The following is a 57,671-nucleotide window of genomic DNA, read 5'->3' as shown; positions in this document are numbered from 1 at the left end:
GCATTGCACAATCTAGAAAATTATTAAATATTATCTCATTGATGGGAATTGCCGTGACCATTAGTTTGGCAATTTACTTTTATCAATTAGGTGTCTTTAAAGATATGAATGCTTTACAACAATTAGTTGGTCAATCAGCAATTGTTGGTCCTCTCGTGTTTGTCTTGATTCAAATTATTCAAGTCGTCATCCCGATTATTCCAGGGGGTATAAGTTTAGCTGCTGGAGTCATTATCTTCGGTCCCTATTGGGGATTTGTTTATAATTATGTCGGTATTTGTATAGGCTCATTAATCCTTTTTGCCTTAGGTCGGCATTATGGAAAACCTTTGATCGAACATTTAGTCAGTGAAAAGATATTTGATAAATATAGTCACATGTTGGATAATGAATCTCGTTTTGAAAAGATATTTGCCATCGCGATTTTTTTACCAGTTGCACCAGATGATGCTTTATGTTTGATGGCTAGTTTAACAAATATGTCTTTCAAAAAATATACAGCGATTATTCTATTAGCTAAACCTGCTTCAATTTTCTTGTATAGTTTAGCTCTATTACAAGGCGGTCAATTACTGTCACAATTACTAACCCACTAATCAATAGTGGGTTTTATTTTTAGGTAAAGGTTGTTGGTTAAATGTTTTCTACTAAATTAAATAATTTTAAAATATTTCTATTATTCGCTAGTTTTCTACCTTTCGTCAATCTAGTGCTTTTTTTTATTTTAAAAAATACTAAGCTACCTTTATTAGGTAGTTTGCTTTTATTTGTTTTACTTATGAGTATCTATGGACTAATACTCTTAATGATAGAGACAAAAAAGCCGACCTGCAACTTGAATTTTTTCAAAGGCTGGCTGGCTTCTTCCGGACTAATATTTATTTGGTCTCCTTTATTATTTGCCCAGTTTTATCAACTTTTATTGGCGCGATTCTCTTTGCCTGCAAATATACTGTCTACTGTATTTGCTAAAAGATGGCAAATCATTCCGATTGTCATTATTATCTACTTAATTATCTTATATCTTACTACTCGATTTATTTTTTTTCCGTCAAATTTAACTCATGGTGATACTATAATCAGAGGTTTGATCAATAGTTGGAAATTTTCTCAAAAGCCTTGGCCGAAGGAAATTCTTTTTGGTGGATTAATGCTATTGCTGACAGCTATCATTTGGTTAGTGCGGATAAAACTTGGAGAACAATTGTTAACACTTTTCAGTCACCAGTACTCACTAATATTTGCTTTACTAATTTATGCATTAATCGGCAACGTTCTTTTTGCTCTCTTGATTGTTAAATTATTAAATCAGCAAAAACTAATTGTAAATGACGTTTTTGATTGTCATTGGTTATTGTTGAGTGTGCTAGGCTTAATCGCTATCACTATTTTAAATTATCATAGCGATTTAACTGCTTTTCAGCCTAACAATCAGCCTTATAGTATTTCTCATCGCGGTATAAGTCAAAAGAATGCCATTCAAAATACAATTACCGGATTAACTGATACAAATCTCCAGTGGCAACCTGATCTCGTCGAAATTGATCTTCAAGAAACTTCAGATCACCAATTAGTAGTCGTCCATGACCCAAATTTAAAAAAATTAACAGGAAGAGATCTCAACGTAGATCAACTAACTTGGCCAGAAATTCAACAATTAACATTAAAAGAAAACAATTATACTGATAAAATTAGTCTATTTTCTGATTATTTAGTTCAGGCCAATCAATTAGAACAAAAACTGCTGATTGAATTAAAACCTTCAACAAAAACACAAGAAACAATTGTTTCAGCGCTACTTCCATTTAAAGAGCAATTGTCTAATCATTTTTTACAAAGTATGAGCCTTAAAGTTTCTGAAGAAACAAAAAAATACTTTTTTGATAATCAAGTTGGCTATATTTTACCTTTTGATTTTCTCGGCGTACCAAAAAACAATTTGGATTTTATCAATATCGAACAGCGAACGGCTAATCCTTATATAATTCAAGCTTTAAAAAATCAAAACAAAGATATTTTAATTTGGACATTGCATACAAAAAAAGAAGCTTCTCAATTAAAAAGTTTAGCCATTAACGGCTTACTGACTGACGATCTATCCAAACTAAAAAGCCAAGCCACCCTTCAAAATTTCGCTGCGTTTTTCTTGCGTCTCTATTAAAAAAAGTACTTTTCCAAGGGAAAAGTACTTTTTTTAATATGCTAATGATTTATCTGAAATAGATTTTTTTATGTCTTGATATTTAACAACCATGCGATTCTGTAACTCTTGCACCATTAATTCATCGCATGGATCACATTCAGTTACGTTAATGACTGCTATATTCGTGTATAACTGTTCAACAACACCAATCACTTCCCGCTGAGAACCAACTGGTAAACATTTATACTGAGCACCGATTTTTATTTCTTCCATCTGAATCCCCTCCGTTCATTTCGTTTTTTATAATAACATATTATAAATAAATTGAAAACGCTTTTCACAAATAAATTTACTAATTAAAAAGGATATTTTGCCAAAAATTAGACTACTTTAAAAACAAATGGTTTAATAATAAATGTTATCTTTAATCAAGCATGCTTTTTATTACCTAAATTTAATTTAAGCATCAAAAAGCCTACCAATCGAAAAAATGATTGGCAGGCTCTCAGTATTATTCTATAGACGTTCGTTTAATTCTTTAGCTAAATCTTCAAAGCCAGGTTTGCCTAGTAAAGCAAACATATTTCTTTTATAGTCTTCCACACCGGGTTGATTAAATGGATTGACACCGTTTAAGTAGCCAGAAACACCAACTGCAATTTCAAAGAAATACATGGTGTATCCTAAAGTATACGCGTCCATTGTTGGAATGTGTAATACAAAGTTTGGAACGCCACCATCGGTATGAGCAAGTAAAGTTCCTTCAAAAGCTTTTGTATTTACAAAATCGACATCTTTTCCTTCTAAGTAACCTAAACCATCAAGGTCAGATTCTTGAGCTGGAATTTCGATAACTTTTCTAGGTTGATCAACTTTAACAATCGTTTCAAATATATTGCGACGACCATCTTGAATGTATTGACCAAATGAATGTAAATCTGTTGAGAAGTTCGCACTTGATGGATAAATGCCCTTCAAATCTTTTCCTTCAGATTCACCGTAAAGTTGTTTCCACCATTCATTTAAATACTGCATTCCTGGTTCATAGTTAACTAAAATTTCAGTTACTTTTCCTTTACGGTATAAGATATTTCTCAATGCAGCATATTGATAAGCTTCATTTTCGTCCAGGTTATCACTTGAATAAGCTGTTCGTGCATCTGCCGCACCTTGCATCAAGGCGTCAATATCCGCACCACTGGCAGCGATTGGTAATAAACCAACTGCAGTCAATACAGAAAAACGTCCACCAACATCATCAGGAATTACAAAAGTTTCCCAACCAGCTGCATCGGCTTCAATTTTCACTGCACCACGCGCTTTGTCAGTTGTTGCATAGATTCGTTTATTTGCTTCTGCTTCGCCATATTTTTTAATTAATAATTCTTTAAATACGCGGAAAGCAATCGCTGGTTCAGTAGTTGTACCAGATTTCGAGATTACGTTAACTGAAAAATCTCGGTCCCCAATTACTTCGATTAAATCAGCAATGTATGTTGAGCTAATTGAATTTCCAGCAAAGAATACTTGTGGTGCTTTACGGTCTTCTTTTGTTTGTGCATTGAAAAATGATTGATGTAAAAATTCAATCGCTGCACGAGCACCTAAATAAGAACCACCAATTCCGATAACCACTAAAACTTCAGAATCAGATTGGATTTTTTCAGCGGCTTTTTTAATACGAGCAAACTCATCTTTATCATAATTTACTGGTAAATCAATCCAGCCTAAAAAGTCATTGCCAGCTCCAGTACCTTCGTGTAGTTCTTTGTGAGCTAATGCCACTTGACTCTTGATAAATTCAACTTCATGGTCGTTAATAAAAGGTGTTACTTTCGAATGATCGAAATGAATGTGTGCCATTTTGTTTCCTCCTTGATGATTACTATTATACAGCTATTACTTTACGTTTATTTTCATAATTTTTCAAGCCAGAACTTTTTTATACCAAACCTTGTGCATACATCGCTTCAGCAACTTTAGCAAAACCAGCTATATTAGCACCTGCAGCATAATCTCCAGCAGTTGCGTAACGTTTAGCTGTTTCAGAAATTGTTTCATAAATATCTTTCATAATTAAATTAAGATTTTCGTCTACCGCATGACGAGTCCAAGAAAGTCGTTGTGAATTTTGACTCATTTCCAAAGCTGAAACAGCTACACCACCGGCATTTGCTGCTTTGGCTGGCAAGTAACAAATATTTCCAGCCTGATAAACTTCAAGAGCTTGATTAGTTGAAGGCATATTTGCACCTTCAGCAACAATTCTTATACCATCTTTTACTAAAATTTCCGCTTGAACCGCATTAATTTCATTTTGTGTTGCACATGGTAATGCAATATCCGCTTGAACAGAGAAATCCCAGACACTACCTGTTTGATAACTAGCATTTGGTCTTTGCTCGATATATTCGGTTAATCTGCCTCGCCGAACTTCTTTTATTTCTTTTAAAAGTTTTAAATCAATGCCTTCTGAGTCATAAATAAAACCACTAGAATCTGAAGCAGTTAGCACTTTTCCACCTAATTCTTGAATTTTTTCAATAGTGTAAATCGCGACATTTCCACTACCTGATAATTTAACTGTCTTATCTTTTAAAGAATCTCCTTTATCTTTCAATAGGTGATGAACCAAGTAGACTAAACCATAGCCCGTTGCTTCTGTTCGGATCAAACTTCCGTTAAAACCGACTGGTTTACCGGTTAAAATACCCATATCTGATTGTCGCAAACGTTTATACTGACCATATAAAAAACCAATTTCTCTAGCACCCACACCAATATCACCAGCAGGTACATCTAAATCAGGACCAATATGCTTTTGCAATTCAGTCATGAAACTTTGACAAAAACGCATAATTTCACTATCTGATCGACCTTTAGGATCAAAGTCGGAACCGCCTTTACCACCACCAATTGGTTGGTTAGTTAAACTATTTTTAAAAATTTGTTCAAAACCTAAAAATTTTAAAATACTCAGGTTTACACTAGGGTGAAATCTTAACCCGCCTTTATATGGACCGATGGCTGAATTAAATTGTACTCGATAGCCACGATTCACATGCCAATCACCATTATCTGCTTGCCAAGGGACTCTAAATTGAATTACACGCTCAGGTTCTAAAATAAGTGACAAAATATTTTTCTCAATAAATGTAGGATTGTCTTCTAAAAAAGGTATAATAGTAGGCAGAAACTCTTCAACTGCCTGAATGAACTCAATTTCATGAGAATCTTTGGCTTTTAAATCATTTATTAACTTATCAATGTATTCTTGGGTATTCACGTGCATCATCCTTTCAAAATAATAATAAGTTTAGCTTAATATAGTGGGCTTGTATAGCAATTTTTTAAAGATTAAAAAAATTCACAATACGGAGGAAAAATATGAAGAAAAAATTTGATGTGATTGTCATCGGTGCTGGGACAAGTGGTATGATGGCCGCCATCGCTGCAGCAGAAAATGGCGCTCAAGTCGCTTTGTTTGAAAAAAATAAAAAACCAGGTCGAAAACTACTCATGACTGGCGGCGGTCGTTGTAATGTTACCAACAATCGTCCTGTCGATGACTTAATTACCCACATTCCTGGAAATGGGAAGTTTTTATATAGTACTTTTAGCCAATGGGACAATCAAGACATTATGACTTTTTTTATTGAACATGGTGTTGCTTTAAAAGAAGAAGACCACGGCCGAATGTTTCCAGTCAGTAACTCAGCTAAAACCATTGTTCAAACGCTGCTAGCCGAATTAGAAAATCTAAATGTGACCATCTTCTTTAACACAGCTATCGAAAAGATTATTTCTGACGGGGAAAAAATTCAAGGTGTTAGAACTGAAAAGGGTGATTTTGGCGGAAAATGTGTTGTTGTCACCACAGGCGGCATGACTTATCCAAACACAGGAGCTACCGGTGATGGATATAAAATGGCAAAAACTCTGGGTCACCACGTCACTCCACTTTATCCGACTGAGTCTGCTATCTTTTTAAATGATTCTTTTATTACTGATAAAACATTGCAAGGACTATCTTTAAGAGACGTTCGTTTAACCGTTCTAAATCAATATAATAAAGAAGTTACCGCCCATAAAATGGATTTATTATTTACTCATTTTGGTGTTTCCGGTCCGGCTGCCCTACGCTGTTCAGGATTTGTAAATCAATTATTACGAGAACAATCTACAGTAACTTTGTCATTAGATTGTTTACCAGAACTATCTGAGGAAGCAGTGAAAGAAAAAATAGCTGAATTGGGTGAAACCTCTAATAAACAGCTAAATAATGCTCTAAGTATTTTACTTCCTGAGCGTTTACTAAATTTTTTCCTTCAAAAAGCAATGCTAACTAACAAAACTTATCGCGAAGTAAACGAACATGAATTGATTGAGCTCATCAACTTAATCAAAAACTTTCAAATGACCGCCACAAAAACATTAGGTCTAGAAAAATCTTTCGTAACTGGCGGTGGTATCGAACTAAAAGAGATTTCACCTAAAACTCTTGAAAGCAAAAAAATCACCGGCTTGTTTTTTGCCGGTGAAGTGCTCGATGTTAATGGTTATACAGGTGGTTTTAACATTACTGCTGCTTTTTGCACGGGACATGTTGCTGGTACCCATGCCGCTTATCAGAGTTTTGCTTAATTTTGAATTAAATCTACTGTTTGCCCCTTTGTTATTTCCAGAATAGCATTTGGGGCAATTTCTATCTGTAAGCCACGTTTGCCTGCCGAGACAGTTATTGTGTCATAACTTGCAGCTTCTACTGCCATAAAAGTCGGAAATAGTTTTTTCATCCCGATTGGTGAACAGCCTCCTCGAATGTAACCAGTCAAACTTTCTAAATCTTTTACATGAAGCATTTCAACTTTTTTATTACCTGATGCTTTGGCTAACTTTTTTAAGTCTAGCTCGTGATCACTAGGTATCACTGCAACGATTGGTCCGCTGGCATTTCCAACCGCCACTAGTGTTTTAAAAATACGCGCCGCCTCTATCCCAACTTGTTCAGGTACATGGCGGGCACTTAAATCATTCTCAGACCACTCATATTGATGTTCTACATAAGAAATTTTTTTCTGTTCAATCAAACGAATCGCATTTGTTTTTACTTGTTTTTTCTTAGCGATTTTTTCCACCTCTAACTAAATTCATCTAAAAATAGTTTTAACTTTTCAACTTCTAATTGACCTGGTGCAGAAGCTAAGCCAGGTAAATGTCCATAAGTCATGCAAGAGCCATCTAAATAGCCAGCCACTCGCGATAGCTTTCCAAGATTTCCTTGTGATACACTCACAATCGGTAAGTTTACAAAGGTTTGTGCCTTTAACGTCGTTCTCATTAATCGAATCACATCGGATTGATTTTGCGGAACTACTACAAGTTTGGCAATGTCTGCCCCCCAATGTTCCATCATATTTAAACGGAATAATAAAACCGCATCTTCCGGTGTTTCAGAATAATTATGATCACTTAGAATTACTTTTACATCTAATGCTTGCATCCAGCGAATAAAGGTTGTTCCCAACGTATCAACGTGGGTTAACTCAATGTCCGCTACATCAATGGAACGAGAAGTCACTGCAAATTCATTAATTCTACGATACTCACTTAGTGGCAGATCAGCCTGTCCACCCTCTTCAACAGTTCGCAAATTAAAAATCAACGGAATATTGCGCAGCTCTTCTCTTAAGGCCAATAATGTTAACAATAATTCTTCATCATCTTGCAGATTTTTATAATAATCTGCCCGCCACTCAACTATATCTCCATTGACTTTTGCTTGACTAGCCTGTGACATAATTTCATCAAATGTTTCACCAATAATTGGTACACAAATTTTTGGTTTTCCTGCATCCAATCGCATATCTCTTATTTGAACAGCCATCATCTTACTCATTCCCCACGATCATTTTTTATTTTTTAATTTCGTAAAATAGTACTTTTAAATAATTGCTTTCTTCAAACGCCGCTACTGGAAAATCTTGAGGCAAACGAAACGTTTCTTTTAGTTGGTAGGTTACACCCTGTTCGTCCAAACTCTTTTCAATACTTTGTCGAAATTTCTTTAATGTTAAATTTGACGCATTAGTGGAAGCAATAATTTGCCCTTTTGGATTTAATATTTCTAAGCTTTCAGCAATCAAGCGGCCATAATCTTTTGTCACTGAAAATGTCTTCTTTTTATTTCTAGCAAAACTTGGTGGGTCTAAGATGATTAAATCATAACTAAAACCTTTTCTTTTAGCATACTTAAAATATTCAAAAGTATCCATCACTACTATTTTTTGCTTTTCCAAAGAAATTTGATTCACTTCAAACTGTTCTCTGGTTTTATCTAAACTGCGTTTAGCTAAATCAACACTGGTTGTTCCTGCTGCCCCGCCAACAGCTGCTGCAACAGAAAAAGCACCGGTGTAGCTAAACATATTTAAGACTTTTTTTTCTTTTGCAAGTCCTGAAGCCAAACGTTTGCGAACTTCTTTTTGATCAAGAAAAATTCCTGTCATATATCCCTCATCTAAGTAAGTAGCATAATTAATACCATTTTCTTTAACTAGCCAAGGTTCTGCAGGTTTCTCTCCGATGTACCAATTACTTTCCGGTAAATCCGATTGAAAACGAATTTTTTCGACAATGCCAAGATTATCTGATAAGACTTCCGAAATTGTTAGCAATAATTCTTCTTTCAAGGCATAAATCGTTTCGTTATACCACGATATCACTAAATAACCGGCATAATAATCGATAGTGATACCACCAAAGCCATCACCTTCACCATTAAATAAACGAAAGGCTGTCGTTTCATTGTTTTGAAAAAATTTCTTTCGCTTAGTAACTGCTGTCTGAAATAACTCATGTAAGAACGTTTTATTAATTTTCAAAGCTTCGTAACTAATTAACCAGCCGATTCCTTTGTTTTGTTTTCCTAAATAGCCTGTACCTAAAATCTCTCCTCTTTCGTCTAAAAAAGTCAGATATTCTTTAGGTATATCGCTTATTTTTGTTTGCAAATCTTCAGGTTGAATCAGTGGATTTTTCTTTCTAATTTTTTGACTCGCCTTTTTTGTTAATTGTATTTTCAAATTTGTTTCCCTCGTTTCTTTTCAAGTATAACAAAATATTTAAGTGAATACGCTTATAAAGTTTTTTTTAAGTCGGCTTTAGATCAACTTAAATTAGATTGACGACATTATAAAATCCATGTAAACTCTAGGGAAGTGCTTTAAATGAAAAATTTAAACAAACCTTTTATTAGGAAGGAAGTTAACTTTGAGAAAATTTAAAATTTCATCAATCTTAAATAAGCGATTAGGTTTCTTTGGTCTATTAACCTTATTACTATGGGCCAAAAGTATATTTGCTTATCTATTTGAATTCAATTTGGGGATTGAAAGCTTAATGCAATATTTCATCCTCTTTATCAATCCATTTGCAACAACAATGTTTCTATTGTCGATTGCATTATATGTTAGACGGCCTAAAGCAGCCTATCGAACGATGATCGTTATCTATGCTTTAGCAACTCTGCTTTTGTTTTCAAATGTTGTCTACTATCGCGAATTTACTGATTTTATCACTATTAACACAATGCTTGGTGCTGGTAAAGTAGCTAGCGGACTTGGCGAAAGCGCCATAAGACTTTTCCGTCCTTATGATTTCATCTTCATGATTGATATTTTAATCCTTCCAATTCTTTTATGGAAGAAAATAATTAAAGAAGAAGAAAGACCAGTGAGAGCTCGAATGGCATTAGCCGTAACTGCCTTATCAGTTATGATCTTTTCTGGAAACTTATTTTTAGCTGAAGCTGACCGAACTGGTTTACTAACTAGAACCTTCTCACGGGATTATTTAGTTAAGTATTTAGGAATTAATGCTTTTACAGTTTATGATGGCGTTCAAACTTACCGTACTAATCAGGTAAAAGCAGAAGCCAGTGCCAACGATTTAACAGACGTTGAAGCTTACGTAAACGAACATTATGCAGCACCAAATGCTGACTATTATGGACTTGCTGATGGACGGAATGTCATTACTATCCATTTAGAAAGCTTCCAACAATTCTTGATTGATTATAAATTAAAAGATGAAAATGGTGTGGAACACGAAGTAACGCCGTTTATCAACAGTATCTACCATGAAAATAGTACTTTCAGTTTTGATAATTTCTTCCACCAAGTAAAGGCTGGGAAAACATCTGATGCCGAAACTTTGATGGAAACTTCATTATTTGGTTTAAATCAAGGATCATTATTTACTCAACTTGGTAGTGAAAATACTTTCCAAGCTGCGCCAAGCATTTTAAATCAAACAAAAGGTTACACTTCAGCGGCTTTCCACGGAAACTCAGGGAACTTCTGGAATCGAACAGAAACTTATAAAAATTTAGGCTATGATTACTTCTTTGACTCATCTTATTATGATGTCAACGATGATAACTCATTCCAGTATGGTTTACATGATAAACCTTTCTTTAATCAATCTGTTCAATATTTAGAACATTTACAACAACCATTCTATTCTAAGTTTATTGCTGTTACAAACCACTATCCATATAGCCAGTTAACTGGTGATGAGGCTGGTTTCCCAATGGCGAACACAAGTGATGAAACAATTAATGGCTACTTTGCAACAGCGAATTATTTAGATAAAGCAGTTGAAGAGTTCTTCACTTACTTAAAAGAAACTGGTTTATACGATAACTCAATTATTGTAATGTACGGTGATCACTATGGTATTTCTGAATCCCGTAATCCTGATTTAGCTGAGTTAGTCGGAAAAACTTCTGACACTTGGACGAATTATGACAATGCACAAATGCAAAGAGTCCCATACATGATTCATGTTCCTGGCCAAACAAATGGTGGAATTAATCATACTTATGGTGGTGAAGTTGATGCTTTACCAACCTTACTTCACTTATTGGGCGTTGACACAAGCAAATATATTCAAATGGGTCAAGATTTATTATCTCCTGAAAATGATCAACTAGTTGCTTTCCGTAACGGTGATTATATGACACCAGAATATACAAGTTATAGTGGCAGTGTTTATTCCAATTCAAATGGCCAAATGATTTTAGAGCCAGATGATGAGCTGCAACAACAGTTAGATACATGGGAACTTGCTGTCGACAAACAACTATCTACCTCCGATGATATTAATAATGGTGACCTTTTACGATTCTACACAGAAAGTGGATTGGAACCAATTGATTCATCCCAATATAATTATAAAGATAGCGTCAGCAAAATGGAGCAAATCGAATCAGACTTAGGTGCTGAATCGACTAGCATCTTCTCAAAAAATGGCGGTAAGACGACACAAAGTTTGTACAGCACGAAAACTTTCCAACAATATCAACAAGAAAATGGCTCCAGCGAAACATCTGATAACGCTGAAGAATAGATCTGTAAACTACTCAATTTTGATTGGGTAGTTTTTTTACGCCTTTTTTTCTTATCAGCTTCATACTTCTTTCAAACTATTCTTTTATACTATTTTGTGAGGTGAAAAGTATGAGCTATCTTAACAATGTTGTATCTACGATAAAAAACCGTAAAGCAGAGGCCTCAATTCTTTTTCTAACTACCTTAACCTTACTGTTTTTACTAACCAGCGTCTTAATTATGAAATTAATATTGAATCAAATTGATCAAGCTAGCAATGTTCAATTATTTACAGCTAATGAATTATCAGAAATTCAAACCTTTTATTCCTTTTGGTTTTTTGTTTTCATTTTGTTAGGAAGCTTATTATTAGTGGTGATTTTCAGTATAAAATTATTAAAATCCCATCAAAAAAAGATGGATATGAGACTTTCAATATATACGACCGGGATTGAATTAATTTTCTGCATTCTTGCTGCTGCCCTGGCTTTAACAACTTTGTTCGCTCTATTTGAACCATTTTATGAAAAAATTCTACAAAATATTTATCAATATGGTTTAACTCAGTTTCATGATTTGCCAACATACGTACTTAGTAATGGAACAAGCGGCATTGCTTACTCAATAGATAACTCTCTTTCTTATAGTCTTTCTTCAGTTACTTTGTTAAACCTTTTTTTTAAATCCCTCGGTAAGACAGTAGGAATTTTATTGCTTTTTCTTTTGTTGCTCATTTCCGTTTATTCTTTTATCAATTACCAAAGAAAAAAGATAAAAGTTCGCTAATCACGAACATTTATCTTTTTTTCTGTTCTATTATTCAAATATTTCTTGAACTACCTCTAGTCCTTGCATATACTTTTAAAGTATTCGTTACTTAAACGATGCAATTATATAAAAGGAGCGTTTCATATAAATGGAAAAACTGTTTAAACTCAAGGAAAATGGTACAACTGTTTCCACTGAATTAATGGCGGGCGTTACTACATTTTTTGCGATGAGCTATATTTTATTTGTTAATCCAAGCATACTATCTTCAGCTGGTATGCCGTTTCAAGCAGTCTTTTTAGCAACAATTATTGCTTCAGTCATCGGAACTTTAGTCATGGGGTTATTTGCAAATGTTCCTTACGCGCAAGCACCAGGTATGGGCTTGAATGCTTTCTTCACTTACACAGTTGTCGCTGGTCTTGGTTATAGTTGGCAAGAAGCTTTGGCGATGGTTTTTATTTGTGGACTTATTAATATTTTAATTACAGTAACAAAAATTCGTAAAATGATTATTCGCGCTATTCCTGAAAGTATGCAACAAGCTATTGGCGGAGGAATTGGTATTTTTGTTGCCTACGTTGGTTTAAAAAATGCTGGGTTATTAGCCTTTTCTGCTACCGGAGCAGATGTAACAAGCAGCATCGTTACGGATAACCAAATTCAAAGTGTAGCAATGGGATCAGGTGTTGTTCCAGCTTTAGCTAACTTCAACAATGCACCAGTATTATTAGCGGTTTTAGGATTATTTATCACCATCATCTTAGTAATCAAAAAAGTTCGTGGCGCTATTTTAATTGGAATTATATTAACTACTTTATTAGGTATTCCTATGGGCGTTGTTCAATTTAGCAGCATCGATTGGCAAGCAAATTCCTTAAGTAGCTCAATTGGTGCATTAGGAACCACTTTTGGTGCAGCTTTTGGTGCAGAAGGACTTGGTTCACTATTTTCCGACAGTAGTAAATTGCCACAAGTTCTAATGACTATTTTAGCCTTCAGTTTATCTGATACTTTTGATACAATCGGAACTTTTATTGGTACTGGTCGTCGCACAGGTATCTTTTCTAAAGAAGATGAAATGGCCATTGAAAATGCAAATACATTGGGCTTTAAAACGAAAATGGATAAAGCATTATTTGCTGATGCAATTGCAACTTCAATCGGAGCAATCTTTGGGACATCTAATACAACAACTTATGTGGAATCAGCTGCCGGAATTGGTGCTGGTGGCCGAACAGGCTTAACTTCAGTTTTTGTAGCCATTCTATTTGCGCTAAGTAGTTTACTATCCCCAGTTATTGCTGTTGTACCCGCACAAGCTACTTCGTCCGCTTTAATTATTGTTGGTGTGATGATGTTGGCTTCATTTGCTGATATTAACTGGCTAGATTTAGAAGAAGCTATTCCAGCTTTCTTCGCAAGTATTTTTATGGGCTTATGTTATAGTATCTCTTACGGAATCGCAGCAGGCTTCATAACTTATACATTAATCAAAGTTATCAATTCTAAAAGAAAAGAAATTTCACCTGTTTTATGGGTGGTAGATGCATTGTTCATCGCAAACTTTGCAATTTTAGCTTTATTATAAGAAAAAAGGTTCGTAAGAAAATTATCTTACGAGCCTTTTTTAGTCATTATTTATTTCTTCATCTGGAAAACTTATAGTAAAGGTTGTTCCTTCGTTTAACGTACTTTCTACATCAACTGTCCCATTATGCAAACGAACTAGCTCTTGAACAATCGACAAACCCAAGCCAGATTCCCCATACTTAGTATTTTTCCTCGATGGATCAACTTTGTAATAACGATCCCAAATATTTTTTACTTGTTCTTCATTCATGCCAATTCCTGTATCAGCGATTTTTACAATCGTTTGCTTGTCTTTTTTGAACACGCTGACCCTGATTTCACCATCTTGAGTAAACTGAATCGCATTTTGCATAATGTTCACCATAACTTGAACAAAACGATCATAATCAGCGTAGATCGTAACAGGTTCTTGTGTTTCTAAAATCAATTGATCTCCTGCGGCTGCTGCTTTTTGTTCCAATTGTGTAACTAAGGTGCTCAACGTTTCTGTTGCATCGAATTTTTTAATTATAATGCTGATTTGATTGGTTCGGATTTTTTCATAATCCAAGTTTTCGTTAACCAAACGAATCAATCGAGCTGTCTCATTTTGCATTAGACTAATGGCTTTTGCCTTTTGATCTTCAGGGATAGCGTCATATTGCAATCCTTCCAACAGACCATTGATTGTGGTCAAAGGCGTTCGCATTTCATGAGAAGCATCCGCCATAAACTGTCGCCGTCGTTCCTCTTGCCTTTCAATTTCTTCATTTGATTCTTTTAAAGATTCCGTCATTGAATTAAAATCACTGGCCAAATCGTCAAACTCATCTTTCCCATGATCTGGAATTTGGATATCAAAGTTCCCTTTAGCAATTTCATCAGTAGCCGATCGAATACTCTTAATTCTTTTTAACTGTCGTGTAGCAAAGAAATAACTCACTATAATTGCTAAAATCGAAGCAATAATGAAACCTTTGAACAAATTACTGCGAATTGCGTTGATACTATTTTCAACATTAGTCGCTGGTTGACTGATTACTAATACTCCATAAAAACCACTTCCCTTTTTATTAAAGGAAACCATCGCATATGAAGTTGTCTGTGATTCGCCATACTCATTGTTTTCAGTGGTCATTTTTTGGCTTTCACCATTTTTTAACGCCTGCCATTGCTTACTGGAAATCAATTTGTCAGAAATTGTACTGGAACTTAATGGATACTGAATCTTACCGTTGGTATCGTAAAAAACTAAAGAAACACCTTCTTGATCTAAAGTTTGCTCCGTTAAGCTTAGAGCAGCTAAAAATTGTTCATCGTCGGTCAAACTGGAGAATTGAGACTCTTCACTTAGTTTTCGGCTCATCTGGTCAACTGCCTCTGCGTAACGAGCCAACTGATTATAATTATCTTGTTCCAAAGTTTGACGAGTAAACTGCGTGAAAGAAAAGCCTAATGTAATGACCATCAATAAGATAACTCCCGCAAAAGCCAATAACTGTTGGTAAAGATACTTCATTAGGCTACTCCAGAATCATCAAATTTGTAGCCCACTCCCCAAACAGTTTGAATTACTTGCGGGCCTACCTTTTCAATCTTTTGGCGCAATTTTTTAATATGGGCATCCACCGTCCGTTCATCACCAAAATATTGATAATCCCAAACCAATTCTAATAGTTGCTCACGAGTGAAAACTTGCCGTGGTTTTTTAGCCATCGTATACAATAAATCAAACTCTTTTGGCGTCAGCCCTTCCACCGGTTTATCTTCTAGATAAGCTTCCCGTGTTTTTAAATTCATTTTGAAGTGATCTGTCTGAATATCAAAAGAATTGTCAGATTGTTTTGCATCATCTTCTCCCTCAGAGCCTAATTCACTACGGCGGTGTAAAGCCTTAATCCGTGCAATCAAAGTCAACGGTGAAAATGGTTTTGTCACATAATCATCAGCACCCATTTCTAAACCGATTACTTGGTCACTCTCGGAATCTCTCGCAGTCAACATAATAATTGGCACACTGCTAGAGACTTTACGAATCTCACGACCGATTTCCATTCCATCCATTGTTGGTAAATTTAGATCCAAAGTAATCATGTCCCATTTTTCAGGATCAGCTAGAAAAGTATCCAGACCTTCCTTACCATCATATTTGAAAGTTGCTTCCCAGCCTTCATTTAAGAAAAACATTTGCATCATTTCTGAAACTGATTCATTATCTTCAATCATTAATATATTCATTTTTAATTCCTCACTTATCAAATTTTTACTTTTATAACCTTAGTATACTCTAAAAGCCGTTTATCAGCTATAAACTACTGAATTGTTTCGATAAGTATTTGGATTTTCTTCATGATTTGGTAGAATATAAGAAGAAAATGAGAAGGAGTGTCCAATATGTATCAAGCCATTGCTTTTTTTGATTTAGACGGTACTTTATTAAATGATCAATCAGAAGTTACACCTGAAATTAGCCAAACAATGCTTCACTTAAAAGAAAATAATATCTTACCAATTATTTCTACAGGTCGTTGTGAATTTGAAATACAGGCGATTAAAAAGGCCGCCCATATCGATGCTAGTATTACAATGAATGGTATGTATGGAATTTATGAAAATGATACGATATTTTCCAATAAAATTGACATCGCAACTTGTCAAAAAATGTTAGATTTCACACGCAAACTCAAACATGAAGTGGCTTTTTACTCTCATGAAACAATGTTTATTTCTGGCGTCAATCAATTGGTCAAAGACTCCTACCAATATTTTAACAATGTGGTTCCCCCCATTAAAACAGATGCTTTCTTAGAATATGAAACCAACATGCTTTTAGTATTGACTGATGAATTTGATGAACTTTATCATGAAGCTTTTGCCGATGAGTTAACTTTTTTCAGAAATGGACCCAAATGTATTGATGTTGTAAATAAGGGTATTTCAAAAGGAACCGCGATTGATGAAGTGAAAAACTTCCTACAACAAGATATCCCAACTTTTACCTTCGGCGACGGCTTAAATGATTTGCCTATGTTTGAATCTTCCGATTATCAAATTGCCATGGGAAATGCGCTACCTGAAGTCAAATCAGCCGCTAGTTTTATTTCCACTAAGAATACCGAGCACGGGATTATCAATGGTCTTAAACATTACGACTTGATTTAGTATTTAGATTGTACTTTTTTTATTGTAGTGATATAATAATTATTGCACTAAATTTGTCTTATCGGGGACGTTAAGGATTCGACAGGCATTGTTTGAGCTTGAGTTGCGCTTCGTAGGTTACGGCTACGTTAAAACGTTACAGTTAAATATAACTGCAAAAGATAACAACAATTCTTACGCTTTAGCTGCCTAAAAACAGTTAGCGTAGATCCTCCCGGTATCGCCCATGTGCTCGGGTAAGGGTCCTATTCTAAGTGGGATACGTTTTAACTTTCCGTCTGTAAGTTGAAAAAGAGATCATCAGACTAGCAAAGTTTGCGGCCTGTTATACGGCAGAAAACTAAGCGAATTTTAAATGGTATAACTATGAGCGTAGAGGCTTAAGTGGCAAAATGTTTGGACGCGGGTTCAATTCCCGCCGTCTCCATCTGTAGTTTTTCTAAGAGTTAAAACCTTGATTTAATAGGTTTTAGCTCTTTTTTTCTTAAATTTTACTGATTTGATACAAAAGGAAACCAGTACGTCAAATATCTTTGGAATATGAAGTTAAAAACTTCTACTATATTGAAATATGTACAAGGTGCCACCGATACAAGTCCTGGCAGAACTACTCCATATGTTCAAGAAAGTCTACACATATCAATTCTAACAAGTCCACCCTTGTTTTAAAGCAAGAATAAAAGTACCTCTTCCAGTGTTTGCACGATCAAATATTTTTTATATGGTTATTTCCTCATAACTTTACTTGCTATATCTAGTATCTTCCATATTAATAAAATAAAGCATCAATGAAATAGCTTTATCTTTCGATAACTCTATTTCTTCTCTTTAAGAATTTCCAATTCAACTCTTGCAAACCAATTTCATAATGTTTAGGATAAAATGCTTTTACATCCCAAATTATTGGAGAATAAACATTGCTCTAAAGATACTAAAAAGCCCAAAAATCGCTCCTAAAATAGCTTCGATTTTTGGACTTAGTATGATTGACGCAACTTTAATCGAAATAAATCATTAAAGAAGTGAATACCAACATAATCATTATAGCTAGTAACGTTGCAATTAAATCCATTAAGTCAGGAGATAATACATCGTAAGTGGGTAATCTTTTTTCAATCAATGAAGTTCTGATACCTTTTATTGAATGAAATTGATATACCTGCTTCAATTAATGAAGAGACATACACTTCAAATCTCAGTGTTGACCAACCATTAAAAGTTCAGTATGAACAAGAGTTAGATATTAAAAATCATGGTTATGGGCATCTAATCTAAGATTTGTCTTGAACTAGATTTTCTTCCATTGACACTGTAAAATGCTACCAGAAAAATCGCCTGTTTCTTTATGTGGATGTAATGAAATTTTTGATATTCTCATTTCACCTAAACGTTATTTAATGATATTTACATGGTGCTTGATATGTTCTTCAATAAAGGTTGCTATCATAAAGTAGCTATGGTCATACTCTTTTTCAATCTGGTAGGTTACACAAGTATGCGATTTTTTTGCCCCTGCTAAAAATGCTGCCTCATTCAATTGGATTTCATAAAAGTTATCTTTTGATCCTTGAGTAATCAGGATTGGAGAATTTTTAAATCCCGTTTTCTCAACTAATTTAGCTGCATCCCAGTTCTCCCAATTGCTTTGATCTGATCCCAAATAATTTTCAAAGGCTTTTTGTCCCCACGGTACATTCATGGGATTAGAAATTGGTGCAAAAGCTGAGATGGCTTGAAAGCGCTCAGGATTTTTAAGTCCAATCACTAAAGCGCCGTGTCCTCCCATGGAATGACCCATAATACTTTCTTGTCCTGAAAAATTCGGAACAAGACTATAGACAATCTCTGGTAATTCTTTAGTTAAGTAGTCATACATCTGATAGTGCCGTTTCCATGGCTCCTGTGTCGCATTAAGATAAAAACTAGCCCCTTGCCCTAAGTCCCAATCAGGGCTGTCTTCTTCGATTTTCCTCGGAGAAGTGTCAGGCATCACAAAAGCCACCCCATTTTCTGAGGCATACTTTTGAAATCCACTTTTTTGGCTAAAATTATCATCTGTACAAGTTAATCCCGCTAAAAACCAGATTAACGGTACAGCTTTCTGTTCTTCAGTTTTTTTTGGGATAAATAAGCTAAAAGTCATTTCACACTGCAAAATAGCAGATTCATGACTGTATTTTATTTGTTGTCCTCCAAAAGACTGATGTTGCTCTAATATTTTTAGACCTATTTGCTTATTCTCCATAGGTCAACATTGTCCGAATAGATTCTCCACGATGAAGTAAGTCTAATGATTGATTGATTTGAGAAAAGTTTAAATGATGGGTAATAAATGAATCTAGGTCAATCTCACCTTGCATAAAGTCTTCTACCATGCCAGGTAATTGCGTCCGTCCCTTGACCCCTCCAAAGGCTGAACCTTTCCAAACACGTCCCGTCACCAATTGGAATGGACGAGTATGAATTTCTTTACCTGCTCCTGCAACACCAATAATAATACTTTCTCCCCAACCTTTATGGCAAGCTTCTAAAGCAGAACGCATGACTTCAACATTACCGATACATTCAAAACTATAGTCTACGCCGCCGTTAGTCATCTCAACAAGAACTTCTTGAATCGGACGATTGTAATCAGCTGGATTAACAAAATCAGTTGCGCCCATTTTTTTCGCTAATTCCCACTTATCAGGATTCATGTCAATTGCAATGATTCTTTTAGCATTGGCTTTCTTTAAGCCTTGGATGACTGCTAAACCAATTGCTCCAAGTCCAAAAACTGCTGTGACTGCATCTTCTTCAACAGCTGCAGTATTTTTTACGGCCCCTAAACCAGTTGTCACGCCACAGCCAAGTAAACCCACTTTATCTAAAGGAGCTGCTTCATCAATTTTTACTAAATTGATTTCGTTGACTACTGTGTATTCGCTGAAAGTACTCGTTCCCATGTAATGATAAATTGGTTCTCCGTTGTAAGAAAATCTTGTGGTTCCATCAGGCATTAACCCTTTGCCTTGGGTTTCACGAACGGCTGAACATAGATTGGTTTTCCCAGATAAGCAAAATTCACATTCACCACATTCTGGTGTATATAAAGGAATAACGTGATCGCCAACTTTTACTGAGGTTACTTCGTCGCCAACTTTTACAACTACTCCCGCGCCTTCATGTCCTAAGACAACTGGAAAAACGCCTTCAGGATCATCACCTGATAAGGTAAAAGCATCTGTGTGACAAACAGACGTATACAAAATTTTAACCATGACTTCTTTTGCTTTTGGATCTGCTACATCAATTTCGACGATTTCAAGCGATTGCCCTGGGCTAAATGCTACTGCTGCTCTACTTTTCATTTATACTACCAACTTTCTTTTTTTTTAAATTTATTACTTATAGTTCGTAACAGTTAACAAGGTTGTATCTATTACTTAGATTACTATATCATCTCAAAAAGTCATTACAATACTGCTTTTTTTATCAGTATCTAATTTTTCTCGCCTATATCAACGTTTTAGTTCATTATTATTTTTTTTAATCTCAATTTAAGTACAAATTATTGTTTCATACTGATAAATTATTCAGTATTAATAAATTCAAATAATTAGATTTGCATGTGTAAATAAGCGGTAAATTATGCCATGAAAGACTTCTTGTTTTAATAAATCGAAGAAATTTCCCATCATCGATTTATCTAAACAGTTTTTTTTCGTGACATGCTTTGAAAAATATTGTGTTCTTTTAGTTTGTAACCCTAAGCTTTCATTTGATAGGTTCAATCTTGATCTGTGTGAAAAATGCGTGATAAAGACAGTCATTAGTTTTCTGGATTCTTTTCCCTAATCCTTCCATGACATCGTTGGCATTTTTTTTTTAGAAATACGCTAAGAAATAATTTCGTTATTATACATATCCATAAATGTTTCTAAATAGTAATTTTTTTAAGTATATTTCCTTTATTATCTGTTTCAAAATACTTAAATTCAGTCGTATCTATCGTAATTTTTTGATGACAAACACTAGTATAAAAATGACGATGCAGGCGATTTTTTCCGATTGGACCAATAGTTCCACGATAAGAAAGGTAAAAATAAGTGATTTTATAAAAATATATTATGATTCTTCTCATATTCGATTACTCATATAGCATAGATTAGGATAAAAAACTGTAAAATTGATCAATTATTAGCTATATTTTCTACTAAGATTAAGTATTAAGAACTATTCTCCAAAAAAAGACTCTCCAACTTTTGTAGTGACCCCAAATAGTTAGACTTTTTTGGAGTGGAGAAATCCACTCCTTTTTTCTTTGTTTTTACTGCTATTATATTTTAAGCTGCTTTCAATGCCGATTTTCTAAATTGCACCGGACTCTGCCAATTTAATTTTTTCTTCATACGTTCATGATTGTAGTAATAAATGTAATTATCAATTGCTTGTTTCAATTCCTCAAAGCTATGAAATTCTCGTCCATAATAAATTTCTTGTTTTAATAAACTAAAGAAATTCTCCATGATTGAATTATCCAAGCAGGTGCCCTTACGGGACATACTTTGAAATATTTTATGTTCTTTTAATTTATGATTGTATGCCTTCATTTGATAAGCCCAGCCTTGATCAGAATGAAAGGTTCGACGGTAGAGACAGTCTTTTGTTACTTGAATCGCTTCTTCCAATGCCTCCATGATCGCTAGTGCATTTGGCTTTTCAGAAATACGATAAGAAATAATCTCACTGCTGTACATATCTAAAAAGGGATCAAGATACAGTTTCTTTTCACGAATGGTCCCGGATTTGTCTAGTTCAAAATATTTTAGCTCTGTCGTATGTGTCGTAATCTTTTGATGACAAATGCTTGTGCAAAAGCGTCGATGAATTCGATTTTTCGTAACCGCACCGATCTTCCCACGATAAGAATGATAACGACGAGATTTCCTCGTGAATGAGCGGACCTCAATACCCAGTTTCCTAATCAAGCGTTGCACTTTCTTCTTGTTTACATGGAACCCACGATTACATAATTCCTTTGTTAGGCGCAAACAGCCATAATCCTTATGTTGGCTTCTTATCTTAAGTATTTCCTCTTCAATTTCTTGATCTGGATTTTGTCGATCAAACCGTTTTTGCCAATACATAAAGGTCGATTTAGGGAATTTCAAAGTTTCAAGAAGCTCAACTAATTTGAAGGATCCTCGGAGGCTGTCGATGATTCGTGCGATTGATTCTTTCGTCTTTGTTGGGCTTCCTGTTTTCGCAGCTTCCTCAATTCTTTTAAAAAAGCATTTTCAATCTGAAGAGAACGGACTTGTTTTTCTAATTCCTTGATGCGATCACGTTCTTCAAGGGTTGCTTTGTTTGCCTTTGGATTTTCTTTTTTCTTAGACAAAATCGGCGGACGTCCTTTCTTTTTTGAGAGTCCATCTACTCCTTCTGCACGAAAGGTTCTCATCCAATTGGCGATTAATGCAGGATTGTTTATCCCTAAATGATTCGCCACTTCACGATAGGACAACTCAGTTGTTTGATATAACTCTATCGCATCCATCTTGAATTGAACAGAATAACTTTGATTTTGTCTTTTACGAAGAAGCCCTTCTTCACCAAATTCTTGATAAGCATTGAGCCAATTTTTCATTTGATTTTCTGACTTCAACCCGTGTTTCTTAGATAAATAGGAGAAACCTCCTTTTCCGTCAAGATACTCTTGAAGGATTTTCAGTTTGAATTCAAAACTATATTTAACCATAAAAATACCGACCTCCAGAAGTTAGATTTTTGGTCTAACTTTTTGGGGTCGGTACATTTTTTACTGTTGAAGAGTCTTTTTTACTTATTAGAACTGATAAATTTTATTTCCTTCCCCATAAACACTTTCCCAGTCTAATTTAAATTGCTCAACACTGGAATCAGTCAATGGATGAGTCGCACTAGCTTTAAAAACATCATAACCAACAGCTACACCATATGCACCATTCATTGCAGCTTTTTCCACTTGTAAGGCATTTTTAAATGATGACCCCAAAACTTTAGTAGTCAAATTATTTTGACGAAAAGCTTTGACTGCATTTAATACTACTTGATCACCATCCGCTGAAATGTTACTTACACGATTCACATAGATTGCTACGTATGAGGCACCTGCATTAGCTGCTAATAACGCTTGATTAACATCAATAATCGCTGTTGCAGTAGTTTTAATCCCCAATTCCTTCAAAGTCATCATTGCTTGATAACCTGCTGTTGTCGCAGGAATCTTTACATATAGATTGCCTTTGATATTTTTTCTTAAAGCCTGTGCTTCTTTCACCATATCTTCGGCTTTAGTTGCGACTACTTGGATATGAAATTCTTTTTCTTCACCAATTAGTTTAGTGATTTGGGTTGTTAGCTCAAAAAATGGGACCTTTTTATTTTTTAAATCATTTTTGACAATCGTAGGGTTCATGGTCACACCTGCGATTGGATAGGTGCTAGCTGCTTCTTTGACAACCTCAACATCTGCTGCATCAATATAATAAATCATCTTTTTTCCTCCTATTTTAAGCAATTCCTAGTATTGATAAAATAATTCCAAAAGCAACGATACCAACCAAAACTAAGTTAAAACTGACTTTTTTATTCATTAAGTAGAAACAAAGTAAAGTAACCCCTAACGGCACCATACCCACTAAAATTTGATCTAAAATATCTTGTAGTTTAAACATCGTGTTACTACCGGCACTCCATTGTAACTTGGCAGTGAAGGTAACAATATTACTAGTCATCCCACCTACCATGATTAATCCTAAAGTGCTAGCAGCCTTGGTCATAATATGAATGACCCCACTAGAATAAATCTTTTCGATATACTTTGAACCTAATGTGTAACCTAAAAAAGTCCCATAGTAACGTGTGATAATTGACGGTATATTGTAAATTAATAAAAAGACCAGAGGTGCTAAAATATTGCCTTCATTTCCTAAACCAACAGCTACACCAGCAGCGATAATTCGTAAAACACCCCAGAAAATCGAGTCTCCTATTCCTGCCATTGGTCCCATTAAGCTTGATCTCACAGCATTAATAGAACTTTCATCAAAGTCTGGTTTTTCACTGTTTTCTTTTTCCATAGATGCTGCTAAGCCCATGATGAATGAAGAAAAGTTTCCCGTTGTGTTGAACCAGACAATGTTACGATACAAAGCTTCCTTTTTATCTTCAGCTTTTTTATAGAAGCGATTAATTGCAGGCATTAAAGCGTAAGCAAAACCGGCGCCACCGTTTTTTGCATAACTATATTGGGCGTATAAAGGAAACGAGCGCCAAAAGATCGAATGGATCATTTTTTTATCTTCTTTAGTTAATTCATTTTTTGATGTCATGCGAAAAAGTCCTCCTCATCGTCACCACCAACCGGTGCAGCTGTTTTTAAATTTTTTAATTCCAACATTTCTTTATCTCTCATGGCACCACTCACGGCAATGACTGTTCCAATAATTGCTAAAGCCACCAATGGTAGTTTTAAATAAGCGACCAAAGTGAATCCTAAGAAATAAAAGATGGCAATCTTCTTCTCCCATAACATCTTTAATAAAATTGCAAACCCAGCAGCCGGTAACAAGCCGCCACAGACAGCTAATCCATTCATAATTACATCTGGAATAGCGTCTACAAAAGTTTTGACTGGACCAGAACCTACTAAAACTGCCACAAATACAATGATTGAAAAAGATAAGAATTTCAAAGCCCATAAACTAAAGTGTAAGGCGATAATACTTTTTTCTTTACCCGCTTTTGCTAAGCGATCAAAAGGTTCAGCTGAAGCACTTAGTAAAATTGAAATTAATGTTTCCATCGCTCCAGCTAAAATCCCAATTGGTAATGCCAGAGTAAGAGCAACTTCTGGGCCATCGTTTAACATAATTGCGAAAGCTGTCCCAAAAACAGTTCCCACCGCTGGATTAACTGCTGCGGTACCACCAACATTAATCGCTCCCATAAAGACAGCTTCCAGTGAGGCACCGATTACGATTCCAGCATGTAAATCGCCTAATACTAAACCAACTAACGGCCCCACGACAATCGGTCGATCAATCATACTTTGTCCAGTCAACCAATTCCCGCCATAAGTTACAAACATGACCACAGCCAATAAAAATGCATTTAAGACCATCATTTTCTCCTCCAGTAATCTATAATTTATTATGAGATTTCAATAAATCTGCGGCTTTTTTAATCGGTTCATCAGGCAAGGTTTGTAAAATAATTTCATTGTCTGACGCGACTAAAGCTTTTAAATTTTCAAGTTCACTATCGCTAACTAAAACCGTTTTAGTTAAATTTAGTTTTCCAGCAATGTCTTCTCCATCAAAACGTCCGGCATTCGCGATATTGACTGTTAAGTTTGCTTCATTTAGTTCTTTGACTAAAGCCAAAGCATCTTTGATGGAGTTAACTAAAACAAAGATTCGCATTTTTTCAGCTTTAGGATTGTTCAATAACTGTACGGCGTCACTTAAGGATTTAATCGTTAATTTAACATTATAAGGTGCCACCATTTTTAAGGTCATTTGTTGGGTTTCGTTGTTTGCTGCGGCATCATTTGCTACTATGATGCCGTCCGCTTGTAATTTTTTGGTCCATAATAATGCGACTTGTCCATGAATTAAACGGTCATCTACTCTTACTGTTACAATCATTTTTATCTTCCTCTCTTAGAAAAATTCTTCTTCTGCTTGATATTCTGGTTCTACAACTTTTAATTCTTCCCGACAAGCTTCTACTAACTGTTTCGCTTTGTCTGGTGTTACTACATCCGGGCTTAATAAAATTTCTAAAATAATTGGTAAATTAAAACCCGTAATTAAAATGGCTTGATTTTTCTCTGTATGCTTAAAGAGCTGCTGATTCACACTACCGCCATATAGATCCGTGAAGACAATGACTTCATCAGTTGGCTGAAGGGTTTGAAAAAACGCTTCATACTGTAATGTAACGTCACTTTCATCGACGTAAGCATTAATCACTGTAACTTCTTCTCGTTCACCCACCAAAAGTTTCAAGCTACTATTGATGCCATCTGCGAAATAACCATGTGTTGCAATTAATATTTTTCTCATCTTAAAAACTCCTTTCATCTTATATACAGCAAGCGGCGTGCCAATTTTTTTCGACTGAAATAATCCTTGCAATTATAGGTTTTTCAGATACTTTTTTCAATCTGTCGAATTTTTTTGACACAAATACCACATCTGTCAAAGAAGTTAAGATTGGATTAGTTTATATAAAAGTTGCACTTCGTCTCGAGGCAAGTAAATATTATACTTGCGTTTAATATCGCTAAAAATTGAAGCCGTTAGTTGGTTGAATTGTTCCTCTTCCTCAGAAAATGCAATGCCTTCTTCTTGAATATCACTACTTCCAATTAATCGCTCTATCATAATTGCTATGTGCATCATCAAATTTAATCGCTTAAACATCTCAAAGTTGGCATCATAGTAATTTTCATAAAAAGAAACAATCTGCTCCACATCTTGAATCACAATCTGAGGATTTAGAATCGTTAAACTATTAGAAATACTTTCAATTGAGAAAAAGCGAACCAAAGTATCTTTTAATTCAATAAATTGTTCTGGTAATACAGCATTTCTCAGTCCTTTTTTCAATATTTCTGTACCTTTTGGTTCCAAAATATCGGAAATTTTTAGAGTTGGAATTTCACTTTGTAATCGGACTTCTGAAGTAGTGATCACTAACCGCGTATTTTCTAAAAAATGATCTTGTGGCTCTGCCTTAGTTAAACGTTCGTTGTCGATGGTAATTACCGAGAGTTTATTAGGATCTACGAAAGTCTTAATGACCTCTGCTAATTTTTCAGCAATCCCTAAGCCAGAAATACAAGAAACGACGATATTTTCCCCTTTTGATAATCCTTCATAATATTGCACTTCACTGTGATAGCCTTGACTAGCTGCTGAAACAATATCGGAAAAACTTCCCCCAGCTGACAACCGCGTGCCAATATCTAAGCCCATCATGGTATTCACATTATTAATAATTAATAACTCACCTTCTAAATAAGTCTTAATTTCACTGAACAATTTTCTCAATGACCCCATATCAACCAGTAAAATAAAACCATTAGTTGTATCCACTTCATTAACAAATTGTCGAACACTTCTAACAATTTCAGGTACTGAAGATTCAATCGGCATATCTATAGCTTCAAAGACAAAATCCCCAGTTAAATAATTAACTACAGCTGCCATACTACTGGCAGTACTGGAACCATGAGTAACGATTAGTGCCGGTACCTGAACCTTAGTTTGCCAGTAATTTTTTAAGACAAAACTATAGAAAACTTCCAGACAACTTTCATTTGCAGGTTTAAAACTAGCTAAATTTTGAATGATTTTTTTGGCTAAGTAGTTTTCTTTTTTTAAATATTGGTGGACCGTTTCTTGAGCATTTTTTATAAGTGCTTCATCTAAAGGTTTCATTTCTTGGAGGTATTGATAGATACTTAAAAAAATGAATTGTTCTTCTTTAGAAAACTTTACGCCCGTTTGTTTTTCTAACTTGTCTAGTTGACCAAAGAAATTGCGGTTATTCCTTATTGATATGTCTGTTTTCTGTAGGGTCTCGTTTAACTCTTGCCCCATCTGCTTTACAATTTTGTTGATTTTAGTAGATAGCAAACTAAAAATATGTTGATTAAAGCCATTCGTATTAAAAAATTGAATATCTTCCCAAAATGACTCAATCAATTCCCGTGAATAAGGTAAAATGACCTTTTCAGATTGATTTGGATTGCGACTATATGAAATTAATAAATCATCAAAGATATATTTCTCTTGCGGTGAGGTATCGGTAATTGTTGGAAAATATTCCCTTTTGATGACTAATTGCTTCTCATTTTTGTTTTCATGCCAAGCGTTAGCACAACTAATCTTAATTAGATTTTTTAATCGCCCGATATTTCCTTTGTACTTAGAAAAGGCTAAAAAATCTAATACATCACTGATTATTAAAATATCTTTTTTTAATGAAACAACTTCATTTTGATAAAAACGTTGAATCAAATTTAGGCGTTCTTCAAAAGGTCGTTGATTGAAGTCCGGCAAGCTAATACTCACTGGAATACGTCGCCGAAAAGTATCTAATAATACTTCGTCATTGTTTTCCGTCGTAGCAAAAATAAATCGCAGATCTGCTCTTTTTAACTCTCCTTTGTCTCCGAGTGGTCGATAGATACCTTGATCCATTAATAAAAACAGTTTTTCTTGATTTTCATAACTTAAACGATGAACTTCATCTAAAAATAAAATCCCGCCATCTGCATCATTAATTAAACCTGCACGATCTTGGTCGGCTCCCGTGAAACTGCCCTTTTTATATCCAAACAAAGTTGCCGATAACAACTCAGGATTATTGGCATAGTCGGCACAGTTTAATACTACAAACGGTGCTTGAGGCATTAATAATTCTTTTTTCAAGCAATAATCAGGAATCAAACCAGCGAGATAGCTTTTCCCCACCCCACTTTTCCCATTAATAATAATAGGCAACCCTTTTGGTGGATATTCTACTGCTGCCTGACATTGCTGAATTTCATTAACTAGGCTACTATTTGAACCAATAAATGCTTCAAATGGATTATCGTTGCTTATTCCATCTCTGATTTCACTAATCCATTTCACCGGCTTACCTGAAATTTTAGTTACTTTTCCAGCTTCTAATAAGTTATTTAAATAATGACTAGCAGAATTCCTTTTAATGCCTAATGAATCTGCTAAAGCTTGAGTTGTTATTGTTGTTTTTTGAGTATCTTCTAACGATTTTAAACGGGCTAAAACTTTTTCTTCTGCGGTTTCACGCATGACTGTTTCCCCCAATATGTAAAATTTTCTCTTAAAGAAAATACGTGACATCTTTTTATGTCACGTATTCTTTAAATTATTTAGTTTTTCTTTCAGCAGCACTCAATGACTTACCATCGGAAATTTCTAAATCAGCAAGTACCCCATTGATATTCGCTAAATCGTCTTCACTTAAATTCCAGTCAAAAGTATTTGTATTTTCTTTAGCTTCTTCAGTGTTCCGAACACCGGTAATGGCTGTTGAAACAAAGTGTTGTGTAGTGCTCCAGTTTAAAGCAATTTGCGCTAACGGTTTTTGATATTTTTCAGCTAACTCATCTAAGTAATCCAATAGTTTCATAATTTTTGAAAATTTTGGTTCATGATAGTAATCATAGAAAGTCAGGCGTACATCGTCTGGTGACCAATCAGGTTTCTGACGAATTGCCCCTGTTAAAATACCCGAACCTAAGGAACCATATGTCATTGTGCCGATTCCTTGTTCTTCACACCATATCAAGAGTGATTTGTCATCTTCTTTTACCATGCTAAATGGCAATTGAACAAAATCTATACTACCAAATTCTTGTGCTGCTTCAATTCCGGCTTGATCAAAATTAGACACACCACTGAAACGAATTTTACCGGCTGCTTTCAAATCATTTAAAGCTCGCATGGTTTCCGCAATTGGCGTATTCGGATCTGGCCAGTGAATGATATAAATATCAATCATATCTGTGCCCAAGCGTTCCAAAGATTGTTGGCACTCTGCCAATACATTTTCATAGGTATTATTATTAATTACACTACCATCTGGCGCATAACTAACCCCAAATTTTGTCGCAACTAAAACTTTTTCACGATAACCATCTTTTAAGGCTTGTCCTACTACAACTTCTGAATGGCCGTCTGCATAAATTGGCGCTGTATCAATCAAGTTAACGCCTTGATCGATCATTTCACGAATGGCTGCTACTGAGGCTTGGTCATTTACTTCGCCCCACATTTGTCCACCGATTGCCCAAGTACCGACAGCTAATTCTGAAATCTCTACATCTAGTTTTTCAATATTTTTATATCTCATTTTTTCACCCACTTGATTTTTTATGATGCGATTGTTTTATTTCCAATTTCATTTTCAACCCCGCCTAACATGGCAATCACTGAACCAGTGACCGAACCAATCACAACACTAGGAATCACATGGAGTGGATCGCTGGTAACAAAAGGAATTGCTCCTTCAGTAATCCCAAATAATCCCATGATAAAAGTAGCTTTGCCGGCGTTTTGTTCTTTACTATCAAACTTTTTAGCAAAAAGAATCGACGCTAAACCAGTACTAAGGGGTGGAATCGAAATCGCAACAGCAGCCACACCCATAATTTCATAGTTGCCTTCTGCAATTAAACCTGAGGCAAATAAAAATGCCGTCTTATTAAAGGGTCCACCAACATCAACTGAAATCATCAATCCGATAATGGCTGCCAGCAGTAACTTACTATTTCCTTGTAGAGACTGTAACCAATTGGTTAAACTTTCAAAAAATGATGAGACGGGCACGCCCACGATGTAAATAAAAACTAATCCCACTATCAACGTCGCAATTAATGGAATAAAAATTACTGGCATAACCGGCGCAATAATTTCAGGAATTTTTATCCGCGATAGTAAACGAACCAATAAGCCTGCCAATAACCCTGCAATGATGCCGCCAATAAAACCGGTATTGTTTTCAGAACCATAAAAACTACCATCAACTGCAATAAATCCACCGACAAATCCAGGAGCTAACGCCGCATTTCCACCAATAAAATGACCGATATAAGAAGCTAAAATCGGAACCATCAAACTCATCGAGGCACTACCAATTTTAAATATTTCATTCCAAATTGAACCTTCCTCAAAAACGAAACCATTTGCCGTAGCGGTTCCACCTAAGGAAAGAGAAACTGCAATCAATAGACCACCTGTTACGATGAAAGGAATCATATAAGAAACGCCGTTCATGATGGCATCATAAAATAATCGACCATTTAGTTTTTGCTGAGATTCTTCCTGGTTAGCTAAGGTTTCTTCCGTTAAAAATTTAGCGATAACTTTGTCGGGTTGTGTTAAAATTTCAGTTGCCGTCACATGTAAAATCGCTTTTCCCAAAAGTTCGCTTTTCTTTTGTTTTTGCTGGCCAACGACTAAAATTGTGTCCACCTGTTGCAGTTTTTCGTTAGCAATAAAATCACTTAGCGAAACGGACGGATCCTCAAAAAATTCAACTGACATCGACATTCTCTTAACTTCAGTCATTAAGGCTTCTTCAATTGCTTCTTGATTATTTACATTATTTTCAAAAATTACAGCTAATTTCACCAAATAAACTCACTTCCTTTTAGGATTCAGTTTTATTTCAAGAATTTTTTATAATCGCCTACTAATAAATATTTCACTGGTTCATTTTCCTCAATTTCTGGGAACCGACCAACTGTTTTTAAGAAACGGTTATCAGTTGCATCGTCATTCGTTTTTGAAACTTCTCCCACTAAAACTTGGCCTTGACCATCTTCACCCCAGAATGAATGATACTGATACGGTTTTAAGGTGATACTTTCTCCAGGAGTTAAACGAACCGTAGTGCCAGCTGGAACTTGGTAGGTTCTGCCATCGCTATAAACGGTCACTGGTGTATCCGCCAATGCTTCATCTGCGGTTGCATTATAGAGTTGAATCATTAAGTTTCCGCCTCCACGGTTGATAATGTCTTCCATCTTATTCCAGTGGAAATGGTGAGGAGTTACTTGATTTTCTTTAACAATCATAATTTTTTCAGCATAATCTTTGTCATAGCGTTCGTCTTCTAAATTCCCGTTTCGAACAGTAAATAAAAACAATCCTTCTTTTTCATAATCACCACTGCCAACGTCAGTAATATCCCATCCCATTTGGTTGTCTTTAATTTCATCGTATTCTGGACCTTTCTGTTGCCAATCTTCCATTGTCCAAAAGGCAAAAGGTGGTAATTTGTAATTTTGCTCATCAAAAAACTGGATACCCTCTTCGATAATTTGATTGATTTCTGATCTTTTCATACTAAATTCCTCCTATAAAAGTTTAATTTTCCAAGTACTTTGATAGCTACTATTGGTCGGTAATGAAATAAGATTTTCTTGTTCGGCAATGTTTTCGATAATATTTTTTCTTGATGGCAAAGAAGACCAAGGCTCAACACATAAATAAGGCGCTTTCAATTTTGGCATATGCCACAGACCTAAATAATCAAAGTCGCCAAATTCAATTTCCAAGCCCACAGAATCTTTATCGGTTTTTAACTGCACTTTATTGCCCGTATTTTTTAAAACAACTGCATCTTGATCAAAAAGTTGATGGTGTAGCACTAATTTATGTTGGTGGTCTAACTCTTGAAAAAGTTCGTCACCTTCCTCGACAAAACCATCAACGGTCATAGCCACTTTTTCTGGTATTGTCGACTGTTCAAATTGCACATAATAATCTTCAAAAGTTAAACCTGGTTGCAAAGGCACATTGAAAGCTGGATGGCCACCAATCCCAAAATACATTGTTTCTTGGGATAAGTTGTTGACTTCATAAGTCGTTTCCAGACTTTCTCCTACTAATCTGCGGTAAATTTTCAGTTCAAAATCAAAAGGAAATTGTTTTTTTGTTTCTTGAGTAATTTTCAATGATAAAATCAAACATTCATCCGTCTGAGTCACCACCTCTAACTCACTCGTCCATAAAAATCCATGAATGGGTAAATGATAGTCTTTGTTTTGATAAACAAAGGTTTCGTTAGTTAACCGTGCAATATAAGGGAAGATATTCACATCATTTTCTTCCCAAAAGTTGGGATCTCTTTGCCAGATACACTCGACGCCTGCCTGATTTTTTAAAGAGCGCAAAAGCCCACCCTTTGTATCAATTTCAGCAGTTAAATATTGATTTTTTATTGTGAAATTGATTGCTCTCACCCCTTTTGATAAATTGGCCGAATTCCAGCGGATGCGCCTTTTGCTTGTAAAGACAATGCTGCTATTTGATTACCAAAAGACATTGCCTCTGCTAAAGTTTGATCGTTATGGGCACTGTATAAAACACCGGCACAAAAGGCATCACCAGCTCCGATTTTGTCAGCAATTTTTTCTGGTGGTAATATATCTACTTCAACACTGAAAAACTGATTGTCTTCATTTAGGCCAAAGACTTTTTCTGGTGAATGAATAACTACCCAGTCTTTGACGCCCATTTCTTTAATTGTCTGAAGGACTGCTTGACACTTTTCTTCAATTAATTTGCCATTCTCATCTTTTAATTGAATACCAGTAGCTTGCTCTGCTTCCAATTCATTGATGGTACAGTAGTTGGTATATTTCATAGCCGCTTTAAATAAGACAGGATAATTCTCAGGAAAACTGCTCACGACATCTACTGAAGTTTTAATCCCATTTTCTTGTGCTTGACTCAAAACTTTTGCTAGTTCTGTACCATAAGTTTCATTCAATTGATCTAAACCAGACAGCATCGCTAAATAACCAATATGGAAAATTTTGCTATCAATTTTTTCAAAATTAAATGAATCCGCTTTTAGTTCGCGATTGGCACCTTCGTAAGTAAAAAACGTTCTCTCTTTATGGCCTTGATTACTCATCACAAAGGTATAACCGGTGACATCTTCCATACCAACTTCGGCTTGATTAATGTTTGCGTATTTTGCAAAAGTTTCTTGCACGAATTGACCGTTAACATCATTGCCAATCTTTCCAATCGCTTGTAGTGGAAGTCCTGGATCTAGTCTAGCCAAATCCACAATCACATTACACAGAGCTCCGCCCGTCGATTTTCCTTGTAATGAATTAATCGTTGCCAACTCTCCTTCGTTGGGATAATTGTCAATTTCAAAAATTTCATCTACGATAATATTTCCAGCAACAGTGATTCCGTTCTTCATATGCGCTCCTCCAAATTATTTTTGGTTTAAGCTTTGCCTGCTGAACCAAAAACTTCGATTTTTTCCATAATATTTTCTTTTACAAAGTTTTGAACCTGGACATCGATGTCGGTCAAATAGGCTTCTTCGTTTTCTTGTAAGAAAGTCCGTAATTTATTGGTAACATCGTAGGCCATCGTTGAATAATAATTAATTTTGTTAATCCCGTTGGCGATTGATTGCCGATATTCTTCATCTGATAAACCTGAGCCGCCGTGCATCACTAAAGGAATACCCACTTGTTCTTTAATCTCTTTAATTCGATCAAAGTTAAGATTTGGTTTCCCACGGTAAAGACCATGGACAGTTCCAAAAGCAATCGCTAAAGCATCTACTTGAGTTTCCTCAACGAAAATCTTTGCTTCGTCTGGATTCGTAAAGCTGTCAGTCATCTCGTTATAATCTAAACGACCGCTGCCATCCTCAGCATTCATCACACCAAGTTCGCCTTCAACAGTTAACCCTAAACAATGGGCGATTTTGACAACTTCCTGAACCTTGGCGATGTTTTCTTTTAAAGGTAAGGTTGAAGTATCTACCATAACAGAAGAGAAACCTAATTTCACGGCTTTCATGATTGTTTCAAAATTAACGCCGTGATCTAAATGAACCACCACTGGTACACTGGATTGTTTAGCCAAATGCAAATACATATTTGCCACAGTTTCAATGCTAATATATTCATCATGCACTTCAGCAAATTGTAAAATCACTGGTGAATGTAATTCTTCAGCTGCCGCTACAATACCTCTTGCTGTATTTAAATCTGTCGCATTAAAAGCACCCACTGCATATTTTTCTTCATTGGCTTTCGTTAAAACATCCTTCAAATTTGCTAATACCATAACTAACTCCTCCAATAACATTGATTTGATAAACCAACTTTACCAAGCTTAGAAAACGGTATCAATAGTTGTCAAATAACATGAAAAATTGTCAAAAAAATTGACAGAAAACTTATGTTATACTGTTGAAAATAAAAAGGAGCCTGATTATGAATACTGATCGTCAAGAATTAATCTTAGCTGTTTTAAGAAAAAAGAAAAAAATGACTATTCTCGCCTTGGCTCGCGCTGTCAATTATAGTGAAAGTACTGTTCGCCGTGACATTCGTTACATGGAAAAAATAAATCTGGTGAAACAAGAAAAGGGCTCCGTCAGTTTTATCAAAGATAAACTAAAGGAATCCCCTTTTGAATTTAAAGTGCGCACGAATAAAGACCGTAAGCGTCAAATTGGCAAAATTGCGGTAGATTTTATTGAAGATTACAACACGATTTTTCTAGATGCCAGTACAACTGCTCTTTATTTAGCAAAGCATCTGGGTACTTTTGAAAATCTAAGAATCTTTACCACCAACTTAGAAACTGCTAGCTTATTAGAAAAAAGAACCAAAAATGATGTCTATATGTTAGGTGGTTACGTAAAAAATGGCGTAACAAATGGGTTAGAAACTTTTAAACAACTCAGTGGAATAAATTTTGATGTGGCTTTTATTTCCAGTGGGGCAATTTCTGCTGATCAAGGTTTATCTGAAAATGAAGAAACTGAAGCTTTATTAAAGCAAAGAATTCGCGAAAATACTAACGAATTAATAGGAATTATCGACTCTAGTAAGTTTAATAAGTTTTACACTTTTAATAGTTTACAGTTGAGTAATTTGGATTATCTAATTAGCGATGAAAAACCAGATACACATTTTACCGAAGTATTAGAAAAAATTCAATTAGATTTATTCTACTAAAAAACCAAACTATCATTATTGACAGTTTGGTTTTTTGTTTGTTTTGATAGTTTTGCAATAAATATGCTTCGACTCCTTTACACCAAAGGCCTTGATTATTTTTTTAAATTTCAGCAAGGTGCTTCTTCAGTTATTTTTGTGCCAAACTGATTGAACGATTCATCATCAAATTTTGAATCTATTCTAGCTCATCTCCATTTGCATTTTTTTGCATAATAAATATTGATGCTTTATTAAGGATTGAGAATCCAATCATCCTCACTTATTCAATAATAAAACTAAGGAAGCTTTAAGTTCCGTTCTGACGGAGACTTAAAGCTTCCTTTTAAATAGATATACTATTTTTACTATCTTCAAAACAACACTCTTCTTGAGAAATGATTTGAGAAAATTTTTCAATTTTGTAAGAAACCATCAAGTGGAATCGTAAATTCGGGTCTTCTAAATCAATAGCTAATAATTCTTTAATTCGATCCATTCGGTACAATAAAGTGTTTCGATGAATAAATAATTTTGCTGCTGTCATTTTCAAACTTCCTGCTTGATCTAAATAAGTCTTTAAAGTAAGGCTAAACGTTGTTTGATGGAAATAATCGTATTCTCGTAACTTTTGCACGGCTGGATGGCAAAAGTCCCTTAAATTATCCTCGGAGCTCAAGGTCACTCGTCTCAACAAATCATAAAAACTATACTTTTCATATGTTGCAATTTGTTCATCTTCAAATATTTTAGCCAAAGTAATTGCTCTCTTTGCCTGTTCAACATGTCGTCTAAATTCAGAAATTTGAGTAAAATTTGTACTGATTCCAATTCTGAGTTGATATTTATTTATTAGTCGATTCAATTCATCAAGTTTTTCACTATCAAAGTATTCTATAGTATCGCTCAATTCAATCATGGCAATAATTCGATTTTCATGATAAGTAAAATAACTTTTAGGTAGGATTTTATTTAGAAGTTGCGGTATTTTTAGAAAAAAAACCTGTTGATCGATTGGTTTTTCCGCTGCGATCATCGCTACACAACGTTCATTATTATCAAGAAAATTTATTTGCTTCAGAGTATTGGTAAGATCTTGAACTTTTGCACCGATAATTAACTCATATAGAATTTTACTGTGGATTGATTTTTTCATAGAGATAATTAATGGATCTTGTACTAAAATTTTACTAGCTGCGCGACTAATAATTGGCATCCAATCAAGATGAAAACTTGATATTTGACTTTCTTCTTCAATCATTACAATATACCCAAGCCAATCATTGGTTTCTGAAGAAACAATTTTACTACACAACTTTCTTAAAGGTGACGCCCAACAAGTTAAAGTAACCGGCTCTCCACTATCTGGCGCCAACAGAAAATCAGGGGATTCAGCATCTAAAATATATTGGTAAGACAAGTAGCCCTTATTTATAATATCTGACCAAACAACATCACTTATTGGATAAACCGTCGAATGAGCTAGTACTCGATGATTGATATCCATAAATATTACTGAATTATTGAATATTGTCGCCGTCGTGTTAGCGATTTCATTTAAATCTTTCATATTATTAATTACTGGCAACCAATTGTCAGTCTCAATTTTTTTTGTTTCAGCCTGCATGATACGTTTTGCATGATTAAAAAATACTTGTAGGCTTTTTGCCTCGACTATTGCTAAACCATTGGCTTTAACTGCTGAGAAATGTTGATAAATATCTTGTTCTCCTAAAATACAATAAGGTGGCAGTGTCTCTGTTTTCTTTTGAGGACTATTCATGAAATACAAAGTTTCTTGATCATAGATTGTATCCTCATTCACAAATGATAAGTGTTTCAAAGTTTGACTGTGACTATCTTGAATTTTCCTAATGCTACCAAATTGTTGCAATGTTGCAATTATTTCTGTGAAATTCATTATTATCACCTCAATTTTAGTTTAGTACTTTTTGCACAAACAAGTCAAACTATTTCGGATAATCTATACCTTCAATATAGTAAGCGCTATCACATACAATAAACATGTAAAAAAAAATTGTACTGGAGGTCGTGAATTTATGAAGTATCCAAAAATTTTTACACCAGGATTTATTGGAAAGTTATCTTTAAAAAATCGTATTGTAATGCCCGCTATGGGTACAGCATATGCAACTGCTGCCGGAGAAGCTTCCGACGATATGATTGCCTATTACGAAGAACGAGCTAAAAATGGTTGTGGATTAATCATTACTGAAATTACACGAGTGAATAATGAGCATGGACGAGGACTTTTTAATCAACTACAAGCAATCGATGCGCAATGTGTCCCCCAATTAGAGCGGTTGGCAGATGCCGTTCATAAATATGATTCAAAAATTTTCCTCCAACTCCACCACCCTGGACGAGAATCAAACAGCATGCTTCAAGGAGGAAATCAACCAGTTGCGCCAAGTGCTATTCCTTGCGGTAAAACACAAGAAATGCCTCGGGAATTAACCACGCAAGAATGCGATGATTTAGTGACAGTTTTTGTAACCGGTGCAGTCTTAGCAAAAACTGCTGGTATCGATGGTGTTGAAATTCATGCTGCTCATGGATACTTATTGAACGGTTTCTTAAGTCCTCACACTAATAAACGTACTGATAAATACGGTGGCAGCTTTCAAAATCGTGTACGCATTTTAGGGGATATTTTGACATATACTAAATTTATGTGTGGCCCCGACTTTCCAGTGAGTGTCAGAATTAGTGGAGATGACTATATTGAGGGGGGAAATCGCATAGAAGACACTGTCAAAATTGCACTACTACTAGAAAGCTATGGTGCAGATGTGATCAATGTCAGCAGTGGTACCTATGAATCAAGCCCCACAATTATTGAACCAAATGATTACGCACAAGGTTGGAAAAAAGATTTAGCTAAAACTATTAAGGAACATGTTCATGTGCCTGTAATTGCCGTTAATAATATTAAAGAACCAAGTTTTGCTGAAAGTCTTTTGGAGGAAGATGTTTGTGATTTCATTGGTGTCGGACGAGCGCAACTAGCTGATTCTGAATGGGCTAGTAAAGCTAAAAAAGGTGATGAACTCGGTATTCGTAAATGTATCGGTTGTCTTTACTGCTTTGCTGAACTAGAAACTGGTAGAAAAACAAAATGTGCTGTTAACCCTAGATGTGGAGCTGAAAAAACTTTTGCACAATTGAATGAAGATGGTAATAAACAAGACGTCGTGGTAATTGGTGGTGGTCCAGCTGGCATGCAAGCAGCAATTACTCTAGCTAAGCGACAGTTCACCGTCACTCTATTTGAAAAAGAAAACCAATTGGGTGGTGCTCTAAATATCGCTGACAAACCACCTTATAAAGAAAAACTGACCTGGCTAGTTGAGACCATGTCTGAAGAATTAAGTCGGCTCGATGTAAAGGTTAAATTAGGCACTGAAGCAACAATTGAAGCAATTGAAGCAATTAAACCAGTTGGTATTTTTGTTGCAAGTGGAGCAAAACCAATCCTACCTCCTCTTCCGGGAATTGATAGTGATCATGTAATCAGTGCAGAAAATTACTTAACTTCCCAACCAGAATTAGGAAAAAATGTTACTGTGATTGGTTCTGGAATGACTGGTTTAGAAACGGCCGAAGTCTTGGCAAATAAAGGACATGATGTGACAATGGTTGAAATGTTACCATCAATTGGCTCATCTGTTCATTATATGATTTTGGAAGGAATTATGAATCGCTTAAATCAACACAACGTGCAATTTTTGACTAATACTCGTTTAGAAGCTATTGATCAAAATAAAACAATTGTTTTCAATTTGCTTGCTGGAAAATCTGCAGTGATAGAAGCAGACAATGTCGTGCTTGCATTGGGCGTTACACCAAATATTGAGATTGCTGAAACTTTCAAAGCAATCTGTAACAATGTAAGAATTATTGGTGACAATGCACAAGCAGGTCGTATTGCTGAAGCAATCCACGACGGTTTCAATAAAGCAGTCGTGTTTAATTAAGGAGGACAAACCATGAAGGATTTTAAAGGAAGAACTGCTGTCATCACGGGAGCTGGAAATGGATTTGGTGCTGAATTTGCAAAAGAAGCCGCTAGGCGTGAAATGAAGTTAGTTTTAGTTGATATTGAACCTGGATCGGCAGAAAAAACCTTAACATCTTGTAAAAAAATGGGTGCTGAAGGTATCGCGTTGACTTATGATGTTTCTTTAGAGGAAAACGTTCAAGAGATGGTGAAAATAGCTATTGACACTTTTGGAACCATTGATTTACTGATTAACAATGCTGGCATTTGTATGAGTGGACGAATTTGGGAGCTCCCCACTCAAGATTGGCGATGGACAGTCGATATCAATCTAATGTCGCAAATTTATGGCATGCATGAAGTTATTCCAATTATGTTGAAACAAGGAACCCCTTGTCATATTGTAAATGTCGCTTCAGTTGCTGGAACAATTGCTTATCCCAATACCGGACCATATAATGCCACCAAGCATGCTGCTGTTCTAACTAGCGAAACAGCTCAAATTGATTTACAACTAGCACAAGCTAATATAGGCATTTCTGTGTATTGCCCTGGGTTTGTCCAAACAACATTACATCATTCGCAAGAACGGCGACCCGAAAGATTCAAAATTAATGATGACCCTTACTATTCAAGTGAATCATATAAAGTTGCAATAGAATCAATTAATCAATTTATTGAAACTGGTACACCAATTGATTCAGTAGGAATGCTTATTTTCCAAGCAATCGAAGAAGAGCAATTCTACATTCTAACCCATCCAATTTACAATGCACTCATTGGGGGAAGAATTCAGGATATGTTATCTGGTAAAAATCCTGATATTACAAGATTTGGTTAAAAATCTAATCGCATAATTTAAAGCTATCACCCGAAGAGGTCAAGAAGTATTTTGATTTTTTCGGGTGATTCCTGTATATAAAGTAAAGTCTTTTGATGACCTAAATTACTAGTGGCATCTTTTCATTCCAAAATATCTTTACCAAAACACAAATGATCCATTTTCCCACACATTTTAAAAATCTTAGGAAATGTCCCCCATTATTCGAAACCATATTTTTTAATAATTCCGGACTATCTTTATAAATATAGACAAGCAAAAACAGGATAATGAATTTCTAAATGATTGATTATTCATATTTTATTCTTCCAAATCAATCTACAAAGTATCTGCCGTATATTTTTGAGAAGCATTTTTAGGAAAGTTATAAATTTATTTGCAATACACAAAGCAACCCTATTTAAATCCATATTGAATGAATTTAGATAGGGATAAACTATTTTCTAATTATCTTAAGATCAACCGACTAAATCTCTTCGCCATTACTGCTAATAACATTTTTATACCAGTAAAAGCTATCTTTCTTTATCCGTTTTCCGGACCCATTTCCCTCATCATCAAGATCAACATAGATGTAGCCATAGCGTTTACTCATTTCAGCTTGTGAATAACTAATGATGTCTATTGGTCCCCATGAAGCGTAGCCAATAATGTCTACACCATCCTTGATTGCTTCTTTCATTGCCTTTACATGAGCGCTAAGATAGTCAATTCTATATTCATCATGAATTTTACCATTGACAACTTCATCGATTGAACCCATCCCATTTTCTGCTACAAACAATGGTTTATGATATCTCTCCCAAAGAAAATCAAAACTGAATTGAAAGCCTAATGGGTCGATTGCCCAGTCCCAAATATTTGCATCTAATTTTGGATTTGGTTTAATTTTATCTGGGTTTTCAGCGCTAACAATTTTTGTATCGTAATAACTAAATGCAATGTAATCAACCGTGTTATTCTTAATTAGTTTAAGATCTTCTTCGGTAGCGTTAATTTCAATGCTTTGTTCATCAAAATACCTAATCATATATCCAGGATACTCACCATTTACCAAAACATCAGAAAAGAATAACGCATTTTTTCCCCAGAGTTTATAGGCTGCCATAACATCATCCGGACTATCTGTTTCAGGGTACAGCGGACTTAATCCAAGCATCATGCCAATTTGCATCTCTGGATTGATCTGGCGCGCCATTTCAACAACCTTAGCATTAGCTACAAATTGATTATGAACGCCTTGGAAAACGGCATCTTTTTGTTTTTCTCCATGCTCCTTTAAAATACCAAGTCCTGGGAATTCTCCCCATCCATAAACATCGTTAACTTGATTAAAGACAATCCAATATTTCACTTTATCTTTATATCGCTCCATCAAAATTTTTGAGAATTTAACAAAGAAGTCAATGAGTTTTGAATTACTCCAACCACCGTATTTTAGTATTAAATTGATAGGCATTTCATAGTGAGAAAGCGACATCACTGGTTCAATTCCTAATTCCAACATTTTATCTATTAAACGATCGTAAAACTCTAAGCCTTTTTCATTAGGCATTTCCTCATCCCCTTGAGGAAAAATGCGGACCCAACTAAAAGATGTTCGAAAACAAGTGAATCCCATCTCAGCCATTAATTCCAAATCATCAGAGTAAGTGTGGTAAAAATCGATACCTCTTCTTCGAGGATAATTTCCTGTCTTATCAGAAAGCGCACGCTCAATTTCTTCACGAGTGACATTCTCACCAAAAGAGCCTTTTCGGCTATACTCTTTTGGTAATTCCATAATATCAGCTTGAGAAGGACCTTTTCCATCTATATCCCAAGCACCTTCTAATTGATTTGCAGCAACGGCGCCTCCCCAAAGAAAGTTTTCAGGGAATTTTTTTACTGGTGTAATTAATTCTAATAAATCTGTCATAACTTAAGCCTCCTCAGCAGCTTCTTCAAGAATTGCTTGTTTATCATATACTTTAAAAAATGGTAAATAAACAAACCATGAGATAACAAATAATGCGACTGTATAAATTAATCCATTAATCGAATTAGTTGAAATATACGCAAATATTGGTGCTGGTAAATACCAAAGATCAAAAACGTGTTCTGGAATTGGTACAAGCCCAATCCTCATGACTATCCAAGCTGAGATAGGACCTAATAAACCCATAATCCACATTGGAATCATCAAAGTTGGATTAAATGCTATGGGTGCACCAAATACAACTGGTTCGTTAATATTAAAAATCGAAGGAATTATCGCCGCCCGACCAACTATTTTCATTCGAGATGATTTAGCCATAAACGTCATCATTATACAAAGTGCCAATGTAGCACCACCCCCACCGATAACAAACATACCCACTACTTCTTCAGTAAAAATATTTGTTGCTGGTAAACCATTAGCGGCGTTTCGGGCATTCTCTGCGATAGCTGGTAAAGCAATTGCAATTTCCACCGGATAGATAATCCACGAGGAAATCCCAAATGAGTATAGAAATGAATAACCAAGAAAAACAATTAAGACGAAGCCACCAAAACTTCCACCAATATTTACTAACGGCTGTAAAGCTGTCATTATTGCAGCACTCATATTGAAATGCATTTGGAAAGTAAAGATCCAGCCTACCAATAAAATTAAGGTAATTGGAAGTATTGTATTAAACCATGCGGCAACAAAATCTGGCAAAGCAGAGTCTTCTCCGATAAGTTGATATTTTGATGCAATTGTCATAACTAAGCCGACAAATAGTCCTGCTACCAACGCCACCAACATACCACCAGTACCTAATTCTGCAGTAGTTAGAGTAATTATCCCTTTTCCGTCATCAATTGTTGGATAAACGAGCATTAAGAAAAAAGCAATACCTGCTAAACCTGCGGGCTTTGCAGCTGATTTATAACCCTTATTATTCATAATCGCTTCTGGAAGCAAATATGACATAAAAAGAGAAAACAACCCAAAACTAAACGTACTCAGCAATGAAAAATCTGGAAAAGCTGGCCAAATGTCCCTCACAAGAGACAATACTGTAACAAATGATCCGATGAAAATCATAGGCATACCAGTCAAAATTGATTCTTGGATAGATGCAATCCAAGGATTTTTTACAATTTTATTTACTTTTGGTGCAAATTTGTCCGTCATCCAGTTTGTCAAATTATCCATAATTTAGTCCTCCTTATTCTTAAAAATTTTCACCATTTTTTCAGTCATCAAAACTTCGCTTGTAATAGTCATCAAAGTATCTTGCGCATGAATTAAAAGGACAGAAAAAGGAACTTCCTTATCATTAGCTTCTAACTGAATCATATCTGTCTGAAACTTATGAGCTTCATTTAATTCTTTCTTTGCACTATTAATTTTCTCTTCGATTGCTATATAATTTTTGTCATTTTCCGCTAACATGTCCAAAACAGACATATTTAAGTCACGGGCATTTCCAGCATGCAAAATAACATTCATAGAGATAATATTGAGCTCATCTCTACTAATACCTAATTCCATTATTATGCCTCCTTACTTATTCGTAATAGTTGTCCTCGCTCATTAATTGAATTAATAAGTTCAAAAATTCATTCAAATCCATCTGTTTACTCAATTTTGTAACATTTTCCTCTGCTGAGATTATCTCTACAAAACGCTGAAAAACTTTATTAAATATCTGTCTATCTTCTTTATTAATTGAAATGCCAACAATAAGCTTTACTTTATTATCTCCCCACTGAATTTCTTCCTTTGGAATCATAATAGCTACATCAGTTTTTTTTGCTTCCATTCTTAAAGTATGAGGAATCGCGATTCCACTAGGAAAGCTTGTAAAAGAAGCCTGTTCCCGTTCAATCAGCTGCTCAAAATATTTTTTATCCACTGAGCCACTTTTGAATAAATGATCAGAAATATCTTTTAATGCCTCTTTATATGTTTTGCCACTGTAATTAGTTAAAAAATTGCTCTTTTTTAAAGTTTTATTCAGCAAAACAGTTATTTCTTCGCTATAGTAGTCACTTTTTATTTCACGAATCGCTTCCCATAGTTCATTCTTTTCTACCGGTAAAATGCTATCATGAACGGTTACTTGTTTGGTGGTACTGTTCTTTAGCTGCCAAAGATCAGTCATTGGGAAGTTCGTAATAATTAAATCAAAAGAATCCGTCACTTGATCAAAAATATCTACATCTAGGACATCAGTAACCAATAAATCATTTGAAAATTCACGCTTAATTTGATTTGCAATTTGTGTGCCTTCATCTAAATATCCTGGCGTAACAATCGCTGTTTTCAATCGTAAGTTTGATGATGCTGGTTCACTTTCTAAAAAAGCACCTATATGTAAGGCTAGAAAAGCGATCTCATCATCGTTAACTTCAATATTTAAATTTTTTTCAAGAAGTGAAGCTAAATATACTGCGATATCAAATAAAATTGGATATTTGACCTTAATCTTCTCAAAGCTTAAATTTCTGGAGAAAATATTTTTTTTCGCACGCTGATAGAGACTGTTGATATGAATCAAGAGCCGATTTTTAAAGTCTTCATTTTCAAAACTTATACCATATACATTTTCAAGTTCTTTTAGCATAATGCTAATTTTATTGATATGTTTCTCACTTTTCCCTTTAGAAACATCAAATTTCCGATGATAAATTTGCTCGAAAAGCTCATCAAACTCGTCTAAATCTTCTTTAATAAAATACAACGAATAGTTATCTTGAATTTCTTTGATAATTTCTTCAACAATGTCATTTGAAAAATTTTGAGGAGCTAAAAGTTCTGTGGTTGCTCTATCTAAGGCAATTGAAAGATGGAAAACGAGATTTTTTAAGAAAAAGGTATTACTTATCTCAGCCCCAAGGTATTTCAAACATATTTTGTATAAATCATCTAACTTAATATTCGGTCCAAGTATTTCTTGAATTTCATGAGAAAGGCTAAAATTTTCAACTGATGACTGATTTAGAATATTTAGGAGTAAGTGTCGAATTGCATATTGATTGCCGTCAATATATATTTTAAAATCTCGACTTTTTATTGTGACATTCCATTGTTTAATGTCTTTATTGATAGAATTGATGGTTGACTTCAATGTTGACTCAGATATATATAAACTATCCGCCAAATCATATAAATCTAAACCACGATGAACATTTTTAATTAATCGTCGCAGAATATAGATTTTACGTTGGCTTTCGATATTATTACTATCAATATCTTTATAGTTTTTCTCCAGATTAATTCTGTACCCGTTTGAATCTGAAATAATTAGGTTTGGCTCATTCTCATTTATTCTTTTGATATAATTTCTAATTGTTCTAGTGGATACATCCAAGTATTCTGCTAATTTTCTAGAAGTAATACGAACTCCTGTATTACGTTTCAGATATCTAAGTAGTGCTAATTCTTTATCCAATGACATCACCTAATATTTATTCTTCTTTTAATTGCTTTACCTCTTCTATTAAACCTTTTCCATCTAGTGCTCCATAAACTTTTTGTGGGATAATCGCACTTTTGACTCCTGCAGCTTCCGCTTCTTCTTTAACTTCATTCAACATGTACTTTAAATGGGGTGCGACCAATAAAATATCAATTTCATTTAAGTAATCAGTAATTTCTGACTCGCTTTTGGCTTTGATTTCAAAATCTAATCCCTCTTTCTTTGCTGCTTTTCTTGCATTTGCTGCCATAAAACCAGATGAAGCACCTGTTCCACATATTAATAGTACTTTCGTTGTCATTTTGAATTCCTCCTCTTCTTTTATAATTTCATTGTACAGTCAAATTTTTTTACTTTCATTTTGATATTTTTCCTAAGGGTAGGAAATTTTTCTGATGTTCAATAATTTAAAGTATTTGCGAAATCATATGTTTCTAAAATAAACATTGCCATCAAAGCTCGCCTGATTACTTTTAAAAACAAAAAAACTAGATTAATCATCATGATCAATCTAGTTTTTTTATCAATTATTTATTTTTTATATCTTTAAAAGCCGCTGTTTGTTCTCGTATACCTTTTTCTGCTGCAAAACGTTCAATGCTCGAAGCACCGAAGAATCCATCAATTCCCTCTGTTTTTTCAATTACATACTTGGCATCTTCCGGTTCAGCAATCGGCCCTCCATGACAAATTACCATAATTTCAGGATTAACTTCTCTTCCTGCCTGGATAATTGCTTCGATTTTTTTAACACAATCATCTAAAGTTAGTGCTGTTTTTGCTCCAATAGTTCCTTTAGTAGTTAATCCCATGTGAGCAACTAAGATGTCAGCTCCCGCTTCCGCCATTTTTCTAGCTTGTTCTGGATCAAATACATATGGCGTAGTTAGCATATCCAATTCGTGAGCTTTTTTGATCATTTCAACTTCTAAGCCATATCCCATTCCAGTTTCTTCAAGGTTCTGTCTAAAAACACCATCAATCAATCCGACTGTTGGAAAATTTTGTACCCCATTAAATCCTTGTTCTTTCAATTGTTTTAAGTAAACGTCCATTACGCGAAACGGATCAGTTCCACAAACTCCAGCTAAAACAGGTGTTTCTTTAACCACGGGCAAAACTTCTTGTCCCATTTCTACAACGATTTGATTTGCGTCTCCATAAGAAAGAAGTCCTGCTAGTGATCCTCTTCCAGCCATTCGATAGCGTCCCGAATTATAAATAATTAGCATATCTGCCCCGCCAGCTTCACTACTTTTAGCGGTGATTCCTGTTCCTGCACCGACACCAACCAAAATATCACCAGTTTTAACTTTTTCTTTAAAAGAACTAATAATGTCTTTTCTTGTTTGAGTATTCATAATTTAATTTCCTTTCTTATCAATCAGATTAATCAACTGCTGTGCTGAAAATTCCGCAAAAGCTTGATCGTTTATAGCATAGTCTAATTCAATCAATTTTACTTTTTCATTATTTAAATGTTTCTTTAATGCATCAATCAACGCAAGGTCTGCTTCTGGATAATAAAAAGGACCGTCTACAACATCAATACCTGAAAAACCATTTTTAGGGATGGTTAAGACAGTTTCTATTTGAACTAAATTTAATTTTTCTGCAATTATTTGTCCTAGTTTTTTATTTTCCTCCACTGTTGTTCTCATCAAAGTAACCGTAGGATTATGCTTATAAAACAATCTTTCTTTAAATTTCTCTGGCACAGTATCAAATGGACCAAAGTTAACCATGTCCATTGCACCAAGTGAAACTACTTGAGGAACTTTGGCTGAGGCTGCTGCTTCAAGTCTTTTTTCTCCAGCATTTAGAATCCCGCCAACAAGTTGATCTGCCCACTCTGTAGTCGTAAGATCGAGAACTCCTTTAAAATAGCCATCTGAAATTAACGATTCCATTGTTCGACCACCAACGCCTGTAGCATGAAATACTAAAACTTCATATCCATTTTTTTCAAGATACCCTCTCGCATAATTTACTGCCGGAGTAGTGACGCCAAACATTGTTGTTGCAATTAAAGGACGTTCATCCTCTTCTGTTTCAAATCGGTAGTTTAACAATCCTGCCATTGCGGAGACCGCGTTTCCAAAAATCCTTTTAGAAATTTTATTTAAACCTGAAACATCAACGATCGATGGCATCATGATAATATCACTTGTACCAACATAAACACTAGTATCCCCTGAAGCAACTGTTGAAACAATTAATTTTGGTAATCCAATTGGTAATTGACGCATACCGGGAGCTACTAAAGAAGTGCCACCCGTTCCACCAAAAGAAAGGACACCCTCAAATAAATTTTCTTCATACAACTTAGGTAATAAAACCTCCAAACCTTTAGCTAAAATTTCCGTTGCATATGCCCTATCATTTCGTTGACGAATCTGAGCGATATCTTCACCAACTTGTTCAGCGATCTCAGAGACATCAATGTCTGGTACAAATGAGGATTCGAAAACACCTGTGTGAATAGTAAAGACATTTAAGTCAAGTTTTTCTAAAAGTTGTTTAATGTATTGATACTCTGTTCCTTTCGAATCGAATGTACCGACTAAAGCTACCGTTTTCAATTATTTATACCTCCTTTTTAATTTCCTGCTTACAAGGTAAGTATATGATTTCAAGTATCGGTTGAAAACGTTTTATTATATTGGAAAATAGTTTATATATTAGATTTTTTGTATTCTTTTGGTGGTTTCTTCATATACTTTTTGAATATTTTGTTGAATTGGGCGTAATCTGGATAGCCAACTAAATCTGCTATTTCCACCAATTTTAAATCAGTAGAATTCATTAATTCAATTGATTTATTCAGTCGAAACTTAATTAGATATTCTGTAAAACTGATCCCCGTTTTCTTCTTAAATAAGTCACTCAGATAGCTGGGTGATAAGTTAGTAAATTCAGCCAGTTCACTGATATAAATTGGCGTAGAATAATTCTCACTGATATACTTTTTTATAAAATCTACATAATCATAGTATTTCTCTATGCCTTCTAAAATTTGAATCGTTAAATTGTCATGCTGAGTATGTGTCGCATCTTTAAAAGATTTGATTTGTGAAGATAAAATTTGTTCAGAATTAATTCTTTCAAATGTTGATCCACCAATATATCCTTTTATTTCTGGAAATTGATTATAAATATACCTAGCCTCTATTAAATCATTAATAGGTCCTCCGTATACCATAATAATGCTCGCTGAATTCCTACTCTTTAGTAACGCTGTTATTTCTTGAATTGTCGATAACATATTTTCAAAAGAGCGCATCTTTTTAGCACCCAAACTTCCACCTTCAGTAAGTCCTAAATGAATACAAATGATATCAGGTTTTGCTTGATCCATCAGTCTCACTTCCTCAGTGTTTGTGATAAACCCCATGGTAAACAATCCATTCTTCTTTGCTTCAGCAATAAATTCTACTTCTTGAGAAAAGGAAATACCCTGTTCATCCAAAGCTTCTTTAAATTGTCCATCAATCAAACTAATTGTCGGATAATTGACTATACCGGTAAAATTACTTTCGCCAATATACTTAATTAACTCTTTTGAATCCATCAATGGATCTGTCGCATTTACACCAAACAGAACAGGAAAATCTGCAAGTATTGGTAGCAACTCTCTTGTCGAGAAATTCTTTACCAGTTCATTACTATTGGCAAATGGAAGATAGCCACCTAATGAACTTCGACCCATTTGCCTAAATTTTCCTGAGTTTAGGGCAAGAATCATATCCGCCCCACCCTCTTTTGCATTAATTGCACTCATTCCTGTTGCTGTGGATATACCTAAAAGATATTTACCATCATAAATTTGACGCTTCAACTTTTGTAAAAATACCTCTTTTTTCATTTCTACCTCTCAGTTTAATAAATCTTTTTTAATTTATAGTAAATTTTAGCTTTCTCTAAAGAAAAAATCCATTTTATTTTAGTTACTACTTTTTACAGAAATGTTATATATATTAAAAAAACAGTGAAATAACGATCAAATCTAAATCGTTCATTTCACTGTTTATTAAGTTGATCATAACTGCTGTTAAAACGGATAATTATGTTTATCGGTGATAACTTATAACTAAGCCTCACATTTATGAGGTACCTATTTTACTGGTTCGATTGATAACGAACTAATGAAGTTCTGAAAAAATTATCAGAAATATAGTACTTATTTTGTGCTAAAACTTTCCCATTCATAGAATAGAGATTTTCAGTCATTAGAACTAACTTATCTTCCTCAGAAAATTCACGTCTAAAACTATCAGGTTCTCTTGAAGAAATACTAATTGTTAATTTTGAGTTAGCGACTTCACGATATATATCTTCTTCTAAAAATTGGACAATTTGCTCTTCATCTTCCAAATCTAAATTAAATTTTTCAATTGTTTCAGGCAACAAAATCGAGAAAATGTTTGCGACATTCAACTGATTGATTTTATACCAAATATTTAAAGTGAAGTAAGAAATATCCTTGACGCCAAATAGCTTATCTGTAAAAACACTGCTGGGGTTTTTAAAATAGTAAGCATCTTTATGAGTGATTTCTTCAATTGGAATTGTCAAACTATCTAAAATTGGACATCTTAACACGCGAATTCCTTGATCATTTTTTTGTGTTTCTGTCATAGTAACAAAATGACCTTGACCATGAATACTGCTGATAACACCGTCTTCTTTTAAAAGAGATAAAGCAGTTCTCAAAGTCACTCGACTAACATTAAAATCGTTTGTCAGCTTTTCTTCTGAAGGTAATTTTGAACCAGGTGCAAATTGTGACCGTTTGATCATCAATAAAATTTGATTGTAAACTTGGACATATTTTGGTGTACGATGCATCTTCATCCTCATTCCTCGTAAAATAAATATAATAACATTGTATCATAATCTTTATTTGAAAATTCTTAGCGGATAAATAAATTCAATAAAGTCTCCAAATTGTTCACGATTAGGTATGAGGTATTTTCTGCAAGGAATAAAATTGAGACTAGTCAAAAGTTTTTGAACAGGAATATTCGAATGGTTCGTACTTATTTTAAGTTGATCAACCTCGGAATTTACCTTGTCTTGTCTAATAATATCGGTCAGAATAAATCGCGCAATGCCACTTCGTTGATGCTGAGAATGAACGACTAACCGTTGAATAAAGATAGTACGCTCATGTTTTGAAACAGTCACACTAGCCTCGTAATGATCTCCATAAAGTCTCAATTCCTTTTTAATGATGTCTTGCCAAATAATTTCCTTACTGGGATAGGAATCATTCCATTGAGTAATTCCAGCAGATTTCATCTGTTCTTTTCCGTTATTGATTAATTTTAGAATATTTGAATAGTCACTAGAGACAGCAATTCGTTTAAGATAATTCATACCAACTATTGAAATAGTATTAGCGATAAGACTAGTGAAAGGACAACCCCAAATATCATTGGCACAGATGTTCTACGAACGATTTGCATAGGAGATAGTTTCGTTGTACCAGCAACAATTAGGACAACAGCTGCAACTGGTGACACAGCTCTTAGTAAATTCCCAGAAAGTTGCATAGGGATTGATAAAGCAATCGGATCTATGCCTGCAGCTTTAGAAAGCGGAATCATCAAAGGAATCATGGCAAAAAGTAATGCTGTCCCACTTCCACTTAATAATACAATAACTGCTGTGAAAACAACCATAATAACTGGAAGAAGAATACCTGCACCATTAATATTTTCCATCGTTTTTTGAACTAATTCGATAATCCCTATAGAAGTAAGTCCTTGAACAAATACCTGCGCAGAAACTAATAAGGCGACAATACTCATGACACTTCCCATACCGTCAAAAAAGTAACTTGTTTCTTTTAATACAGAACTAATCGAATGATGAGTCGCAAATTCAACTAAAACGGCAATGATAAAACTGATCAAACTAACAACTTGAACACTGATATTTAAAGTAGTTCCAAGGAATATATTCAAAACAAAGACAATCAACAATAAAATAATAGGAAGAAGAGGTAATGTACCATAAACAAATGCTTGTAATCCTGAATAAGAAGTTTCGGTATCCACCTTTGCTTCACTTCCATCATTTTCAGCTATTTCCTCTTCATAACTCAATGTTTCATGCTGCTTAGTATCCTCATGCTTCTGCCAAAAATAATGAACAATAGCGATCGCTAGTAAAGTAGGAATTGAAACGAGTGCATGGCTTTTAAAAACATAGTCTGTAACGTTTACATTTAGCAAAGAGGCAATTGCCACATTGTCGGAACCTAAAGGTGTTGGGACAATAGTAGCCGAAGTTCCAATAATCGCCGCGGCGCTGAGGCGAGACATACCTGCTGTACGCAAAACTGGATAAAGTGTTGCTAACAATATAATAGCTAAATTAGAAGCACTTGGAATAACAAGAGACAACAAATTACCAATTAAAAAAACTATTGGAATCAAAATATAGATTGATTTAATTTTTGCGATTGGTTTGGTCAATGCTTGTACAGTTACTTTGTTAGCACCAATATGATTCATATAGGCACTGTATCCACCTAAAATTAATATAACAAAACCAGGTCCAACCAATGTATTTGTAAATTGATCAACAATTACTTGGAACGGATCGAGTAATAATGCACCTGTAGGATCACTTACTTCAAGTTTTCTGCCCATTAAAAGTGCAATATACATAAGAACAACACCTAAAAATAATAGGGTCATCTTAATATCATTTTTCTTCAATAACATATAAACAAGAATTCCAACTGCTAATATACCAACAATACAAGTTAATAAAACATTCATACTATTTCAACCACTCTTTCTTTATATAGTTTTAGCAATAGCCTCGATAAACCACTCTTCAAATTGTTTTGGATCTACACTGACAGCTACTTCGGCATTTGCAGGAAGATCAAGATAACCCTTAAGGTCAATCAATGAAGCTCCGGCAGTTAACAAACCAGTTGTTTCTATTTCCACTCTTGTTGAAACAATATCAAACATCGTTGGATTTAAAACCAATCCGATTGCTAAAGCATCGTACATGCTCAATCCTGTGGCAAAACTACCGCCTCGATATTTTGAAAATAATTGATAGAACATATCACCTATTGCACCAAGTTTTTTTATCTTTTCAGATACTTCAGGCATCACCTTGGCTTGACGACCAACTTCCATAGGTGCTACTTGAATTGGGATACCGCTATCAAAAACTATTTTGGCAGCTTCGGGATCAGCTGCAAAATTAAATTCAGATAAAACACCGTAATTTCCTCGACCTAAACTTCCACCCATAACAACAATTTTTTCAATTTTCTTAAAATCTTGTGGATATAAATGAATATACAATGCAATATCTGTCAATGGGCCAATCCCAATAATTGTCGTTTTATCATCTGACTGATTAACGACTTCATGCATAGCTGCTGCCGCAGTTATAGTTTCATCTACTAAAATATTTGAAGCAGTAAAAGAATAACCATCCATTCCAGACTTTCCGTGAACATTGCTAGCATTAATTGATTTTCTTAATAACGGTTTGTGACTACCTAATACAATGCGGGGGGATTTTTTGTAAAGCGTAAGTAATTTTTCAGTATTTAATTTTGTGTTCTCTAAACTTACATTTCCAAAAATAGGACAAATTAACTTTACTTCTAATTGTTCACTAAAAAGTGCCAATGCGATTGCAACAGCATCATCAATTCCTGGGTCTGTACTGATAATTACGGATTTTTTATTCATAATAATCACTCTTTCTCTATTGTATTGAAACGTTTCCAAAACGATAATACAACATTGTATTATTTAAGTCAACGTTATATTAAAAAATACAACTTTATATTTAGCGACATCATGAAAAAATGGTCATATACTTTAGACAAAGAATTCTAGTCTAGTTCTTAGAAGACTAGAAATAATGTTAAACAATCAATTATGAAAATTCTTACCACCCTTACGAACTTCTAATTATCACCTGAAGACATCTTATATCAACTATGGCCTTCTAAATTGTTTTCTTATGTATGAATTTATCTGATTGCCAACCTCTAACAAATATTAAAATGAGTAAAAATTTTCGTAGCGTACCCTTTTCAAAATCAGTCATTCTTTTAGCAAAAAGAAAAATGTTTTAATATCTTCAAAATTTCTAAGTAACCATTTTAATCCCAAAAGAAATCTTACATATTTCTTCTTAACTCTCGCTTTTTATTACTGATCTCAAAGAACGCATCAAGATTATAAGAAAGGGCAATGCAAACGAAGTTTGAATTTACCTGTAATGAATTAGAAATAGTTAGTCACGCAACTTCAAAATCATTCAAATAAAAAAATTCCACACTCGATTTTTTGAGTGTGGAACCTTCTTCGTCTACAAGCTGAAGCAAAAATAAAAATTTTGTCTACCGCATTTTATTTAACTTTGCCCATAATAGGCTGTATCTCCGTGTTTGCGAAAATAATGTTTATTCAATAAATATTGTGGAATTGCAGAGATTTTATGATTGATTTGTTCAGTCTCTCTAGCCATCACACAAATTTCATCAAGAATCAAGCTATTTTCCACTGCTTTTTTGGGGGTATCTCCCCAAGTAAAAGGCCCATGACCATAAACGAGTACTCCTGGAACCTCTGTGGGTTGAATATTTCGTTCACGAAAAGTTTCTACGATCACTTTCCCTGTGTTTTCTTCATATTGATTGATTACCTCTTCATTGGTCAGCTGTCGTGTACAAGGTACTGACCCAAAAAATGCATCAGCATGGGTCGTTCCATAGGAAGGCAGATCGCGACCAGCTTGTGCCCACATCACCGCGTTGGTGGAATGTGTATGAACAATTGCTTGAACATCTGGCATTTGTTCATACAATACAACATGTGTAGCTAAGTCTGATGAGGGTCTTAATTTTTCTCCTTCAACAACGTTTCCCTTTAAATCTGTGACCACCATTTTTTCAGGTGTCATATCTTTATAATTTACACCACTTGGTTTAATGACAATGACGCCAGCTTCACGGTTAATCTCACTAACATTTCCCCAAGTTAACTTCACTAATCCTAATTGCGGCAACTGCATATTGGCTTGATAAACTCGCTGTTTCATTTCTTCAATGACTTCTTTAAACATCGTAACCCGCCTCCAATAACTTCGGATACAAATACGTTTTTGCTGACTGAATTTCTTGTTGATAGTTTGAACTATTTTCACTCCACATTTCAATCAAGAATGGACCAGGAAAATCCAACCTGTTTAATGTCTTTAGGAGACCTAAAAAATCAACACACCCTTCACCGAAAGGAACATCTCTAAATTGACCCGGAAAATCTTTAGTAACTGAATAGGTATCTTTTAAATGGACTGATGTTATATAGTCAATACCTGACTCTAATTCATAAGCAGGATTATTCTCCGGCCAAGCAGATAAATTTCCCAAATCCGGATAAACTTGAAGATATGGCGAATGAATTTGTTTTTTTATTTCAATAAACTTAGTAATTGAATTTAAAAATGGATCGTCCATAATCTCGATTGACAAAATAACACCATACTGTGCAGCTTTGCGAACACTTTCTTTTAAACCAGTAATAAATGCTTCTCTAGAACTCATTGACTTGTCCTCATAGTAAACATCGTAGCCTGCAATTTGGATCACTTTAATGCTCAATTGATCAGCCAGTTTAATCGCCTGATCTATTATTTCGATGGCTTTTTTACGCACTTCAACTTGACTAGAACCAAAAGGAAACCTACGATGACCACTTAAACAAATTGAATGAATTCTTACGCCAGAACTAAACATCGCTTCTCTCAGTTCTTTTATTTCTTTTGTTGACCAGTCTAATCTAGCCAATCGCTCATCTGTTTCATCAATTGACATTTCAATAAAATCAAATCCTAATTCCTTAACTAACGAAAATCTTTCTGACCATGAAATATCCTTTGGCAAAGCTTTTTCATATATCCCAATTTGAGTCAACTTACTCACCCCAAATTCGTATAATCTCAGCTTTAAAGGCTTCAGCAGCTTTGACTGGATCAGGTGCCGCTGAAATCCCACGACCTGTAATAAAATTATAGACTGCCAAACCTTCAAATAATTTCAATGTTTCAACCGTCAACCCACCAGTAACTGATACATTGAATCCCATATCAATTAATTTTTTTACTTTTGTTAAATCTTTTTCACCCCAAGTTTCACCTGATAATAAAGCATCACGACTTTGATGATAGATTGCCTGCGTGATTCCTAAATCTAACCATTGCTGTGCTTGTTCAAATGTCCAATCCCCATATAGTTCCACTTGAAGTTCTTTAATTTCTTCCTTAGCAGCTGCCATTGTTGGTAAAGTAGCGCAACAAATAACAGTCATAAAATCTGCTCCTGCAACAGCGACGTTCTTAGCGACTGTTCCTCCTGCATCGGCGCATTTAGTATCAGCAATAATTATTTTTTCAGGAAATAGGCTACGGATACAACTAATGGCACGATGGCCCTCTTGTAAACATAATATTGTTCCTACCTCAATGATATCGACAACATCACCAACTTTGACGATATCAGCCAAAGCAGTTTCTAAATCATTATGATCCAGAGCAATTTGCAATTTTGGTCTCACTATATTAAACCCCTTTTATTTCATTTTTTGATAAATTTCAGACTCAGCAAATTTCTCGCCAATTTCCTTTGCTGACATAACATTTTTGATACCTATCACTGTAGTTCCTTTTTTTTGCGCTTGAGCAAACATACTTAAAAAATTCATAGGAGTGAAAACAACATCATATTGACCTGCTGAGCTTTTACCTTCCGAAATTGCACAGTGATGAATTTTTGTTATAGTTACATCCAAATCTTTCATCGCTTTTTCTACACTTCTCATCATCATTAAACTAGTTCCAGATCCATTTGCACAAGATACTAAAATTCTCATTATAAATCCTCCTTAAAGTAATTAATTGTTTTGAAATTTTTCTGCATACTCTTCATAATCATCTACAATCATAAAATAGCCTTCTGGATTTTTCCGATACTGTAATTGAGGAATAATCAACAATCCAATTACCACGACGGCTACACCTACATAACCTAAAACTTTCATCACTACAGTCATTACTGGCCAAACAGTTGCCCAGTCAAACATTCCAATATAACCGCCAAATTTAGACAAACCAATCCATGTAGCGAATAAAGCAGATCCTCCTACTTGAATTAATCCTGAAATAAATGGGAAAATACATGCAGCTTTAAATCCGCCACGATTATTTGCAAAAACAGCAATTACAGCATTATCAAAGAACAACGGAATGAAACCAGCAATGACAATTGTTGGTGATTTAAATAAAATTAATAAACCAATCATCACAAACTGACCTAACGCACCAAATAAGAAACCAACTGTTACAGCATTGGGCGAACCAAATCCAAAAGTAGCAGCTACATCAATCCCGGGAACCGCTCCTGGTAGAATTGTATTGGAGATTCCTTGGAACGATTGTGTTAATTCATCAACGAAAGTACGAACACCCAGTTGTAAAATAGCTAGGTACACTGCAAAGTTCAAAGAGGTCGTCATAATGTAAAATAGAAAACTTTGTCCCTGTTCCATAAATCCTGCTTGAACTAAATAATCCTGACCTAACACTAATAAAATAATGCCAAAGAAAAATAACATTAATAAAGAAGTAGCGACCATGTTCTCATTGAAAATTGATAAGAAACCTGGCAATTCCATATCCTCTAATTTTTTATCAGCTTTTTCTGACCGATGATTCTTTCTATCACGTTTCTTCATGAATTCT

General features: G+C 34.8%; 50 protein-coding genes, 1 other RNA gene and 2 pseudogenes (2 of these 53 cut by a window edge). 11 read left to right on the top strand and 42 right to left on the bottom strand.

Annotated features, from left to right (window positions below):
* Together ACVWNY_RS05565 and ACVWNY_RS05560 are read left to right on the top strand one after the other, a co-directional pair.
* Window positions 1–596, top strand: the 3' portion of a protein-coding gene (locus tag ACVWNY_RS05565) for a TVP38/TMEM64 family protein (protein WP_218327658.1). Its footprint begins 4 nt before the window's first position; only the last 596 of its 600 coding nucleotides appear in the window; its start codon lies off the left edge, out of view; the stop codon is at window positions 594–596.
* Window positions 597–835: 239 nt separating this feature from the next.
* Window positions 836–2,161: a glycerophosphodiester phosphodiesterase family protein gene (locus ACVWNY_RS05560; RefSeq protein ID WP_438720210.1), complete on the top strand. Its 1,326-nt coding sequence runs from the start codon at window positions 836–838 to the stop codon at window positions 2,159–2,161.
* 33 nt (window positions 2,162–2,194) lie between these two features.
* Here the strand turns inward: ACVWNY_RS05560 and ACVWNY_RS05555 are convergent, their stop codons facing one another.
* The 3 genes from ACVWNY_RS05555 to gdhA form a co-directional block, all read right to left on the bottom strand.
* Window positions 2,195–2,416 carry a hypothetical protein gene (locus ACVWNY_RS05555; protein ID WP_218327656.1) on the bottom strand — a complete coding sequence of 74 codons (222 nt, stop codon included), beginning with the start codon at window positions 2,414–2,416 and terminating at the stop codon, window positions 2,195–2,197.
* A gap of 243 nt (window positions 2,417–2,659) precedes the next feature.
* Complete coding sequence (locus ACVWNY_RS05550; protein ID WP_218327655.1) at window positions 2,660–4,006, bottom strand: glucose-6-phosphate isomerase; 1,347 nt, start codon at window positions 4,004–4,006, stop codon at window positions 2,660–2,662.
* A gap of 79 nt (window positions 4,007–4,085) precedes the next feature.
* Window positions 4,086–5,435, bottom strand: a complete 1,350-nt coding sequence (gene gdhA / locus ACVWNY_RS05545) for an NADP-specific glutamate dehydrogenase (RefSeq protein WP_218327654.1) — start codon at window positions 5,433–5,435, stop codon at window positions 4,086–4,088.
* Between the two features lie 95 nt (window positions 5,436–5,530).
* Here gdhA and ACVWNY_RS05540 point away from each other — a divergent pair, with 95 nt between their 5' ends.
* Window positions 5,531–6,787: a BaiN/RdsA family NAD(P)/FAD-dependent oxidoreductase gene (locus ACVWNY_RS05540; RefSeq protein ID WP_218327653.1), complete on the top strand. Its 1,257-nt coding sequence runs from the start codon at window positions 5,531–5,533 to the stop codon at window positions 6,785–6,787.
* Here the strand turns inward: ACVWNY_RS05540 and ybaK are convergent.
* Genes ybaK through ACVWNY_RS05525 form a run of 3 tightly spaced genes read right to left on the bottom strand, consistent with a single transcriptional unit; the run spans window position 6,784 to window position 9,228 of the window.
* Entirely contained in the window at window positions 6,784–7,272 is a 489-nt protein-coding gene (ybaK, locus tag ACVWNY_RS05535) for a Cys-tRNA(Pro) deacylase (protein WP_218327678.1), read from the bottom strand. The genes ACVWNY_RS05540 and ybaK overlap by 4 nt on opposite strands.
* Before the next feature lie 11 nt (window positions 7,273–7,283).
* Entirely contained in the window at window positions 7,284–8,042 is a 759-nt protein-coding gene (gene aroD, locus ACVWNY_RS05530) for a type I 3-dehydroquinate dehydratase (RefSeq protein ID WP_461211726.1), read from the bottom strand.
* 16 nt (window positions 8,043–8,058) lie between these two features.
* Entirely contained in the window at window positions 8,059–9,228 is a 1,170-nt protein-coding gene (locus ACVWNY_RS05525) for a class I SAM-dependent rRNA methyltransferase (protein WP_218327652.1), read from the bottom strand.
* A gap of 187 nt (window positions 9,229–9,415) precedes the next feature.
* Between ACVWNY_RS05525 and ACVWNY_RS05520 the strand changes: the two genes are divergently transcribed.
* The 3 genes from ACVWNY_RS05520 to ACVWNY_RS05510 all read left to right on the top strand — a co-directional run bounded on the left by ACVWNY_RS05520 (window position 9,416) and on the right by ACVWNY_RS05510 (window position 13,894).
* On the top strand, window positions 9,416–11,554 hold the full coding sequence (locus ACVWNY_RS05520) for an LTA synthase family protein (RefSeq protein ID WP_218327651.1): 2,139 nt from the start codon (window positions 9,416–9,418) through the stop codon (window positions 11,552–11,554).
* 233 nt (window positions 11,555–11,787) lie between these two features.
* Window positions 11,788–12,321, top strand: a complete 534-nt coding sequence (locus ACVWNY_RS05515) for a hypothetical protein (RefSeq protein WP_438720214.1) — start codon at window positions 11,788–11,790, stop codon at window positions 12,319–12,321.
* Between the two features lie 130 nt (window positions 12,322–12,451).
* Entirely contained in the window at window positions 12,452–13,894 is a 1,443-nt protein-coding gene (locus ACVWNY_RS05510) for an NCS2 family permease (RefSeq protein WP_454071815.1), read from the top strand.
* A gap of 39 nt (window positions 13,895–13,933) precedes the next feature.
* On the opposite strand, the gene ACVWNY_RS05505 is transcribed toward ACVWNY_RS05510, so the two are convergent.
* Window positions 13,934–15,394 carry an ATP-binding protein gene (locus ACVWNY_RS05505; protein ID WP_454071814.1) on the bottom strand — a complete coding sequence of 487 codons (1,461 nt, stop codon included), beginning with the start codon at window positions 15,392–15,394 and terminating at the stop codon, window positions 13,934–13,936.
* Window positions 15,394–16,113, bottom strand: a complete 720-nt coding sequence (locus ACVWNY_RS05500) for a winged helix-turn-helix domain-containing protein (RefSeq protein ID WP_438720217.1) — start codon at window positions 16,111–16,113, stop codon at window positions 15,394–15,396. The genes ACVWNY_RS05505 and ACVWNY_RS05500 overlap by 1 nt, the downstream gene beginning before the upstream one ends.
* Before the next feature lie 156 nt (window positions 16,114–16,269).
* Between ACVWNY_RS05500 and ACVWNY_RS05495 the strand changes: the two genes are divergently transcribed.
* Both ACVWNY_RS05495 and ssrA read left to right on the top strand, forming a co-directional pair.
* A complete protein-coding gene (locus tag ACVWNY_RS05495) occupies window positions 16,270–17,037 on the top strand; it encodes a Cof-type HAD-IIB family hydrolase (protein WP_454071813.1) in 768 nt (255 codons plus the stop codon).
* Between the two features lie 63 nt (window positions 17,038–17,100).
* Window positions 17,101–17,467, top strand: a transfer-messenger RNA (tmRNA) gene (gene ssrA / locus ACVWNY_RS05490).
* 960 nt (window positions 17,468–18,427) lie between these two features.
* Here ssrA and fghA read toward each other — a convergent pair.
* The 16 genes and pseudogenes from fghA to ACVWNY_RS05410 form a co-directional block, all read right to left on the bottom strand.
* Window positions 18,428–19,267, bottom strand: coding sequence for an S-formylglutathione hydrolase (gene fghA / locus ACVWNY_RS05485; RefSeq protein ID WP_218327677.1), 840 nt, complete (start codon window positions 19,265–19,267; stop codon window positions 18,428–18,430).
* 4 nt (window positions 19,268–19,271) lie between these two features.
* Window positions 19,272–20,387 carry an S-(hydroxymethyl)glutathione dehydrogenase/class III alcohol dehydrogenase gene (locus ACVWNY_RS05480; protein WP_218327645.1) on the bottom strand — a complete coding sequence of 372 codons (1,116 nt, stop codon included), beginning with the start codon at window positions 20,385–20,387 and terminating at the stop codon, window positions 19,272–19,274.
* Between the two features lie 264 nt (window positions 20,388–20,651).
* A pseudogene (locus ACVWNY_RS05475) lies at window positions 20,652–21,118 on the bottom strand (DDE-type integrase/transposase/recombinase); the annotation flags it as partial.
* Window positions 21,119–21,362: 244 nt separating this feature from the next.
* Window positions 21,363–22,777, bottom strand: a pseudogene (locus tag ACVWNY_RS05470) (IS3 family transposase).
* Window positions 22,778–22,864: 87 nt separating this feature from the next.
* Entirely contained in the window at window positions 22,865–23,554 is a 690-nt protein-coding gene (locus ACVWNY_RS05465; protein ID WP_218324804.1) for a transaldolase family protein, read from the bottom strand.
* A gap of 16 nt (window positions 23,555–23,570) precedes the next feature.
* Window positions 23,571–24,392 carry a PTS system mannose/fructose/sorbose family transporter subunit IID gene (locus tag ACVWNY_RS05460; protein ID WP_218324803.1) on the bottom strand — a complete coding sequence of 274 codons (822 nt, stop codon included), beginning with the start codon at window positions 24,390–24,392 and terminating at the stop codon, window positions 23,571–23,573.
* Complete coding sequence (locus ACVWNY_RS05455) at window positions 24,389–25,186, bottom strand: PTS mannose/fructose/sorbose/N-acetylgalactosamine transporter subunit IIC (RefSeq protein WP_461211725.1); 798 nt, start codon at window positions 25,184–25,186, stop codon at window positions 24,389–24,391. The genes ACVWNY_RS05460 and ACVWNY_RS05455 overlap by 4 nt, the downstream gene beginning before the upstream one ends.
* A gap of 16 nt (window positions 25,187–25,202) precedes the next feature.
* Window positions 25,203–25,709 (bottom strand): PTS sugar transporter subunit IIB, encoded by a 507-nt coding sequence (locus ACVWNY_RS05450; protein WP_454071811.1) that lies wholly within the window; start codon window positions 25,707–25,709, stop codon window positions 25,203–25,205.
* Window positions 25,710–25,724: 15 nt separating this feature from the next.
* A complete protein-coding gene (locus ACVWNY_RS05445) occupies window positions 25,725–26,129 on the bottom strand; it encodes a PTS sugar transporter subunit IIA (protein WP_454071810.1) in 405 nt (134 codons plus the stop codon).
* A 144-nt stretch (window positions 26,130–26,273) separates the two neighbouring features.
* Window positions 26,274–28,889, bottom strand: coding sequence for a sigma 54-interacting transcriptional regulator (locus ACVWNY_RS05440; RefSeq protein WP_454071809.1), 2,616 nt, complete (start codon window positions 28,887–28,889; stop codon window positions 26,274–26,276).
* Window positions 28,890–28,965: 76 nt separating this feature from the next.
* A complete protein-coding gene (locus ACVWNY_RS05435; RefSeq protein ID WP_218324798.1) occupies window positions 28,966–29,952 on the bottom strand; it encodes an aldo/keto reductase in 987 nt (328 codons plus the stop codon).
* A 20-nt stretch (window positions 29,953–29,972) separates the two neighbouring features.
* Complete coding sequence (locus ACVWNY_RS05430; protein WP_454071808.1) at window positions 29,973–31,232, bottom strand: PTS fructose transporter subunit IIC; 1,260 nt, start codon at window positions 31,230–31,232, stop codon at window positions 29,973–29,975.
* A gap of 32 nt (window positions 31,233–31,264) precedes the next feature.
* Window positions 31,265–31,948, bottom strand: coding sequence for a D-lyxose/D-mannose family sugar isomerase (locus tag ACVWNY_RS05425; RefSeq protein ID WP_218324796.1), 684 nt, complete (start codon window positions 31,946–31,948; stop codon window positions 31,265–31,267).
* Window positions 31,949–31,960: 12 nt separating this feature from the next.
* The gene (locus ACVWNY_RS05420) at window positions 31,961–32,848 is read right to left on the bottom strand and encodes an aldose 1-epimerase family protein (RefSeq protein ID WP_454071807.1); all 888 of its coding nucleotides are present in this window, start codon (window positions 32,846–32,848) and stop codon (window positions 31,961–31,963) included.
* Window positions 32,845–33,825 carry a carbohydrate kinase family protein gene (locus tag ACVWNY_RS05415; protein ID WP_218324794.1) on the bottom strand — a complete coding sequence of 327 codons (981 nt, stop codon included), beginning with the start codon at window positions 33,823–33,825 and terminating at the stop codon, window positions 32,845–32,847. The genes ACVWNY_RS05420 and ACVWNY_RS05415 overlap by 4 nt, the downstream gene beginning before the upstream one ends.
* A gap of 26 nt (window positions 33,826–33,851) precedes the next feature.
* Window positions 33,852–34,709: a class II fructose-bisphosphate aldolase gene (locus ACVWNY_RS05410; RefSeq protein WP_454071806.1), complete on the bottom strand. Its 858-nt coding sequence runs from the start codon at window positions 34,707–34,709 to the stop codon at window positions 33,852–33,854.
* A 149-nt stretch (window positions 34,710–34,858) separates the two neighbouring features.
* Here ACVWNY_RS05410 and ACVWNY_RS05405 point away from each other — a divergent pair, with 149 nt between their 5' ends.
* Window positions 34,859–35,608 carry a DeoR/GlpR family DNA-binding transcription regulator gene (locus ACVWNY_RS05405; protein ID WP_218324792.1) on the top strand — a complete coding sequence of 250 codons (750 nt, stop codon included), beginning with the start codon at window positions 34,859–34,861 and terminating at the stop codon, window positions 35,606–35,608.
* A gap of 325 nt (window positions 35,609–35,933) precedes the next feature.
* Here the strand turns inward: ACVWNY_RS05405 and ACVWNY_RS05400 are convergent, their stop codons facing one another.
* Window positions 35,934–37,508 carry a PucR family transcriptional regulator gene (locus ACVWNY_RS05400; RefSeq protein WP_218324791.1) on the bottom strand — a complete coding sequence of 525 codons (1,575 nt, stop codon included), beginning with the start codon at window positions 37,506–37,508 and terminating at the stop codon, window positions 35,934–35,936.
* A gap of 139 nt (window positions 37,509–37,647) precedes the next feature.
* Here ACVWNY_RS05400 and ACVWNY_RS05395 point away from each other — a divergent pair, with 139 nt between their 5' ends.
* Together ACVWNY_RS05395 and ACVWNY_RS05390 are read left to right on the top strand one after the other, a co-directional pair.
* Entirely contained in the window at window positions 37,648–39,585 is a 1,938-nt protein-coding gene (locus ACVWNY_RS05395; protein ID WP_454071805.1) for an FAD-dependent oxidoreductase, read from the top strand.
* 12 nt (window positions 39,586–39,597) lie between these two features.
* Window positions 39,598–40,449 (top strand): SDR family NAD(P)-dependent oxidoreductase, encoded by an 852-nt coding sequence (locus ACVWNY_RS05390; protein WP_218324789.1) that lies wholly within the window; start codon window positions 39,598–39,600, stop codon window positions 40,447–40,449.
* 466 nt (window positions 40,450–40,915) lie between these two features.
* Here ACVWNY_RS05390 and ACVWNY_RS05385 read toward each other — a convergent pair whose 3' ends face one another.
* The 17 genes from ACVWNY_RS05385 to ulaA form a co-directional block, all read right to left on the bottom strand.
* A complete protein-coding gene (locus ACVWNY_RS05385) occupies window positions 40,916–42,367 on the bottom strand; it encodes a glycoside hydrolase family 1 protein (RefSeq protein WP_454071804.1) in 1,452 nt (483 codons plus the stop codon).
* Window positions 42,368–42,370: 3 nt separating this feature from the next.
* On the bottom strand, window positions 42,371–43,612 hold the full coding sequence (locus tag ACVWNY_RS05380; protein WP_218324787.1) for a PTS sugar transporter subunit IIC: 1,242 nt from the start codon (window positions 43,610–43,612) through the stop codon (window positions 42,371–42,373).
* Between the two features lie 3 nt (window positions 43,613–43,615).
* Window positions 43,616–43,951 carry a PTS lactose/cellobiose transporter subunit IIA gene (locus ACVWNY_RS05375; RefSeq protein WP_218324786.1) on the bottom strand — a complete coding sequence of 112 codons (336 nt, stop codon included), beginning with the start codon at window positions 43,949–43,951 and terminating at the stop codon, window positions 43,616–43,618.
* Window positions 43,952–43,967: 16 nt separating this feature from the next.
* Entirely contained in the window at window positions 43,968–45,854 is a 1,887-nt protein-coding gene (locus ACVWNY_RS05370) for a BglG family transcription antiterminator (protein WP_454071803.1), read from the bottom strand.
* 16 nt (window positions 45,855–45,870) lie between these two features.
* Entirely contained in the window at window positions 45,871–46,182 is a 312-nt protein-coding gene (locus ACVWNY_RS05365) for a PTS sugar transporter subunit IIB (protein WP_218324784.1), read from the bottom strand.
* 226 nt (window positions 46,183–46,408) lie between these two features.
* A complete protein-coding gene (locus ACVWNY_RS05360; RefSeq protein WP_454071802.1) occupies window positions 46,409–47,242 on the bottom strand; it encodes a phosphoenolpyruvate hydrolase family protein in 834 nt (277 codons plus the stop codon).
* Between the two features lie 3 nt (window positions 47,243–47,245).
* Window positions 47,246–48,463, bottom strand: a complete 1,218-nt coding sequence (locus tag ACVWNY_RS05355; protein ID WP_454071801.1) for a Tm-1-like ATP-binding domain-containing protein — start codon at window positions 48,461–48,463, stop codon at window positions 47,246–47,248.
* A gap of 92 nt (window positions 48,464–48,555) precedes the next feature.
* Entirely contained in the window at window positions 48,556–49,746 is a 1,191-nt protein-coding gene (locus tag ACVWNY_RS05350) for a phosphoenolpyruvate hydrolase family protein (RefSeq protein ID WP_218324781.1), read from the bottom strand.
* Between the two features lie 254 nt (window positions 49,747–50,000).
* The gene (locus tag ACVWNY_RS05345; protein ID WP_218324830.1) at window positions 50,001–50,729 is read right to left on the bottom strand and encodes a winged helix-turn-helix domain-containing protein; all 729 of its coding nucleotides are present in this window, start codon (window positions 50,727–50,729) and stop codon (window positions 50,001–50,003) included.
* Window positions 50,730–50,780: 51 nt separating this feature from the next.
* Complete coding sequence (locus tag ACVWNY_RS05340) at window positions 50,781–51,260, bottom strand: N-acetyltransferase (RefSeq protein ID WP_454071800.1); 480 nt, start codon at window positions 51,258–51,260, stop codon at window positions 50,781–50,783.
* Window positions 51,261–51,265: 5 nt separating this feature from the next.
* On the bottom strand, window positions 51,266–52,672 hold the full coding sequence (dcuC, locus tag ACVWNY_RS05335) for a C4-dicarboxylate transporter DcuC (RefSeq protein ID WP_218324780.1): 1,407 nt from the start codon (window positions 52,670–52,672) through the stop codon (window positions 51,266–51,268).
* Between the two features lie 21 nt (window positions 52,673–52,693).
* Complete coding sequence (locus tag ACVWNY_RS05330) at window positions 52,694–53,614, bottom strand: nucleoside hydrolase (RefSeq protein ID WP_218324779.1); 921 nt, start codon at window positions 53,612–53,614, stop codon at window positions 52,694–52,696.
* 673 nt (window positions 53,615–54,287) lie between these two features.
* Window positions 54,288–54,998 carry an L-ribulose-5-phosphate 4-epimerase gene (locus ACVWNY_RS05325; protein WP_218324778.1) on the bottom strand — a complete coding sequence of 237 codons (711 nt, stop codon included), beginning with the start codon at window positions 54,996–54,998 and terminating at the stop codon, window positions 54,288–54,290.
* Window positions 54,991–55,848, bottom strand: coding sequence for an L-ribulose-5-phosphate 3-epimerase (locus ACVWNY_RS05320; protein ID WP_218324777.1), 858 nt, complete (start codon window positions 55,846–55,848; stop codon window positions 54,991–54,993). The genes ACVWNY_RS05325 and ACVWNY_RS05320 overlap by 8 nt, the downstream gene beginning before the upstream one ends.
* Window position 55,849: 1 nt before the next feature.
* A complete protein-coding gene (locus ACVWNY_RS05315; RefSeq protein ID WP_218324828.1) occupies window positions 55,850–56,491 on the bottom strand; it encodes a 3-keto-L-gulonate-6-phosphate decarboxylase UlaD in 642 nt (213 codons plus the stop codon).
* 12 nt (window positions 56,492–56,503) lie between these two features.
* A complete protein-coding gene (locus ACVWNY_RS05310) occupies window positions 56,504–56,803 on the bottom strand; it encodes a PTS sugar transporter subunit IIB (protein ID WP_218324776.1) in 300 nt (99 codons plus the stop codon).
* Window positions 56,804–56,824: 21 nt separating this feature from the next.
* A protein-coding gene (ulaA, locus tag ACVWNY_RS05305) for a PTS ascorbate transporter subunit IIC (protein WP_218324775.1) crosses the window boundary here: on the bottom strand, window positions 56,825–57,671 show its 3' portion. Its footprint extends 641 nt past the window's final position; the window shows 847 of its 1,488 coding nt (coding positions 642–1,488); its start codon lies beyond the right edge, outside the window; it ends in the stop codon at window positions 56,825–56,827.

This window comes from Enterococcus sp. JNUCC 77 (assembly GCF_054819945.1).
The sequence above is the reverse complement of the archived record's forward strand: the minus strand, read 5'-3'. Positions and strand labels throughout refer to the sequence as shown.

Coding starts and splice junctions, on each gene's coding strand:
- ACVWNY_RS05555 (WP_218327656.1), bottom strand. CDS start 2,416: ATGGAAGAAATAAAAATCGGTGCTCAGTATAAATGTTTACCAGTTGGT.
- ACVWNY_RS05550 (WP_218327655.1), bottom strand. CDS start 4,006: ATGGCACACATTCATTTCGATCATTCGAAAGTAACACCTTTTATTAAC.
- gdhA (WP_218327654.1), bottom strand. CDS start 5,435: ATGCACGTGAATACCCAAGAATACATTGATAAGTTAATAAATGATTTA.
- ACVWNY_RS05540 (WP_218327653.1), top strand. CDS start 5,531: ATGAAGAAAAAATTTGATGTGATTGTCATCGGTGCTGGGACAAGTGGT.
- aroD (WP_461211726.1), bottom strand. CDS start 8,042: ATGAGTAAGATGATGGCTGTTCAAATAAGAGATATGCGATTGGATGCA.
- ACVWNY_RS05510 (WP_454071815.1), top strand. CDS start 12,452: ATGGAAAAACTGTTTAAACTCAAGGAAAATGGTACAACTGTTTCCACT.
- ACVWNY_RS05505 (WP_454071814.1), bottom strand. CDS start 15,394: ATGAAGTATCTTTACCAACAGTTATTGGCTTTTGCGGGAGTTATCTTA.
- ACVWNY_RS05500 (WP_438720217.1), bottom strand. CDS start 16,113: ATGAATATATTAATGATTGAAGATAATGAATCAGTTTCAGAAATGATG.
- ACVWNY_RS05495 (WP_454071813.1), top strand. CDS start 16,270: ATGTATCAAGCCATTGCTTTTTTTGATTTAGACGGTACTTTATTAAAT.
- ACVWNY_RS05480 (WP_218327645.1), bottom strand. CDS start 20,387: ATGAAAAGTAGAGCAGCAGTAGCATTTAGCCCAGGGCAATCGCTTGAA.
- ACVWNY_RS05465 (WP_218324804.1), bottom strand. CDS start 23,554: ATGATTTATTATATTGATGCAGCAGATGTTGAGGTTGTCAAAGAAGCA.
- ACVWNY_RS05460 (WP_218324803.1), bottom strand. CDS start 24,392: ATGACATCAAAAAATGAATTAACTAAAGAAGATAAAAAAATGATCCAT.
- ACVWNY_RS05455 (WP_461211725.1), bottom strand. CDS start 25,186: ATGATGGTCTTAAATGCATTTTTATTGGCTGTGGTCATGTTTGTAACT.
- ACVWNY_RS05450 (WP_454071811.1), bottom strand. CDS start 25,709: ATGATTGTAACAGTAAGAGTAGATGACCGTTTAATTCATGGACAAGTC.
- ACVWNY_RS05445 (WP_454071810.1), bottom strand. CDS start 26,129: ATGAGAAAAATATTAATTGCAACACATGGTTATTTCGCAGATGGCATC.
- ACVWNY_RS05440 (WP_454071809.1), bottom strand. CDS start 28,889: ATGCGTGAAACCGCAGAAGAAAAAGTTTTAGCCCGTTTAAAATCGTTA.
- ACVWNY_RS05435 (WP_218324798.1), bottom strand. CDS start 29,952: ATGAGATATAAAAATATTGAAAAACTAGATGTAGAGATTTCAGAATTA.
- ACVWNY_RS05425 (WP_218324796.1), bottom strand. CDS start 31,948: ATGAAAAGATCAGAAATCAATCAAATTATCGAAGAGGGTATCCAGTTT.
- ACVWNY_RS05415 (WP_218324794.1), bottom strand. CDS start 33,825: ATGAAGAACGGAATCACTGTTGCTGGAAATATTATCGTAGATGAAATT.
- ACVWNY_RS05410 (WP_454071806.1), bottom strand. CDS start 34,709: ATGGTATTAGCAAATTTGAAGGATGTTTTAACGAAAGCCAATGAAGAA.
- ACVWNY_RS05405 (WP_218324792.1), top strand. CDS start 34,859: ATGAATACTGATCGTCAAGAATTAATCTTAGCTGTTTTAAGAAAAAAG.
- ACVWNY_RS05400 (WP_218324791.1), bottom strand. CDS start 37,508: ATGAATTTCACAGAAATAATTGCAACATTGCAACAATTTGGTAGCATT.
- ACVWNY_RS05395 (WP_454071805.1), top strand. CDS start 37,648: ATGAAGTATCCAAAAATTTTTACACCAGGATTTATTGGAAAGTTATCT.
- ACVWNY_RS05390 (WP_218324789.1), top strand. CDS start 39,598: ATGAAGGATTTTAAAGGAAGAACTGCTGTCATCACGGGAGCTGGAAAT.
- ACVWNY_RS05385 (WP_454071804.1), bottom strand. CDS start 42,367: ATGACAGATTTATTAGAATTAATTACACCAGTAAAAAAATTCCCTGAA.
- ACVWNY_RS05380 (WP_218324787.1), bottom strand. CDS start 43,612: ATGGATAATTTGACAAACTGGATGACGGACAAATTTGCACCAAAAGTA.
- ACVWNY_RS05375 (WP_218324786.1), bottom strand. CDS start 43,951: ATGGAATTAGGTATTAGTAGAGATGAGCTCAATATTATCTCTATGAAT.
- ACVWNY_RS05365 (WP_218324784.1), bottom strand. CDS start 46,182: ATGACAACGAAAGTACTATTAATATGTGGAACAGGTGCTTCATCTGGT.
- ACVWNY_RS05360 (WP_454071802.1), bottom strand. CDS start 47,242: ATGAATACTCAAACAAGAAAAGACATTATTAGTTCTTTTAAAGAAAAA.
- ACVWNY_RS05350 (WP_218324781.1), bottom strand. CDS start 49,746: ATGAAAAAAGAGGTATTTTTACAAAAGTTGAAGCGTCAAATTTATGAT.
- ACVWNY_RS05345 (WP_218324830.1), bottom strand. CDS start 50,729: ATGCATCGTACACCAAAATATGTCCAAGTTTACAATCAAATTTTATTG.
- ACVWNY_RS05340 (WP_454071800.1), bottom strand. CDS start 51,260: ATGAATTATCTTAAACGAATTGCTGTCTCTAGTGACTATTCAAATATT.
- dcuC (WP_218324780.1), bottom strand. CDS start 52,672: ATGAATGTTTTATTAACTTGTATTGTTGGTATATTAGCAGTTGGAATT.
- ACVWNY_RS05330 (WP_218324779.1), bottom strand. CDS start 53,614: ATGAATAAAAAATCCGTAATTATCAGTACAGACCCAGGAATTGATGAT.
- ACVWNY_RS05325 (WP_218324778.1), bottom strand. CDS start 54,998: ATGTTTAAAGAAGTCATTGAAGAAATGAAACAGCGAGTTTATCAAGCC.
- ACVWNY_RS05310 (WP_218324776.1), bottom strand. CDS start 56,803: ATGAGAATTTTAGTATCTTGTGCAAATGGATCTGGAACTAGTTTAATG.